Source organism: Methylocapsa palsarum, from assembly GCF_900114285.1.
GTDB lineage: Bacteria > Pseudomonadota > Alphaproteobacteria > Rhizobiales > Beijerinckiaceae > Methylocapsa > Methylocapsa palsarum.
Genome location: NZ_FOSN01000004.1, coordinates 1 through 57,671 on the forward strand (window position 1 = coordinate 1; position 57,671 = coordinate 57,671).

General features: G+C 60.9%; 51 protein-coding genes, 1 tRNA gene and 1 riboswitch (1 of these 53 running past the window's edge). Of the genes, 24 read left to right on the top strand and 28 right to left on the bottom strand.

Features of this window, described 5'->3' with window-relative positions; translation table 11 throughout:
- From BM177_RS05750 to BM177_RS20505, 4 genes are all read right to left on the bottom strand, one after another.
- The coding region (locus BM177_RS05750) for a two-partner secretion domain-containing protein (RefSeq protein WP_139223523.1) at positions 1-1,781 on the bottom strand (1,781 nt) is incomplete at its 3' end.
- Between the two features lie 444 nt (positions 1,782-2,225).
- On the bottom strand, positions 2,226-2,543 hold the full coding sequence (locus BM177_RS05755) for a hypothetical protein (protein ID WP_139223524.1): 318 nt from the start codon (positions 2,541-2,543) through the stop codon (positions 2,226-2,228).
- 602 nt (positions 2,544-3,145) lie between these two features.
- Positions 3,146-3,463: a Crp/Fnr family transcriptional regulator gene (locus BM177_RS20500; RefSeq protein WP_342028896.1), complete on the bottom strand. Its 318-nt coding sequence runs from the start codon at positions 3,461-3,463 to the stop codon at positions 3,146-3,148.
- A 72-nt stretch (positions 3,464-3,535) separates the two neighbouring features.
- Entirely contained in the window at positions 3,536-3,898 is a 363-nt protein-coding gene (locus BM177_RS20505) for a cyclic nucleotide-binding domain-containing protein (protein ID WP_244532144.1), read from the bottom strand.
- A 127-nt stretch (positions 3,899-4,025) separates the two neighbouring features.
- Here BM177_RS20505 and BM177_RS05765 point away from each other — a divergent pair, with 127 nt between their 5' ends.
- The 3 genes from BM177_RS05765 to BM177_RS05775 all read left to right on the top strand — a co-directional run bounded on the left by BM177_RS05765 (position 4,026) and on the right by BM177_RS05775 (position 5,533).
- The gene (locus BM177_RS05765; protein ID WP_091679690.1) at positions 4,026-4,394 is read left to right on the top strand and encodes a response regulator; all 369 of its coding nucleotides are present in this window, start codon (positions 4,026-4,028) and stop codon (positions 4,392-4,394) included.
- Positions 4,395-4,495: 101 nt separating this feature from the next.
- Complete coding sequence (locus tag BM177_RS05770) at positions 4,496-4,822, top strand: phasin family protein (RefSeq protein WP_091679693.1); 327 nt, start codon at positions 4,496-4,498, stop codon at positions 4,820-4,822.
- Positions 4,823-4,912: 90 nt separating this feature from the next.
- The gene (locus tag BM177_RS05775; RefSeq protein ID WP_091679696.1) at positions 4,913-5,533 is read left to right on the top strand and encodes a TetR/AcrR family transcriptional regulator; all 621 of its coding nucleotides are present in this window, start codon (positions 4,913-4,915) and stop codon (positions 5,531-5,533) included.
- A 339-nt stretch (positions 5,534-5,872) separates the two neighbouring features.
- Here the strand turns inward: BM177_RS05775 and BM177_RS05780 are convergent, their stop codons facing one another.
- Both BM177_RS05780 and BM177_RS05785 read right to left on the bottom strand, forming a co-directional pair.
- Positions 5,873-6,967, bottom strand: a complete 1,095-nt coding sequence (locus BM177_RS05780; RefSeq protein ID WP_091679699.1) for a thioesterase domain-containing protein — start codon at positions 6,965-6,967, stop codon at positions 5,873-5,875.
- 39 nt (positions 6,968-7,006) lie between these two features.
- Positions 7,007-7,576, bottom strand: coding sequence for a P-loop NTPase family protein (locus BM177_RS05785; protein ID WP_139223525.1), 570 nt, complete (start codon positions 7,574-7,576; stop codon positions 7,007-7,009).
- Between the two features lie 507 nt (positions 7,577-8,083).
- Between BM177_RS05785 and BM177_RS05790 the strand changes: the two genes are divergently transcribed.
- Complete coding sequence (locus BM177_RS05790) at positions 8,084-9,481, top strand: Wzz/FepE/Etk N-terminal domain-containing protein (RefSeq protein WP_091679709.1); 1,398 nt, start codon at positions 8,084-8,086, stop codon at positions 9,479-9,481.
- Positions 9,482-9,735: 254 nt separating this feature from the next.
- Here BM177_RS05790 and BM177_RS05795 read toward each other — a convergent pair whose 3' ends face one another.
- Positions 9,736-10,680, bottom strand: a complete 945-nt coding sequence (locus tag BM177_RS05795; protein WP_139223526.1) for a hypothetical protein — start codon at positions 10,678-10,680, stop codon at positions 9,736-9,738.
- A gap of 418 nt (positions 10,681-11,098) precedes the next feature.
- On the opposite strand from BM177_RS05795, the gene BM177_RS05800 reads away from it, so the two are divergent.
- From BM177_RS05800 to BM177_RS20905, 8 genes are all read left to right on the top strand, one after another.
- Complete coding sequence (locus tag BM177_RS05800; protein ID WP_139223527.1) at positions 11,099-12,220, top strand: glycosyltransferase family 4 protein; 1,122 nt, start codon at positions 11,099-11,101, stop codon at positions 12,218-12,220.
- The gene (locus BM177_RS05805; RefSeq protein ID WP_091679720.1) at positions 12,217-13,455 is read left to right on the top strand and encodes a polysaccharide biosynthesis protein; all 1,239 of its coding nucleotides are present in this window, start codon (positions 12,217-12,219) and stop codon (positions 13,453-13,455) included. The genes BM177_RS05800 and BM177_RS05805 overlap by 4 nt, the downstream gene beginning before the upstream one ends.
- Entirely contained in the window at positions 13,452-14,921 is a 1,470-nt protein-coding gene (locus tag BM177_RS05810; protein WP_091679724.1) for an O-antigen ligase family protein, read from the top strand. The genes BM177_RS05805 and BM177_RS05810 overlap by 4 nt, the downstream gene beginning before the upstream one ends.
- Before the next feature lie 13 nt (positions 14,922-14,934).
- Positions 14,935-15,981, top strand: a complete 1,047-nt coding sequence (locus BM177_RS05815) for a glycosyltransferase family 2 protein (protein WP_091679727.1) — start codon at positions 14,935-14,937, stop codon at positions 15,979-15,981.
- Positions 15,982-16,330: 349 nt separating this feature from the next.
- A complete protein-coding gene (locus tag BM177_RS05820) occupies positions 16,331-17,416 on the top strand; it encodes an acyltransferase family protein (RefSeq protein ID WP_280140531.1) in 1,086 nt (361 codons plus the stop codon).
- A 150-nt stretch (positions 17,417-17,566) separates the two neighbouring features.
- A complete protein-coding gene (locus BM177_RS19450; RefSeq protein WP_139223528.1) occupies positions 17,567-18,139 on the top strand; it encodes a hypothetical protein in 573 nt (190 codons plus the stop codon).
- 248 nt (positions 18,140-18,387) lie between these two features.
- Complete coding sequence (locus BM177_RS19955) at positions 18,388-19,140, top strand: hypothetical protein (protein ID WP_175492515.1); 753 nt, start codon at positions 18,388-18,390, stop codon at positions 19,138-19,140.
- Complete coding sequence (locus BM177_RS20905) at positions 19,049-19,306, top strand: HGGxSTG domain-containing protein (protein ID WP_091680240.1); 258 nt, start codon at positions 19,049-19,051, stop codon at positions 19,304-19,306. The genes BM177_RS19955 and BM177_RS20905 overlap by 92 nt, the downstream gene beginning before the upstream one ends.
- 1,484 nt (positions 19,307-20,790) lie before the next feature.
- Here BM177_RS20905 and BM177_RS05835 read toward each other — a convergent pair.
- The 11 genes from BM177_RS05835 to thiO all read right to left on the bottom strand — a co-directional run bounded on the left by BM177_RS05835 (position 20,791) and on the right by thiO (position 31,619).
- Positions 20,791-23,610, bottom strand: a complete 2,820-nt coding sequence (locus tag BM177_RS05835) for a primase-helicase family protein (RefSeq protein ID WP_091679735.1) — start codon at positions 23,608-23,610, stop codon at positions 20,791-20,793.
- 72 nt (positions 23,611-23,682) lie between these two features.
- Positions 23,683-24,456, bottom strand: coding sequence for a hypothetical protein (locus BM177_RS05840; protein ID WP_091679738.1), 774 nt, complete (start codon positions 24,454-24,456; stop codon positions 23,683-23,685).
- An 18-nt stretch (positions 24,457-24,474) separates the two neighbouring features.
- On the bottom strand, positions 24,475-25,392 hold the full coding sequence (locus tag BM177_RS05845) for a PD-(D/E)XK nuclease family protein (protein WP_091679742.1): 918 nt from the start codon (positions 25,390-25,392) through the stop codon (positions 24,475-24,477).
- Positions 25,389-25,697 (bottom strand): helix-turn-helix transcriptional regulator, encoded by a 309-nt coding sequence (locus tag BM177_RS05850; RefSeq protein ID WP_139223529.1) that lies wholly within the window; start codon positions 25,695-25,697, stop codon positions 25,389-25,391. Before BM177_RS05850 ends, BM177_RS05845 begins: the two co-directional genes overlap by 4 nt.
- Positions 25,698-25,817: 120 nt before the next feature.
- The gene (locus BM177_RS05855; RefSeq protein ID WP_139223530.1) at positions 25,818-26,294 is read right to left on the bottom strand and encodes a hypothetical protein; all 477 of its coding nucleotides are present in this window, start codon (positions 26,292-26,294) and stop codon (positions 25,818-25,820) included.
- 63 nt (positions 26,295-26,357) lie between these two features.
- Positions 26,358-27,623 carry a site-specific integrase gene (locus tag BM177_RS05860; RefSeq protein ID WP_091679752.1) on the bottom strand — a complete coding sequence of 422 codons (1,266 nt, stop codon included), beginning with the start codon at positions 27,621-27,623 and terminating at the stop codon, positions 26,358-26,360.
- A gap of 411 nt (positions 27,624-28,034) precedes the next feature.
- The gene (locus BM177_RS05865; RefSeq protein WP_091680243.1) at positions 28,035-28,916 is read right to left on the bottom strand and encodes an EamA family transporter; all 882 of its coding nucleotides are present in this window, start codon (positions 28,914-28,916) and stop codon (positions 28,035-28,037) included.
- A gap of 96 nt (positions 28,917-29,012) precedes the next feature.
- The gene (locus BM177_RS05870) at positions 29,013-29,630 is read right to left on the bottom strand and encodes a thiamine phosphate synthase (protein ID WP_091679757.1); all 618 of its coding nucleotides are present in this window, start codon (positions 29,628-29,630) and stop codon (positions 29,013-29,015) included.
- Complete coding sequence (locus BM177_RS05875) at positions 29,623-30,420, bottom strand: thiazole synthase (RefSeq protein ID WP_091679760.1); 798 nt, start codon at positions 30,418-30,420, stop codon at positions 29,623-29,625. Before BM177_RS05875 ends, BM177_RS05870 begins: the two co-directional genes overlap by 8 nt.
- A 10-nt stretch (positions 30,421-30,430) precedes the next feature.
- Positions 30,431-30,628, bottom strand: a complete 198-nt coding sequence (gene thiS / locus BM177_RS05880) for a sulfur carrier protein ThiS (RefSeq protein WP_091679765.1) — start codon at positions 30,626-30,628, stop codon at positions 30,431-30,433.
- Entirely contained in the window at positions 30,597-31,619 is a 1,023-nt protein-coding gene (thiO, locus tag BM177_RS05885; RefSeq protein WP_091679768.1) for a glycine oxidase ThiO, read from the bottom strand. Before thiO ends, thiS begins: the two co-directional genes overlap by 32 nt.
- A 51-nt stretch (positions 31,620-31,670) precedes the next feature.
- Positions 31,671-31,793: riboswitch (TPP riboswitch) on the bottom strand.
- Between the two features lie 416 nt (positions 31,794-32,209).
- On the opposite strand from thiO, the gene BM177_RS05890 reads away from it, so the two are divergent.
- On the top strand, positions 32,210-33,844 hold the full coding sequence (locus tag BM177_RS05890; protein WP_139223531.1) for a vanadium-dependent haloperoxidase: 1,635 nt from the start codon (positions 32,210-32,212) through the stop codon (positions 33,842-33,844).
- A gap of 146 nt (positions 33,845-33,990) precedes the next feature.
- Here the strand turns inward: BM177_RS05890 and BM177_RS05895 are convergent, their stop codons facing one another.
- Positions 33,991-34,770, bottom strand: a complete 780-nt coding sequence (locus BM177_RS05895) for a glycoside hydrolase family 25 protein (RefSeq protein ID WP_091679776.1) — start codon at positions 34,768-34,770, stop codon at positions 33,991-33,993.
- A 449-nt stretch (positions 34,771-35,219) separates the two neighbouring features.
- Between BM177_RS05895 and BM177_RS05905 the strand changes: the two genes are divergently transcribed.
- From BM177_RS05905 to BM177_RS05915, 3 genes are read left to right on the top strand one after another with little or no spacing between them, the layout of a single operon-like run.
- Positions 35,220-36,956, top strand: coding sequence for an ABC transporter permease (locus BM177_RS05905; protein ID WP_091679782.1), 1,737 nt, complete (start codon positions 35,220-35,222; stop codon positions 36,954-36,956).
- Between the two features lie 9 nt (positions 36,957-36,965).
- Positions 36,966-38,315, top strand: coding sequence for an ABC transporter ATP-binding protein (locus BM177_RS05910; protein WP_091679786.1), 1,350 nt, complete (start codon positions 36,966-36,968; stop codon positions 38,313-38,315).
- A gap of 42 nt (positions 38,316-38,357) precedes the next feature.
- Positions 38,358-39,788, top strand: coding sequence for a multicopper oxidase family protein (locus BM177_RS05915; protein WP_091679791.1), 1,431 nt, complete (start codon positions 38,358-38,360; stop codon positions 39,786-39,788).
- 33 nt (positions 39,789-39,821) lie between these two features.
- Here BM177_RS05915 and mgtE read toward each other — a convergent pair whose 3' ends face one another.
- Complete coding sequence (mgtE, locus tag BM177_RS05920) at positions 39,822-41,258, bottom strand: magnesium transporter (RefSeq protein WP_091679796.1); 1,437 nt, start codon at positions 41,256-41,258, stop codon at positions 39,822-39,824.
- A 180-nt stretch (positions 41,259-41,438) separates the two neighbouring features.
- Between mgtE and BM177_RS05925 the strand changes: the two genes are divergently transcribed.
- Both BM177_RS05925 and BM177_RS05930 read left to right on the top strand, forming a co-directional pair.
- Entirely contained in the window at positions 41,439-42,386 is a 948-nt protein-coding gene (locus tag BM177_RS05925; RefSeq protein ID WP_091679800.1) for a polysaccharide deacetylase family protein, read from the top strand.
- A gap of 236 nt (positions 42,387-42,622) precedes the next feature.
- On the top strand, positions 42,623-43,504 hold the full coding sequence (locus BM177_RS05930; RefSeq protein WP_091679803.1) for a hypothetical protein: 882 nt from the start codon (positions 42,623-42,625) through the stop codon (positions 43,502-43,504).
- A 54-nt stretch (positions 43,505-43,558) separates the two neighbouring features.
- Here the strand turns inward: BM177_RS05930 and BM177_RS05935 are convergent.
- Positions 43,559-43,643 (bottom strand) — tRNA-Leu (locus BM177_RS05935).
- Positions 43,644-43,898: 255 nt separating this feature from the next.
- On the opposite strand from BM177_RS05935, the gene lipB reads away from it, so the two are divergent.
- Complete coding sequence (gene lipB, locus BM177_RS05940) at positions 43,899-44,693, top strand: lipoyl(octanoyl) transferase LipB (RefSeq protein ID WP_425284372.1); 795 nt, start codon at positions 43,899-43,901, stop codon at positions 44,691-44,693.
- Here the strand turns inward: lipB and cutA are convergent.
- A complete protein-coding gene (cutA, locus tag BM177_RS05945; protein WP_244532146.1) occupies positions 44,659-45,063 on the bottom strand; it encodes a divalent-cation tolerance protein CutA in 405 nt (134 codons plus the stop codon). The two genes, lipB and cutA, sit on opposite strands and share 35 nt — an antisense overlap.
- Before the next feature lie 64 nt (positions 45,064-45,127).
- Between cutA and hmuQ the strand changes: the two genes are divergently transcribed.
- Entirely contained in the window at positions 45,128-45,496 is a 369-nt protein-coding gene (gene hmuQ, locus BM177_RS05950; RefSeq protein WP_091679806.1) for a heme-degrading protein HmuQ, read from the top strand.
- Here hmuQ and BM177_RS05955 read toward each other — a convergent pair.
- Entirely contained in the window at positions 45,493-46,284 is a 792-nt protein-coding gene (locus BM177_RS05955) for a sterol desaturase family protein (RefSeq protein WP_244532147.1), read from the bottom strand. The genes hmuQ and BM177_RS05955 overlap by 4 nt on opposite strands.
- Before the next feature lie 143 nt (positions 46,285-46,427).
- Between BM177_RS05955 and BM177_RS05960 the strand changes: the two genes are divergently transcribed.
- The gene (locus BM177_RS05960) at positions 46,428-47,126 is read left to right on the top strand and encodes an orotate phosphoribosyltransferase (RefSeq protein WP_091679815.1); all 699 of its coding nucleotides are present in this window, start codon (positions 46,428-46,430) and stop codon (positions 47,124-47,126) included.
- 4 nt (positions 47,127-47,130) lie between these two features.
- Here the strand turns inward: BM177_RS05960 and BM177_RS05965 are convergent, their stop codons facing one another.
- From BM177_RS05965 to BM177_RS05985, 5 genes are all read right to left on the bottom strand, one after another.
- Complete coding sequence (locus tag BM177_RS05965; protein ID WP_244532149.1) at positions 47,131-48,285, bottom strand: glycosyltransferase family 2 protein; 1,155 nt, start codon at positions 48,283-48,285, stop codon at positions 47,131-47,133.
- A gap of 92 nt (positions 48,286-48,377) precedes the next feature.
- A complete protein-coding gene (locus tag BM177_RS05970; RefSeq protein WP_091680251.1) occupies positions 48,378-49,355 on the bottom strand; it encodes an NAD(P)-dependent oxidoreductase in 978 nt (325 codons plus the stop codon).
- Between the two features lie 754 nt (positions 49,356-50,109).
- Positions 50,110-51,690, bottom strand: coding sequence for a tetratricopeptide repeat protein (locus BM177_RS05975; protein WP_091679823.1), 1,581 nt, complete (start codon positions 51,688-51,690; stop codon positions 50,110-50,112).
- A gap of 433 nt (positions 51,691-52,123) precedes the next feature.
- Positions 52,124-53,167 (bottom strand): isopenicillin N synthase family dioxygenase, encoded by a 1,044-nt coding sequence (locus tag BM177_RS05980; protein ID WP_091679827.1) that lies wholly within the window; start codon positions 53,165-53,167, stop codon positions 52,124-52,126.
- A 12-nt stretch (positions 53,168-53,179) separates the two neighbouring features.
- Positions 53,180-53,674, bottom strand: a complete 495-nt coding sequence (locus BM177_RS05985) for a YcgN family cysteine cluster protein (protein ID WP_091679831.1) — start codon at positions 53,672-53,674, stop codon at positions 53,180-53,182.
- A 632-nt stretch (positions 53,675-54,306) separates the two neighbouring features.
- Here BM177_RS05985 and BM177_RS05995 point away from each other — a divergent pair.
- The 3 genes from BM177_RS05995 to BM177_RS06005 all read left to right on the top strand — a co-directional run.
- Positions 54,307-56,577, top strand: a complete 2,271-nt coding sequence (locus BM177_RS05995; protein WP_091679834.1) for a transglycosylase domain-containing protein — start codon at positions 54,307-54,309, stop codon at positions 56,575-56,577.
- 86 nt (positions 56,578-56,663) lie between these two features.
- A complete protein-coding gene (locus tag BM177_RS06000; RefSeq protein WP_244532150.1) occupies positions 56,664-57,242 on the top strand; it encodes a DUF1214 domain-containing protein in 579 nt (192 codons plus the stop codon).
- Positions 57,239-57,671 carry the 5' portion of a DUF1254 domain-containing protein gene (locus BM177_RS06005; protein WP_091679839.1) on the top strand. 158 nt of this gene lie beyond the right edge of the window, so the window shows 433 of its 591 coding nt (coding positions 1-433); it begins with the start codon at positions 57,239-57,241; the stop codon falls past the right edge of the window. The genes BM177_RS06000 and BM177_RS06005 overlap by 4 nt, the downstream gene beginning before the upstream one ends.

Here is a 57,671-nt window from a genome sequence, read left to right on the forward strand (position 1 = left end):
CCGCCCGGCGCGATCAGCGCCTGTGTATACGTCGTTCCGGCCGCGTCGAGGGGCTTCGCCAGCGCGTAATGGCCGGCGAGGTTGCTGTTGACGCCTAGCACGTCGCTCATCGAATAAAGCAGCGTGTAGCTTTGGCTGTTGATCGTCAGCGCCTGGCCGGTGTTGGGCGCGCCGGTGAATTGAACGCCGGCGCCTGACGCGAACGACAGCAGCGCCAGCGTCGGGATCATCGGGTCCGCCGCCGCATTGAGGCTGAGCTTGCCCGCGCCCTTGATCGTCACCGGCGCGTTGATGGCGATGGCGTGGTAGGCGTCGAGGGTGAGGCTCTGCGGACTCGACCACGAAATCGCCGAGGCGATGGTGATGTCGCCGGCGCCCGGCGTCTGAACCCCCGGCCCGGAGGCACCGCCCGCCGTCGTTTGCAGAGTGACGTTGGTGGACGCCAGATTGCCGGAGATCGTATTCGCCGCCGCCGCGCCGACGGTCAGATTGACCGGATCGATCAGCCAGATCCCGGCGCCGCCGCGGGGCGCGGACGTATCGACAGACAGCCCGGCGAAATCGACGGTCTTGCCCGAGGTCTCGACTGCGCCGCCAGCGCCGCCCGAGGCGCCGCCGCGCGCCGTGATCCTGCCATTGACGCTCGTCGCGCCGTCCGACCAGACCACGACCGAGCCGCCCTCGCCGTTCGCCGTCGCGTCGGCCTTGATCGTGGTCGCGGAGTCGATCCTGACGCTCGCCGCATGGGAAAGTTTTCCGGTTCCCTGCGGGCCGCCGCCGATGCGGACCTTCCCGCCGCCGGCTCCGCCCGAGACATCGACGGCCGCGCTCCGCAGCGCGATCTCCCTTCCGGTGATGGCGATGCGCCCGCCCTTGCCCAGATCGCCTTTGCCGGAAACGCTGGAGGCGTCGAGCCTGCCCGAGACATTGACCGCCCCGCCCGCGCCGCCGCCGATGACGATCGCGCCCGAATGGCCGCCGATGCTGCGGGCCTGCACCAGGCCGCTGATGTTGACGGCGTTGCGCGCCGCCTCGCGCGCCGTGGCCGCCTCGATCACGACGAGGCCGCCGTCGGCCTTGATCGTTCCCGTGTTGCTGACGAGGGCCTCCTTGCCGTTGAAACGGGTGGGCGCCGCGACCTTGAGGAAGCCGTTGCCGGAGAAATCAAGCGTCGCGGTTTCGCCGGAGCCGAGCCCGACCTTGCCCATCAGCGCGAGGATTTTCCCGGAATTCGACACGGTTCCGCCGATCAGCGCGGCGTAGCCGCCGCGCCCGACGCGGATGACGCCGTCGTTGGTCACGGCTTTCGAGGCGCCGCCGCCCTTGAATTTGAGTCTGGCCCTGCCGCTGAGGAAATCCTCGTTCGAAACGCCAAGCGTCGAGGCGACGAACCCGGCGGCCCTGACAACGCCCGTCTTTGTGATCGCGACGCCGTTGGGATTGACGAGGTAGACCTGACCATTGGCGTTGAGCCGTCCGGCGATGGTCGAGGGCGTCGAGCCGGTCACGCGGTTGAGCAGCGCCGCGGATGAACCGGGCTGATGAATGTTGACGGTGTTGCCCTGGCCGATCGAAAAGCCCTGCCAGTTGACGATGGCCCCCTGGCTGGACTGGCGAATGTTCAGCGTATTGCCCGAAGGCGGTGAAATCGTCACCGAGCCGGAGGCGACACTGCCTCCGGTCGGCAGAATGCTAATGCCCCCGGCGAGAACAGGCTCCACGCCGCTCAGCGCCGTCGAAGCGAGCAGAACTGCGCCGAAGCGTGAGTGACTGCGGCGCATAGAGACACCTTAATATCGTCTTCAAAACAATGAAATCAGCCAAATTTGGGCCTCGCCGTATTCTCGCCATAAAACATTTGCCGTCAAGCCGAAGTTCTTCAGTCAACGGTTATATATTTTTTAGGCGCCTCTCCCTGCATTACGATTAACTGTATGGCTGCTACTAGATTATTTCGAGGCTGCACTTTGGAAGCGCGTCGCTAAACGTATAAAGCAGAGGGTCGATTATTCCCTCGAACTTCCTGTTCGCGTAAATCCTTTCTATGGCCTAACGTAAAGTGCATGCCCGCAGAAAGTCCCGCGATTTCCCCATGGCGCCGAGTTCCAGCGGAGGGCAACGAGCCTTGGACAGAGGTCAATCACGGTTTCACGTTGGCCGACATCCTAGGCGACCTTCGCCAGCCCGCTATGCTCCTCGGACCGGGCCTCGAAGCGCGTGTCCGCCTACCTCGTCACGTAGCTCCCGTCTCGACAAGCGCTCGTCGTCTCGGCTCCGCCTAGGACCCATTCGTCGAGGCTCAGCGCCGTCCGAAATCCCAATGCCATAAAGCCGGTTTTCGAAATTTCGGCGCTGGTTGACCGCCCGAGGTTCGAAAGGAGTTTCAGTTTCCCCGCCGACCATACGAGCAGACTGAGCCTTTCAATGAAATGAGCTGGTTTGGCGGGACACGAATTGCGGGGTGGGTCGACCAGCGTCTTTTCGCCCTTGATCGCGGCCAAGGCTATCGCTGGTGCGTGGTTCCGGTGGGGTCGTTTGCTCATCGCCTTTCCTGCGCTGCGACCATTTAGGCCGCGATCAGGCAAGACTCCGCTTGGCCGATTGTCCAAATTCGTCGGGCCAGCTCTCCTTTTCGTGAAACGGGTTGCCCGCCTCATCAGCATGCGGAATCGCCTAGTTTTTTCTTGCAGCCTGGAAAGCGGTTGCGAAACCCACCCATGGTCGCCGAAAACAACCTTGGCGTCAGACGCCGCCATGCACTAACATTGAAACTGGATCACCCCTCGGGGGCAGGCCAGCTGGAACTTGGGCTCTTCTTGGGTGCCCGTAAATTCGGCGGCCGCAAGCACATGCAGAAGAAAGCCTCATTCTCGATCGACAAATGCACCGCTATCAGAAGTTCATCTCCGATATCGCCGGCCAACACATCCATTCCCATGACGGGGAAGTCGATAAATTGATCGAAAAGGTGGCGACCTGGCTCCGCGGCGCGGCCGGGTATTCAATCGTGCCCGGCGGCCGTGCTATAGCCGCTGAGTTATGGTTCACCTCTGCTGGGGTGATCTCAACTCCGCTTTCGGAGTTTAAACCATCGCGAGCCGCGCACGGGCAACGTCGCGCACCAGTCGCCAGATTTCGGCCCTTTCTAGTTTTTTCGCCCTTTTGTATCGCCCTGAAATGCCGTCGAGGGCGGGGTGAGAAAGGCGTCGAACCGCTGTTTGACAATCGCGTAGCATTCACACGAGGCCTTTTCGAGGGCGGAACGATCACAAACTTGGATCATTCCCCGTCGATAACTGATGAGGCCGGCGTTCTGCATCGATTGAGCCGCAAGCGTCACCGATTTCCGATTGGCCCCCATAATGCCCGCGAGAAACTCGTGAGTGTATTTAAGAACTTCGCCTTCAGCTCGGTCATCCATCATGAGTAGCCAGCGGCACATTCTTTCCTCGATAGAATGCATGGAGTTGCAAGCGACTGTCTGCTGGATTTGAGACAGCAGCGTCTCAGAATAGCTGACGAACAGATCCCTCACCTATTCGCTGCTCGCAAATTCGTGTCGCAGCACTTCTATCGGGCACCGGCCCATAGGACCTTCTAACTGTACAATGCACCGATTGAAAGAGGTGCGGCTGTACATGGCCGCGAACAGGCCGAACGCGCCCTCACGCCCTATGTTTGCGGTTTCAATCGCCGAGCCGTTCTCCAAAATGGTCAGTAAAGAAAAAACCGCGCCACTCGGGAAGTAAGCGTGTTTGAGAACGCCGCCTGCTTCGCAGACGATTGATCCCAATTTAAGGGTGACAGGTTCGAGATGGGAGCGGATCCGGTTGCGGATGGCCGACTCCAAAGCGCGGAGCAACTGATTTTCATGCTCCGAAGGCAGGAACTGCTTCATTAATATCTCCCAGGAACAAACCGATTTTTTTCTTTCGCTGTGGTGTATACCACAGAGAGAACAATTTATAAGTGCATAATAAAATTTCGTTTTCTATCAGTCGGCAATTGTCGCGAGCTTAAGCTAAATGACGCCAGTCTCAGGTTTATGCTTGATTGTGGAAGATGACCCTTGGATTGCTTTTGATTTAGCTGACTACGTCAGCTTTTCTGGATACGTGCTCGCTGGACCATTCACAACCTGCAGGGAAACTCTTGCTTATCTCAAAAATCAAACACCAACCCTAGCTATCATCGACATTAAAGTATTGGACGGTTCGAGTAGATTGATAATCGAAAAACTTACACAAAAAGGTGTGCCTTTCATCATCTATTCTGGATACAGCCGCAAACACTTCACATACACGGAAATTGGATCTCACACAGAATGGATCCAAAAACCTGCGAGCGCGGAAAAAGTCCTGTCAGCCGCCGAACGGCTATTAATCCCATCTTGAAGCTCTCGTAGAGCAACACAGCGTTTCGAAACAGATAAACGGGGCGCCCATCGCCAAGGTCAAGCGCACCAATTCGATTTCTGGAAGGATCAATAATCAAAATGGAACAAATCGAGCACCACCTCAACAACACTGAAATAGCGACCGACTCTGCAGCTAAATTTATCCAGAATTTTCGAACGATAGCAACTGAGGCTATCGACTACTCGAGAAACTCTTTTGCAGACAGAGCTGCTTTTTTGGAAAAGCTGAGTAACGCCAAATCCATCGACACCGCTTTCCAGATCCAGTCGGAATACGCCAAGCAATTTTATGCGGCGTTCACCGCACAGGCGAAGAAATTAAACTCCCTCTATTCTGATCTGGGCAAAGAGGCTTTTAAGCCAATTGTGGAGTTAACCGCCAAGGTTCAGAACGATAGGAAGTAGGCCCTGAACATCAGTTAAATGTGTCGTTCAAAGCTAAACCATGACGGTTTCTGCGCCATGATCCTCTTTTAATAGTAGTAGGAGTAGCGCATGACCCCAGTGACGCTCGAACGTGATATATCTACAAGAATCGTCGATGTAACCGAGCTCTTGTTCGGAGAACTCGGATTTAGGAAGACGACGGTCTCCGATATTGCCCGTGAACTGAAGATGTCTCCAGCAAACATTTATCGATTTTTTGACTCGAAAGCTGAAATCAATTCAGCAGTCGCTCGCCGCCAGCTCGCGGAAATCGAAAACCGCGTAGAGCAAATTGAAGGAAGCTTTGACTCGGCGAGCGACCAGCTACGACGTTCCATAGCGACGATTTATAATCTTCACACGGAACAATTCGCATGGAGGCCGAAAATCCACGAGTTGCTGGTTACGGCGTACGACGAGCGTTGGGAGGTGGTTACAAGTCACACAAAGACCATCGGAAATTCCCTCGTCCGTATCATCGGTCTGGGCATGTCCGAACGAAAGTTCGCAATTGGAGGCGCAGACCTTACTGCGATTCTCATTCAAAGCGCTTGCATGCAGTTTTGCCACCCTCGACTTATAGCTGAAGCCGCGCAAGCCCCCTCGCCGCCAATCGATCAAATGATTGCTTTTTGCCTCGCCGGACTGACGAAAAAAGCTACGGAGCTGTCCGTCGCCAGGTTATTTTAGACAACTTTCGGGCGTCAGGAACGGAGGCTCTGGCACATCGGTGATTGAGGTTACGCGGCCTGCAGCCGATGCTACAAGCGACGATTGGCGATGGTCTGGCGTTTGATCCTTTCGCGCTCGAGGAGAATGCTCTCGGCGCGCCCGAAATAGACGTTAGCCGGCGCACCGGCTGGACCAGATCAGCTGATCCTGACGCACCCCCCAGGTGTTAGACAGTCTCCGGTTTCGCCTAGAACAAGCTTATCGACATGCCCTGGAAAATCATGCCCATCGGAATGCGCGAATGCCTATCGGTTTTACTAATCCCCGAGACTTGGAATAAGCCATCGTTGCCTTCCGTCATCGCGAAGGCCGGTCGAGCCTCGCAAGCGCCTCCGACATATGGTGGGCAAGTTCAGCCACGTGTGGTTGGCGCATCACACTCGCATGATCGCCGCTGCAAACATGGGACTCGTAGGCGCCGACATAGGGCGGAAGTACTTCCAGTGGGCGGCAGGATAAAGGATCGCCGCCGGCCGAGTCGAAAAATATGACTTTTCCCCGATAGGGGCTCATCTCGTAGCTGTAAAAAGCAGCTATGCCGGCCTCCCGCGCATCGAGAAGCTCTTTGGGCAGAGTTGCGAGCGTGTAAGGCGACGCGGACGCCTCGCCCTTGTCGCCGATGAGCCGGCGTAACCGGCGCGCCACCGGTGTCGCCCTTTCGACGAGATAGGGAAGAATTGCGCGGGGCGACAGCGTTTTGATTGTGGCGAGGTGCGTCTTAAGGCGTCGCCAGAGAAAGGCGCGCTTCACCGCTGGCGGCCAGCAGCGTTCCGGCAGATTAGGCTCGATAAGCCCAACGAAGTCGACTTGTTCGCCACCATCCGAGAAGACGCGCGCCGTCTCAAGCGCAACGAGCGCTCCGAGGCTGAAGCCTGCAACACGATAGGGGCCGCGCGGCTGTATGCTGCGGATGCAGGCCGCCTGATATCGCGCCATTTCAGTGATAGAGCGATGGAGCGGCTCGAGGCCGTCGAGGCCCTGAAATATATTTGCGTAGACTGGGCCGCCGGCCTTCACAAGACTGCCGAGATCTAAGAGTTCGAGCGGCAGCCCGCCGAGGCCGGGGAACAGGAAGAGCGGAGTTCCTCCATCCTGCGGCTGTACGAGCACCGTCGGACGCTGAGCCGGAGTCTTGCCGCGCTTGACCACGTCGGCGATGGCTCCGATCGTGCAGGCTTCGAAGACCGTGGTGATTGGCAAGTATACGCCCGTCGCTTGCGAGATGGCTTCCAGAAGCCGATGTATGCGTTGCACGCCGAGTCTGAGATCGAAAAGATTCGCCGTGCGGGCGTGCGGACCTCGTTCCAGAATGCGGTCCCAGAGATCAGCGATCACCGCTTCGACGGATGCGGTCGCCTCGACGAATGCCTGGCTTTTAATTTGACTGTTCATGGACGCTCCTCCATGTGCGACGAGAAGGGCGGGCGGAGCCTAAAACCAGCGTTGGAGCCAGCTTGGCATATAATTCTTCGCCCGGTTGAGGACACAACCGATGACCTGCCCGCCGAAGCGCTCGATGTCGTTGCGGGTCTGAACGATCATCGAGCGGGACGACGAGCCCGCGCCCACGACGAGCACTGTGCCATCGCTGCATCGGGCGAGCGCGAGCGATTCCGGCGATTCGGCCACGGGCTGGCAATCGAGAACGATGAAGGGGAAGCCTTGCTTTGCTTCCGTGAATAGCCGGCCAAGATCGCTGAGGTCGACACGCGACAAGACGCCTTCAGGAGCGATCAATCGCGCCAGAACGACCCCCGGACGGCCCGGAGCCGGGTGCATCGCGTGATGCAATGCGCCCTTGTTGGAAAATGCCTCAAGCAGGGATGGCGAGCCCGCCCCAAGACGCTCTCCCGAGGCGGTCGAAGAGCAGTCGACGAGGAGGACCCGTCCTCCCCAATGAGCCGCCGCCGCATCCGCAAAGCCGACCACCGTCGCGCTCGTCCCTTCTCCATGGGAAGAGGCGATGAACTGCAGCACGAACGGCTTGTCTTCGCGGTTCATCGCCTTGACGGCATGAAAGAGCTGCAAATAGGACGGGTGCGGTCGCCGCGGCGATGTACGACCAAAAGGAAAAAGATTCTTTTCGGCCGGAAGACATGTTTCTTCTCTTGGGTATGAAGCATGCGCCGTCATTGCGCCCCTCCGCACGCGAAAGAATAAGCGGTGACGTCCCGATCAACTGATGACCAATAAGCTGAGAGCAAGTTCATGTTACCCTTCAGAAATGGGAGGGTGTTTTCGATGCGCTGTGATGCCATGCCCATGCTAGGGCAAGATAATTGTAAGGAAGATAATTGCGACGCTTGAATTGTCATATGGAAGCTTTTTTTAGCTATCCCAACGTACATTCGAGTTTGACGCAGCGCAACAAAAAAGATAAAAATGACCTGTGGAAGTCGAATTTCTCTCGAATTCTTAATAAGTACTGACAAAAAACATAATTAATCAGATTCCACATCGCTTTTTAACGGGAGCTGCGCCTATCCGACGTTCTGGAGCAAATGAATCATGAGTCTAGTCTCTAATGAGTCGGCGCTCACTTATTGTCGGTCCAACTCAGCCACCCTGCGCGTCGCGCTCAACTCCCTTTGCAAGGACTGGCGGGTTGTCGCCGCTTCCATTGTCGTCACGCTTGTCGTCGCCGTCGCCGTCGCCACGCTCGTCAAGCCGAAATATGCAGGCGAGACGCATCTGCTGGTGCCGCTCTCCCCTGACTACGCGGCCCGTGCAGCGGTGGGTGCGGAAACCGCCGCATCGCCAGCCATGCTGGAAAAGGACGCGATTCTAAAAAGCGAGGTTGAGATCCTAACGGCGCCTTCGCTGGCGAGGGCCACAATCGAGGACGTTGGCCTTGCGAAGATGTATCCGGGCCTTGCGGAGCCGGGCCTGCGCGCGCGTCTCGCGCAAGTAGTTTTTCAATGGACTCTGGAGCCAGCGCTTGCCGCCAATCCGCTCGGCGCCGCGACGCTCGCTTTTGCGAAAGATCTCACGGCGACCCCGGATAAGACCGGCAATCTAATTACCGTCAGCTTCCGTAATGCTGATCCAGCCGTCGCCGCGCTGACGGCAAATACGCTGGTAGCCAACTATCTTAAGAAGCGCGCAGTCCTGTTTGCCGACGTGCAGTCGCCCGTGGTAGCGATCGAGGCGCAGGCGCTGCGCCAACGCGCCGACGAGGCGGCCCGCGCGGTGGCAGACTTCAAGGCGCGCAACGACATCGCCGACCACGCCCTGCAGCGCGACCTGCTGCTGCGCCAGCGCGCCGATATTATGCGGGACAGGCAACTCGGCGAGCTGGATGCCGCGCAGTCGACAGAACGCAGCGACGTCCTGCAACACGAGCTCGACGACACCCCAAAAGACATTGTCGCCTATCGTGGCGGGCAGCAGCTTGTCCGGCACGGCCGTCCGAATGTCGTCGACGCGCTCGAGATCGAACGTGCCCGCGCGCGCCTAGGATACGAGGCTGCGCGGGTGCGCGTCGCAACGGACGACGTGCAGCTTGCCGCTACAGACCGCGACATCAAGTCTATCGAGACGAAAGCTTTCGAACTGGCGCGTCTCGAGCGCGAGCGCACGCTTGCGGAGGACCATTACATCGCCGCCGCCAAGACTCTCGATGCGCGCCGTTTCCAGGAAGACGTCAGCTCGCGCGCGGCGGCGAGCGTGCGGGTTATCGACCCTGCGACCCCGCCAGTCGAAGCCGGGAATCAGCGCGCCGTCATCATCGCGGCGGGGATCCTGCTCTCCCTCTTCATTGGCGCTCTCGCTGCGGTGTTGTCGGACGTCTTTCGCCGCAGCTTCATCACGCCGGAGAAGCTTGAAAAGACGCTAGGCCTTCCGGTGCTCTGCGTCATTCCCGTGCTCGACCGGGCACCGGACGGAGCGGGCGCTGCCGGCTCTTGAAGCCGCGGCGGCGCGCAGGTCGGGCCTCCGCCCACAAAGGCATTTTGCCAGATATCACGGTTCTTTTGCCCGACGCAGGCCTTCCTCGCCATTTGAACGCTCGACTGCGCCCGGACGAAAGAAGGGGCGTCCCGAAGGGCGCTTAGGCCTGGGAGCGAAAGCAACTGGCGTCGCGAACTTTTTGGTTCGACTGAGCGTGAACGCACATTCTCCGATGCCGCAATAGCGGGAGGGTTCAATAAGGGCGAAGGCGTTCACCAAGTCACGCTCCGGACCTTCGCGAGAATGGCGTTCAGATCGTTTTGCAAACCGTAATTCCAGGCGCGTAGGACGCTATCCGACGTCGCGCATTTTGGTTTCACACGGATCGTCACGCCGGTTCCGCCGCGGTCGACGATAATGAAACCATAGGCTTTCGCCGCCGTCGCGATCGCTTTGCCTGCTGCGGTTGAGAGGGCTAGCGATGCGACGGAAACCGACGGCGGCAGCGCAAGCCGGGATCCCATCGGCAGCACGCCGGCGTAGGGTTGCTTGTTGATCAGGCTATCGCGATCGAAAGCGTAGGCTGGATATGCGATCTGCGGCGCGAGCAGTGTAGGCGGGACGGTGATCGCCAGGGCGTGATTGAGACCAGTAGCGACGTCCTCATCACAGAAGAGCCCGGCGTAGGCAGGCAGCATCGAAGCGGTCTGGCCATTCTGCCATCCATCGCCGGCGCTCGTGGTCGACGTCGTCGCGTAGGAGAGGGCCACCACCGGCCCCGAGCTCAAGACGATCGTAGCATATGTCTCAAGCGCCGTTCCGACCGGTTGGAACACCACCATATGGCCGTCCGTCCCGATCGCTGGTGTCATGCCCGCGCCGATCCGGAAACGGGCGGGCGGCGAAGCAGAGCTGACCGTCTCGTTGTAGGAAGCCGGCAAAGTCCAAGCGTTTGGCGTCGTCGTCGAGAAGACGTTGCCGCGGTAGGGGAAGCTCGTTTTTGAAGAGGCGAGAATGTCGGCCTCGACAGCCGCGCTATTGCCGACACGCTTCCACTCGCCGGTGAAGACTTTGTACCAAGCAAGGGAATTGTAGAGGAGCGGCTGCAGGGGATCGTTCGCCCCGGCCGTATAAATAGGAATGGTCCAGACGTTCCGCTGGTCCCAGGAATCCACGCCGGCCACTAGACCGGGGTCCGCCGGTTCGGAAGCGTACACGGCGGCCGCTGGTATCGTCGTGTTCCACACTGATGCGAATGTGAAAGGCCGGTTTTGGGCGCTGGCCTGCCCGGATACCGCCAGCCCAGCCGCAAAGGCGAGAGATCGCGCGAGGCGACGGCGCGGACGCCTGAAAATTGCCATAAGAAAAATTTCCATAAAAGCGGATATCTTTTCGTCGATTCCTATAAAGGATCGCATACCCAACAGAACACAAGATAATACACAATATTCATCAGATCACTTATGGTTGTTAAATATACGTAGGCGCATTACCAATGCCATTATATTATATTGCTGCGACGCAACAAAATATAGTGACATGCTGTTCGTTTGCCTCTACGCTCTCACTTATACTAGCTTAGAGTAAATGGATGCTCTTTTCTAGAGTTTCTGAGCTCTATCGAAGGGGGACGAATTGCGTATCGCGATGATTGGCTCCCGTGGAGTCGGCTCTAGTTACGGTGGCATCGAGCGGGTGCTTAATGAACTGTGTCCAAGACTTGGAAAACTCGGCTACGAAGTCGACGTATTCTCTGATGCTAGGGTGACCTTCGAGGATCACGGTGGAGTGCGCGCAATTCGCGTGCCTTCCCTTGGCGGCAAGCATTTTGAGACGCTCTCTCGCAGCGTTGTTGCGTTGCGGCGGGCCCTCGGCAATTATGACCTCATTCACCTCCACGCGGTCGGGCCTGGGATTCTGTCGGCAGCGACAAACCTGTTTGGTCAGCGCTCCCTCGTCACCATTCACGGGCTTGACCAGCAGCGTGACAAATGGGGCGTCGTGGCACGATCCTGTCTCAGTCTCGCCGAACGCACGCTGGTCGCCAACGCCGACCAGATCACCGTGGTATCCGAAAATCTGCGGCGTTACTTCATCGAGCGCTACAATGTCGCCACGGCGTTCGTTCCGAACGGCATGCCAAACAAGCACCGCGTTTCGCCTGGGCCGTCCTTCTCGTCCTTCGGCATTGAGCCTGGACGTTATATTCTCTTCGCGAGCCGCCTGACGCCGGAGAAGGGCTGCCACGACCTCATAGAGGCGTTCAACAGCCTGACGACTGAAATGAGGCTCGTCATCGCCGGATCCTCCGGCGAGCCTGTCTATCTCGATTCGCTCCGTCGGGCGGCCAATCCTGACAAGATCGTCTTCGTCGGCCATCAGTCGGGCGACGCTCTCGCCGCCCTCTTCAGCAACGCGCATCTCTTCGTTTTGCCGTCATACGTGGAAGGCATGTCGATGGCGTTGCTTGAAGCGCTCGGCTACAGAGTTCCCGCGGTCGTCACTGATATTCCCGAAAACCGCGCTGTCGTCGGTGCCCACGGCTTTTATTTTCAGCCTCGTGACGTCGAAGGGCTGCGCGCTGTGCTCGCGACGTTACTCGACGCCCCGCAGATCCTTGAGGGGGTCGCGCGCAATCTTGGCGCGCTTTCCTTGCCCGACTGGGATGTCGTCGCGGAACGCTACGCTCAGCTCTACCGAACCCCGTTGCGCGCAAGGCCGACGATCGCATCGACGCAGCGGATGGCGGCACGATGATTGGATCCGTCGCGCGGGCGCTCCGCGCCAGAGCCGCTCTGCTCTCCGACCGCTTCGGGCGCGAAGCCGGGTTGGTAATGCTGTCACGCGTTCTGCAGAACGCCAACGGGCTGCTTCTTTCCGTGCTGATCGTCCGTCGTTTTGGCCTCGCCGCAGCGGGCACTCTTACGGTGGCGGCGGTGGCGGTGACAGTCATCGCGCTTGTCGGAACTTTCGGCCTCCCCTATGTCTTTGCGCGCATGGATGCGCAAATGCGCGTCAAGAACGCTCTTGGCTTCGCGGCAGCGCTCGCAGTCGTCCCGTTGAGTCTGCCCTTTCTCGTGGCGCTTGGCGCGCTAGCCGCGCAAACACATGAGGAGATGCTGGTCATCGTTCTGCTTGCGCTCGGCGGTCCGTTCTTCGCACAGGGCAATCTTCTAAACTCGCTACAGGTGCTTCAAGGAAAGGCGGGCGACACCGTCATTGCTCCCGTCGCCAATTCGCTTGGCCTTGCCGCCGCGGCGCTCTTTGCCTCGAGCTATATCTTATTCGCCGCGATTCTCGCCGCCTTTCGGTTTGGCGGCGTCCTCGTCGCATTCCTGCGTCTTGAGCGCGCGCCGTTCGACATTCCTCTTTTCATTCGTCAAGCGCGCGAGGGTTGTCGATACCTTGTGGGCGACTCGCTCAATCTTGGCGTCGATCAGATCACGGTGCTTATTGTCTCCTATCTCATGAGTCGCGATGATCTCGGCCTGTTCGGATTATGCCGGCAAATCCTCACCGTCGCCGAGACGCCAGGCTGGTCGCAAATGCAGGCGAAATATCCGACCGTCGTGGCGGATCCCGACGGGGCTATGCCCGAGTTGCGCCGATTGATGCTCCGGCTTGGTGCCACATGTGCGGTCGGCGCGGCTGTTATTGCTGCTCCACTGGGCCTTATGGTTTTTCATCTGCCGCGCTTCGTCCTGTTTGCGCCGCTGATTCTTGTGTCCACGCCGATCCGCTATCTGCTCTCAACCTATGATCTGCATCTGCGCGCAATCGGAGCGCTCGGGTCGGTCAACCGCATCTCGTTGATCAGGGCTGCCCTGGCGCTTGCAATTGTGCCCGCAGGGGCTGCAATCGGCGGCGCGCTTGGCGCAATCCTCGCGACCGTCCTTCACGTGTCGATCGCCTGCGCCCTCACCGCACGCGCAAGCGCGTCCTTCGGGCCCCGCGCTGCGCCGAGTTTTGCTGAAGCCGGAGCCGCGCAATGAGCGCCGAAGCCGCCCTCCCGCGAGCGCCGTCGCCAAGCCTGCGCGCCCTTTCCGCGTTTCCCCGCATGCGTCGGAGCGTCCTGGCCCGATTGTCCGACCGGCGGCTCTATTGCGGCTATCTGCGCGCCATTCCCGCGATGTGGATATTGGGCGTCCTTACGCCAGCGGGCGCGGTCATGCTGATCAAGCTCGCGGCGGAGCGCTGGCCGAGGGGGGTGATGACCAACGTGATTGTCTGGAGCTGGTTCGCTATTGGGCTCTCGCAAGCCGCAGCCTCCATTCTGAACGGCGTCGATATCGGAGACTATGGCCGCGGCTTAGCCAACGCGGTAGGTTTCGGCGTCGTCGGTTGGGCGTTCGGCGGCCTCGCGATCGCCGTCGGCGCAGCGCACAGGCTCGACGACGAACGGTCGATTCGTGCTGTGACCTGGGTTGGCCTTTACATGCTGATTTTCGCCGCGATCGCCGCGCTCGGCCATCTCGCTGGAAAGCGCGAACTCTATATATGGCCGACGCCGATCGGAATGCTGTTGCCAAATAGTCCTTCTGTAACGTTCTACACGGCCGCGCTCATTTATCAGACGGAAGAAACGCTTGGCGAACTTTCAACTCGCCTCGTGCTTTTCTTTCCCTGGGCGCCGGCGCTGGGTCTCGGGGCGCTGGCGGTGACCTTCATCAGCCTGCTCGAAAGCAATCGATTGTGGCGCCTTCTCGGCGTGGCTGGCGGCGCCGTCGGCGTTGTCTTCAGCTGGAGCCGGATTGCCATTGGAGCACTGGTCGTCGTCGGCGCGTTCATCGCTTTTATGCGAGCTCCGCGCTTCGTCAAATTCACCGTCATCGGATGCGCGCTCACAACGCTGTTCGCGCTGCCCTTGTTCGGCATCGATCCGATTGGCGAGATCGCCCAGATACAAGATCGGGTGAATGGCGCGCGGGCCGGATCCAGTCTCGCTCGTGAGCTTATTTACGACAGGAGCTATGAGGGCTTTCTACAGTCGCCTCTTATCGGTCACGGCTGGATCGGCGAATCCGTGCACTCAAAGGAGAATTTGCCGATAGGCAGCCACTCCACCATCTATGGCCTGCTCTACACCGGGGGTGCGCCAACTTTCGCGGCCTTTGTCATCGCCATGGGGGCGATCTTGTTCGGGCTCATCCGGCGCTACCTAACGCTGCGATCTGACGATCCGCGTCGCGCCCACGTCGTCGTCGCTGGCGGTCTCTTTTCATGTCTTGCTCTCTACTGCCGCTACGAAGCGCTATTCAACCTTACGCTTCCCTGCGTATTTCTCTTCGTCTTCATTGGCGCAGCTCTCGCGCCGCCTTCCAAGGCCGACCGCCGTGGCTCGCCGGACAGGGGGCGCGCTCTTGCGCGCATCCCCTTACGCACGATGAGCGCGCTTCAACCGAATTACCATCATCGCGGGGCTGATAAGAACGCCTTCGCGCCAATAGGCCCTATTTAGGAGATTCCGTGTAATGTCAACGCCGTTACAAAGTCTTCCTAATAATGCTTGTGAGCCGAGAGCGCAGGGCGGCGAGGGGTCGAAGCCTTCACTTAGCATTGTCATTCCCGCCTATAACGTCGCACCCTACATCGAGGCTGCGGTTCTCTCGGCGCTGCGCCAAACACTGCATGACATCGAAGTGATCGTCGTTGACGATGGTTCGACAGATGCGACATCTGTGATCGTGCAATCCCTCGTGGACAAATTGAAGGATCCGCGCCTACTGGTCATACGTCAGGAAAATGGCGGCCTCTCCGCCGCGCGCAACGCTGGGATCCGCGCCGCTCGCGGCGAGTTCATAGGCCTACTTGACGGCGACGACATCTGGCTTCCCGGGAAGGCGGTGCTGCACATTGAGGTTATGGTTGTCGATCCCATGATCGGCATTACATTCAGCCACTCCGAATATTTGACGGAGAAAGGCGAGCGCACAGGCCACCTTTTGCTTGCGGGCAATCCTCGTCCCTCACTCCACGAAATGATTCGCCGCAACCACTTTGGCAATGGATCGACGGTCGTTGCCCGTCGGGCGTGCTTCAGGGAGGCGGGGCTGTTCAGGAAGGAGTTGCGGAGCTGCGAGGATTATGAGATGTGGCGACGTATTCTTTGGCTTACATCCTACAGCGCCATTCTTGTGCCAAAACCACTTACTCTCTACAGAAGACGCGAAAGCAGCCTTTCCTTCAACGCGACAAAGTTTGTCAGCTATGCGGATCAGGCGATGGAAATCCTGCGCCGCGATATGCCGCATGTTCCAGAACGCATCTTCCGCGCTGGCCATGCTGAACATTACCGTATCGCCGCGTGGAAGGCGCTTTCCAGCGGACATCGAGGCGACGCCTTCAACCTCCTTAGACGAGCGGTGGCGCTACGGCCATTGTTGTTCTTCACGGACTGGCGGGCGTTCGGCGCTGCGGTCGGACTTGTTTTGCCGGCGCTCGCCCGCGAGCACTTCACCGCGGCTGCAAAGGCCCTACAAAAGGACCGATCAAAAATCACTCCACTTGAAGGGATTTGACGCACTCTGCGGCGTCGCAATTATTTCAGGCCGCAACATCTTGCGTCGCAAGGCCTCTCTTTCTGCGCGCTACGTCGCGTCAATTTCAAACCTGTGCGGCGTTTCCCTTTGCAAGAGAGCGCACCGGACACGGCGACCCCGATGAGGATAGGCGAGGCCCGCGAGTAAAGCTGGGGGCCGAGTTTCTTGGGAGATCAGCATGATTGAGTATGAGGAGACGAGGCGCAGTCTACGAGGCCTTGACACGCTCTTCCGCGCCACCGCGCTGGCATGGCGCAGGTCGGATGGAGCGCCAAAGAGTGTAGGGGAGATCCTCAATGAGAATAAAGGAAAGGGCCCGGGATTCGACATGGCGCGGCTCGTGCTTGCGCTCGGCGTCCTCTGCTTTCACTCCATTATCACCTCCTACGGGCAGGAAGCGCAGGATGCGGTCCTCGAGGGACCGTTCAAGCCGCTCTTTCTTGCCACGCTGCCCATGTTCTTCGCCCTCAGCGGCTTCCTGATAGCAGGCAGCCTGACGCGGGTGAAGTCGCTCAAGACTTTCATCGTTCACCGCGTACTGCGCATCGTCCCGGCGCTGTCATGCGAGGTCTTTCTGTCGGCGCTCATTCTTGGGCCAATTGTGACTGTCTATACATTACCAGCCTATTTTTCGGATCGCGGATTCTTTGAGTATTTTTTCAATATCATCGGGAAAGTTCGTTACTATCTGCCGGGTGTGTTCCTGGATAACCCGCTTCCCTCGATCGTCAACTTTTCTCTCTGGACAGTGCCGATCGAAATCCAATGCTACATCGGCATTTCCATCCTGATCCTTCTAGGCGTTGCTGCCAACAAGCGGATGATGCTGGTGGTTTTCGTCGGCGCGGTGCTCGTGCAGGCGGCGGGCGAGGCGCAGGGCGTCTTCGCGCCAAACCCGAAAGATATTGTCACGCACTACACCCTGTTTGTCTGCTTTATCGGCGGCGTTGCAACCTATCTTTGGCGGGATCATATCAAGCTGACCTATTTTGGCGTCGTCGCCGCGCTTATCGTGATGGCTGCGTCTTTCTACACGGGTGCCTATTATTTTCCTTCTTCCGCCTGCGCCGCTTACCTTGTCGTCTGTTTCGGCATGACCGCGTTTCCTCGCATCCCGCTTCTTTCCAACGGCGACTATTCCTACGGGATTTATCTTTATGGCTGCCCCGTGCAGCAGACGTTGATGCATTATTTCCCAGGCCAGCAGAACTGGGCCTTCAATCTTGCGCTCGCGATGCCCTTGAGCGTCGCGTTAGCCTATCTATCCTGGAACATGGTTGAGAAGCACGCTCTCTACCTAAAAGATCACCCGCAGCTACAGCGCTTCATGGCCTATCCGGCAAGAGATCGATATCGCGCCGCGACGAGCTCGTGGCGCCGGAGACTGATCGCCGCCGCTGGGCGCGGTCGTTAATCGCGCGCGGCGTCTGGCAGATCGAGCAGGGACTCGGCGCTCTTGAGGGACGCCCGTCTCGGTATGCCGGTCTCCGTTCGGGTCAAGGCAAAACCCGCCTTAATCCCGAAACATACCGTTATTACAACATAATTGGAGAGACAAGGAAAAATGAATATTTATGAAGAATATAGAAGGCCAGTTCTCTTATTCATCCTTATAACAATAGGATTCATAGTTTGGCTTAAATGCAAACTGCTTCTCATTGTTTCCGGTTCTTCCAATGAAAAACAAAGAGCAGAAGCAATAGAGGAAGTCGCTATACTATATTTACAAAGGTTGCGCAAACAAAAACCGCGACTTCCACTAGAGTTTTGGATTGTCGAAGGACATGTAAAGGACAAGAGAAAATTAAATAGACAAAGCACCCCAACTAAGTTTTGGATTTTTAATAACATAAGAGAGCTGATGGAACATCTGGAAGAAGATATCCGGCTTCCAATTAGGTTAGATCCGATCAAAAAATCAGAGGGTGCAAAACAAATATATATTTTTTCAATGGCTGATTATAAAAGGATTCAGAGTATAAAATATAGCCCATTTCTGGTTCAAGAGTACGAAAGAGCCTCAGGACTCCCCTCATTTATAGCCGACTCACGATCGCCTGAATTGAGGCGCCAAGCGGTGACGGGACCTAGAATCAGCGGTCGGGGCCGAGATGCAGACCTCCACCTATCGCATTGAAACCGTTCTGCCTACACCGTCGCCAATGAATCGAAATAAAAAGACTCTACCACATGAACATTTTTTGATAATTCTGGACAAAGGGGGCCAAACAGATTCAATATAGATCCGCTTATTCGTTGCTCACAACTAATAACGAAATCGAACGCAAGAACCTAGTCGCCTATCAATTCTTTGCAGGTAGTTTTTGCCGAATGGGCGTTTCATCCTATAGTTCTCCCTGAGGCCATGTTGCCAGGACTCGTTAAATGACGAAGCCAACCGATCCCGACCACACAGAGGGCCTCGCTAATGCTGCGGAAACAATGCCAACGCCGCAACAGCGCGCCATTATCGAGCGTTACCTCAAGCGCCGCAAGAGTCGACCCCACGCGCCTCGTCTGGTCGTCAAATCGCAATCGAGCGAGCCGTTGGCGGTCAGCAGCCCTTCACTGGCTGACGACGCGGGCCTAGCGCTGGCTTTCGGAACCACAGATCCCGGGCTTGCAAATACCTTGCTCAAGAGCCTTATCAGCGCAGCCTGTGATAGCGGCCCTAATCATTCGCCGAGCGAAAAAGAGGTCAACGGAATGCTGGCGGCCGTTCATGGCGTCGGGGCGAACGACGAAATCGAAGCGATGCTGGCAGTGCAGATGGTCGCCACGCATTTCGCCGCAACACGCGCGCTTCGTCGCTTGAAAGGCTCGGACACGATCCCTCAGCAGGACAGCAACGGAAATCTGGCAGTGAAACTTTTGCGAACCTTCGCGGCCCAGACCGAGGCGTTGCAGCGGTATCGTGGGAAGGGGCAGCAGAAAGTGACCGTCGAACACGTTCACGTGCATACCGGCGCGCGCGCAATTGTTGGTACAGTGAGCCACGGCGGGAGGGATCATGTCGAAAATCGTGGACAACCCCACGGACCTCAAAATGGAGGAACCATCACATTTGCGCCAGGCGCGGCGCTGCTTGGCGAAGACGAGACGCGGGACGCAGTGCCAGTCGCCAGCGGTCAGCGGTAAAAGGCGCTGCCGAATGCATGGTGGCGCGGCAGGTAGTGGAGCCCCAAAGGGAGAGCGGAACGGGAATTGGAGGCACGGCGGCTTCACTGCGGAGGCAGTGGATGAGCGAAGGCGTCTGACGTCTTTGATCCGGAATGGCCGTGAATTTCTGACGCGGCTGCGGTAACGCGCGATGACCAGACCGCCGCGCTCCGTTGAGACGACGGAAATGGGCGAACCGTGTTTGCTAAACGGATTTTCAAGAACGTCGCGTTAGGCAGTTTCGGAATAGAAATTAACCCGCCTCAACGGCCAGCTGGCGCTAGCGGAGATCGTCAAAGGCCTCACCCGTGAACAAGACTGGCTGCGGGTCGGCGGCAGCGGCCCCCGAGAACGCCTTTTTTCGCTATCCGGGCTTAGCTGATTAGCCCGAGAACCTGGCGTCGGTCTGCTCCCGAAGGGTGATTGACGGGGAGAACGATATCCGCTCCCGGCGCCAGAAAAGAAACCATAGTAGGATACGTGTTGCCGTATGACCACACTCATGGCGGGCCTATTGGCGAGGTCGGTGGCGGCGAGTTTGAGCGAAGTCTCTTCTCGCGGCGATCAAGAAAATCGGTGAGGGCAGCCAAGGATACGAGAGCCCCGGCGGTGCCGTGGAATATTTCAAGCTCGTGTCTTCAATCGCCAGTTTCAGAGTGGCCAGCTCTTGGATCGCGGGGATCACTTTTACCGAACTCCGCAGCGGCGGCCCGGTAGGCGGCTAGATATCGCTTGGCTTCGCGGGTGCGGATAATCAAGATTGGATGGCCCGCGATGGTCGCCGTGCCTGCCTGTCTCCGTCTGCTGGGTTCGGTGGGCGACGATTTTCTTCTGCGCCGAAGTGCCTGCGGCGGACATCGCCAAATCGTCCAAGTTGAAATCCTTCCTTGTGTCACCCCAGCGTCGTCACCACTTGGCGGCGCTTTGCATTAAGACCGCTGCATCTTGGGGGGGGGTACCTAGCATGATTAAAAAGCCACTCCCGTTAAAAAAAACGCGACTGTTGTCCCTACGTTGCCCCAATTTAAGCCGCATCGTCGCGAAGGACAACATGCGCCGGAGGTATCCATTAGATATCAAGGGTGTACATAGGGCCTGTCGTGCAGGGAGCGCAAGATATAGGGTCACGTGATCTTAATTGGGGCCGATTCGAATCGGCCTGGGAAGTTGTGGCAAAAGTGAATTGTTAAGCTTACCGTTGAGGGAATGTCGGTTTAGCCGGTTAAGGTGCGATGCGCTGGGCGCTTAGCCGGTTACGGTAGGGTTGCGAAGCGTTTGTGCGCGAAAGATGTCGGAGTGGAGGGTGGTGTCGGACGGTGACGGATGTGGTCGTGTGAGGCGTGCGAACGATGACATCGGTGATATCGATGATTGCCTACTGCTGTATCTTTCGAATTAAAATATATTTCTCTCCCTTTTTTTTGCTCCTGCTACTTTTGCGATTTTTGGTGATAATTTTAGATACTTAGATAAAAAATATATGTTTTAATTTGAAAGATACAGCAGTGCGAAATCATCGATATCGTCCATCTTGTCGATTTCGAAATATTTTGGGTCCATAAATAGCGCAGTTGGAAATCATCAATTTCATCGATTTCGTTCGATTCGTCCCATTCGCGGCCATCCCTCCTACCTGCACAAAGCGACAACCGCGTCCGTCTGTTCCTGCGACCCCAAACCCGTCCTGACGTAGACAGTCTGGCGCTTACCACCAACGACATACTGGCCGTCCTTAGCCGCTTCGTTCCGGATCGGAACAAAACCATTTTTTTCCATGTGGTAAGGGAGGGTACGCCAGTTTTTGCGGCTCGTCAGCCACTCGTAGAGCGAGTGGTCCCCTATCACAGCCTTCACCAGCATCTCGCGGGTTACGACGCGCAGCTCTCCGCCGTTCTCGACCGCGAGACGGTCGAGAACATCAGCAAGCTCGCTCACTTCTGGCGAGCGGGCGGTGTTGGCGATTGCCCAAAACGCCTCCGTTTTGAGCGGCGGAGCTTTCGGATCGAAGCGTGAGATGTCGCGCTCGGCCAACCATGCCGCGACATGGCCGAAACCTCCCGACGAGTACCACACCCACATTCGGGACCAATATCCCTCGTCGAAATCCTTCTGCTCCAGGTCGCTCCAGGCGACGTAGTGGCGGCGGTCGTCCGGCGGCAGGTAGATTCCGTCAGTCTTATGGTTGCTCGTGATAATGACGCCCATAACATTTTGTACATAATATTCTTTGGTGTGCTTTTCATTGACGCGGAGCACATCTGGCGGCGTCGCGGCATACGTTTTCATGTGTTCATAAAACGAGAAACGGTCAAATTCTCCCATGTCCTTCGCTTCGGAGATGCGGAGGATCACAGACTTGCAGTAGCTGTTGAAACTATTAAGCAAATTAGGCGGTGTGATTTCGGTGAAGTTCCATGACCCAACGGCGTGCTTGACAGGTTCGAGCATCGTGTCCTTGCCGATGCCCGGCGACCCCCCAAGGAACAGCGCATGATTGATCTTGACGCCGGGCTGCTGTACGCGCTGCGCCAGGAAGTTAAAGATATGCTCAGCGTCGTTTGGCTCGACCCTGCGGACATGGTCGAGCCACGGACCCGCCTTCGTCGCGTCGCCGGGACTGGGGCGGCCAGGACGGTAAAGATTGAACACCGAGACCCCTCTGCGCGGGATCCACCCCCCATCAGCGATGAGCATGTCCTTGATTAACTGCGGCTGCCCCGGCGACCATGTCAGCTGTTCGACTGGGGCGTTTCTGGCGATCCAGGAGCTGGCCGCCAAGCTCTTTTTTTCGCCATCCTCGTCTATGAGCGGGCGGCCGCGGGCGTCAAAGAGTTGGACCGGCGGCACACGCTGATCGACGCGCTGAGGTGGCCAGAGCTCGCCTGTCGGTTTAAAAATGCACATCGGACTTTGCATGTAGGCCACGAAGTCGCCGAGCTGCACGCCTTCCCCGTCCGCGCCCTGGGCGGCGCCTGCCGTGATCTGCCTCGCATCCTGCTTCTTCGCCCAGGCCGCCTTATCATGGTCCGCCTTCTCCCGGGCCGATTTGACCGTCGCATTGATGCCGCGCTTGCCGTCGCCGGACAGGTCTTTCGCGAGGTTGCGAAGTCGCTCATCGTCAATCGCGTCCAATTCGGCGTCGCGGAGCATGCCAACAAAAACCCGGACCGCGTTCGTGGGGTCGGCCCGCATCGCGGCCTCGATGGCTGGCGGCGTGTAACGCAGGACATAGGTCGTCAGTCCATGCGCGAAAGACCGAATCCACGGCCGCCCGTCATCGCGGACATAAACGATCGCGGTGCTGCGCCCGTAGGCCACGCCCTCTTGCGGATCGGCGAGCGCCTGGCCCTCAAACTTCGATGGCTCAGCCATGACGTCGCCCACCGTCACGGCCCCGAACTTCGGGTCGGCGAAGTCGAGCGGAACGTCCGGATACAGGACGCCCTTGCTCCAGGCTTCCGCCATCGCCCGCGCCCGAGGCTCCGGAACGCCGGCCTCGACCGCGGCGGCGACGCGCTGGTCCTCGGCGCGCCTCTGTGTGGCCTTGCGGAGTGGCTCAAGCAGGAGCGCCGAGGCGGCGATGCGCCGGGCCGCCTCGATCCGCTGGAGCTCGCTCGGAACGATCGCCGCGGTGTCGAACGGCGGGCCGCTGTGCGTCACCGCCGGACGCGGACCCTGCCGCAGCCCGGGGCCAAGTTCGGGGTCGGCCTCGAAGACCAGGCGCTCGCCGCCTCCGACGGACCTGTCGATGATCGATCGTTCGAGCAATTGACCAATGAGGCCGACGCCGTGCCAGCCAAAGCCCGCGGCCCAGCATTTCACCTGCAGCGCGGCGAGGAAGCGGGTCGCGTCGGCGCCGTCCTTGACATGAAGATAAACATGCTCGCCGCCGGAGCTTAGAGGCTCTCCCGTGGCGGCTCTCAGCACGCCAGCGCTGGTCGAGGAGCGGGCGACGCGGCCAGCCGCGGCGATACCAGGGCACACGTCCTCCAGCGCGCCCTGGAACCCGCCCAGCGCGACGATGCGGGCGCGAACGTCCGCGGGCATGTCCTTGCGGTCGAAGTCGAGCAGGACAAAAGCCGGTTCGCCCGGCCGATAATCGAAATTCTCCCGGATCCGCGCGATCGCCGCGCCGCCGTTCAGGCGATTGCGCGAGACGATCGGGACGCGGTCCGGCACGCCGGCGGCTGGGGCGCCGAGCCCATAGGCGACGTTGCGGGGCGTCGATTCGATCAAGGCTCCGAAGGTTTCGACAGTCGTCTCCAGTCGTTCCGCGAAACCGCTTCCCATCACGCATTGCGAGCTGTCGCTCGCGAGCCCGCCATCCGGCGCCAGCGCTATTCGCTTGGTCAAACTGCCGTGGTCCTTGACGAACTTAGTCAGCGCAATCGTAGGTTCGGCCGGGGCCGCGCAAGAATTGGCGTCGAGAAAATCCGGGTTTATAGTCATGGCGAGCACTGCAAAAGAGACAAAAAACCGCCGCGCCAGTGCGAGACTGGCGGCCGGCGGCAGGGGGCTGGATTAGAACGGCGGCGCGTAATCGCCGGCCGCGCCGTCCGCCGGAGCGGGCAGCATCAAGCGCGGGGCGCCGTCGCCCTTGATGGAAACGATGACGTCGGAGAATTCATCTTCCGGCGCCCAGCCCACAATTTTGTAGACGGGCGTGTGGATACGCCCGTATTCCTTCCGGGGGTGCGCGTAGCTGGAGCTCTCGAATGTGATGATCGGAAGCATTCCCGCCTCCATCCGCAAATGCCGTCCGAACAGGCCGAGAAGATTGACGAACCCGGTATAGCCGCCGCGGGACATCGAGCTCACCGTGAAGCCGTCGCCTTGGGCGTTGACTACGCAGAACGACGACGCTTGCTGCCAGGGGTCCTTCGGCTTGCCGTTTTCAAACGACCACGCTGATTCATCGGCCTCGTCCAGAGAGTCCCGATCGACGCGGAATCCCCCATCGATAAAGCCCATGGACGAGCCAGCGAGGGCGCCCTCACGCCATTTCTGGAAACCGGCCTTGGCGGTCGGCATGAGAGCGACATATGGCCCGGTCGGCAGCGGATGACCGTCCTGACCGGAGGTATAATTCCCCGAGCGGTGGTCGAACTTGATCCGGTTGCCGAACAGCCCCTCATTTATGCCGCCCGCGTCCGCGACAAATTCCGCGTAGGCATTATACCGGAGGCCAGGACCCGCCACGGCCGGAACCTTCGGCTCCGGCGCTGGCGCGGGGACGCTGGGCGCGGCAACATGCGTCTTTCCCGCGTTATCATTGATCGCCTGCTTCGTTGTCATGACTTTTTCCTTTTGCTTTCAATTTCCCGACGCGACGCGTCGGGGCTCCATCGGCCCGTCAGAATGAAGGTCCCGAATTCGTGTTTCACCGCAGGCGCCGCACGTGGCGACGTAGGGGCAATATTGACACTCGCCGCCGCCGGCGAGACGGCCCTCGGCCGGCAAGTCCGCCATCGACGCGGCGCCCATGATGAGTCGCGCTCGCCGTTCAGCCGCCGCGAAAACGGCCGGATCAAACCTGATCGGAATTTCAGTGACTTTGAGGAAGCTAGCTGAAAGGTAGATGATGATTCCAACATCAGGCTTGTAGCGAGACGTCTCGCGAACCAAACCGAGCTGAATCTGCACCTGGACGACGTGGGTGTTTTTGGGGAGGTCGCGCGTGCGGTCGTCTACGCTTTTGCATTCCGTGATGACGACGGCGTTATCACGTCCGAGATCGACGCCAAGATGCGCGAACTCGTGGCGTTGGCATCCCAGCAACAATCCGTCCGGCGTGGCGGCGAGGCGCCCATTGGAAAAATTGTGCTGGCGTGCGCCGCCGTAACGGAACCGGCGGCCGTAGGCCCCGCGCATGGCGGGCGCGAATAGCCCGGCCTCGATCATCTGACCGCGGAAAGCGCAGCGCTGATTTTCCACGTAGTGAGGATCAGGGGGAACCGCGTCTTTGCCAGCGCGGACGCGACGGGCGCAAGAAACGCATTCAGAGGCATTGAGCGTGGCGCGGCGGCGCTCCAGCCGGGCCGCGTCAAAAGTCTGATTTTCAGCGATGAACGCATCGACATGCCGGTCGATCGTCGGGATCGCGCGGTCCGGCGCCGGGCTCGCGTTGGCTGCTACTTGATTTTCTGGTGGATTTCCTTTAGAAACATCTTCGCCTGCAAAGCGACCTAGTTTTTTAAAGAAGGCCGCCCCGTGTTGGGCGGCTTTTTTCATGGCGCTAACGCCTGTGAAGCAACTCGAGCCGCCTTGCGGCGTGGCGCTGCTTTGGCCGCCGTCGGACGTGTGCGCAGAAACGCGTCGATTTGTGCTGCGGGCCAAACGCGAATGTTCGGACCGATCAAAATTCCGGGCGGAAAATCGCCCGCCTGAATCCAACGCGCGAGCGTCGCTCGCGAGTCTACAATCCCGCGACTTTTTAGGTCACGGTAACGAAAGTTTTCGAGGTTCTTTTTTTCAAAGGCCGCCTCAATTCGGCGGAAGGTCTCAGGCGAAACTATTTCGTTCAGTTCGGCGCGCAAGGCTTCCGGCAAAACGTTGGGCATCGGTTAGGTCCTGTTGTCGTTTCAACAGGACCTATCGGACACCACCCGCAATGGGAAAAACAGACGCTTAACCGGTTAACCCGATATTAACATTTGTTAATCTTTAGTTCGCCTCCGGGGCCAGCCGTCCGCTCTCTCAACGCGGCGAATGATTTCAACAATGGTGACGACTCCGAGGTTCTTCCCGAGGTTCTTCCCGCGCTTCTTCTTGCACTCATCGGGCCACGCGTTGCGGACTCTCTCGGCCAGTTCTACTTGTGTGAGAGTTGGATGGTCTTTCATGAATTCGCGGATGTAGGACTCTCGCACGGCGTTGATTTCTAGATTTCGCGGCCGGTTGGCGAGGTCGCGTTGCTGGCGTTTATTCGCCGCGAGCAGCATCGGACCAGAATCAAACCAAGGCGGCGGCGTCTCAGAAACAAATTCCGGCGGCGTCACTGCCTTTCCGAGGTCGCGGGCAACCGCCTCAGCCGTAGCCGAGCCCGCACAAACAGTAAAAGTCGCGTCCGACTCCAACACCTCCGTCTTGCCGGAGGCGGGAACAGCAACTAGGTTTTTTGGGGGCTTGGTCATGACTCTACCCTTCATGGCTGGTCAAGGACCGGCGAGGGGTTGGCGCGCCTGCCGGTCCGTATTTCAAGACGTCGCGAACTCGCGGGGCTCTGAATGATCTTGGCGCAGGTTCACCACATTGGACGCCCCTCCCGGATCGGACATCGTGATGATTGCACGCGCCCATAACTCCATGGCGCGCCTCCTTTCGGGCAAATAAGCGCCGGTGTCGTAAACCCTGTGTATGCCGACCTGCCTGTGCGCGATACACAATTCGGCCACGTTTGTTGGCACGGTTAAGTCGCCGAGTCCGGTCCTGAATGTCCTGCGCAAGTCGTGGAATCGCCAGCCCTTTCCGATCTTCGCGGCGGCGTCGATCTTACGCTTGCCGAAACTAAATCCGCTGATCGGCGTCGCCCCGCCCGTCGATGAAAAAATGTACGGGCCCCGTTCGCCAACGGGCAGCGCGCCCAGCAGATCGATGACGGCTTCGGCCAATGGAATTTTATGGGCGGCGTCGCCTTTCATTCTGGTTTCGGGAATCGTCCAAAGCTTTGCGGCAAGATCGATTTCGGACCATTTTGCTTCCGCGACTTCGCGCAGCCGCTGCCCGGTCAACAACAGCATCCGCGTCAGATCGCCGAACGGATAGCCGACAAGGTCGGCGGCGCGCGCGACGGCGCGGATTTCGTCCGGCTCAAGGGTGCGCTGGCGCGGTTTTTCCTTAAGTGGCCTTTTGACCCGTGCGAGAGGATCGGGCTCGTTAAAATGGCCGTTGTCGGCGCGCCATCGAAAAAAGGCGCGGAGGTTGGCGTACAATCGGTTCGCTCCCGCGAGAGGCATTTTCTTCGTCGCCTCGCCCTTGATCCTCTGCCAATCGTCGGGACCGAGCTCGGTCAACGGAATCGAACCCCAGGTCGGCAGCGCGTAATGTTCCACCATTCGGCGAACAGCGGGGCCGGACTTCAGCTGGCTCAATCTCTCCTCGGCGTAGACCAGCCATGCGGCCCCGAAGGTGTCCAAGCGCTTGCGCTCCTCAGCACGCTTCGCGGCCTCAGCAGCGGTCTTCGGATCGATGCCCTTGCTGATAAGCGCGCGCCATTCGCGAGCTTTCTCTCGGGCCTCGCTAAGCGACATGTCCGGATAATCGCCGATGCGGCGCGCCGTTGGATTGGGTGAGCTAGGAAAGCGCGCGACTAATACGAAAGAGCCGACATTGGCGGGCGTGCTTTTTTCAGTAACGCGAACGCCGAGCTGCGGCTCCCTAGTGTCCATATGGATGACGCGCTTGCCAGGCTTGGCCGGTTTGATCGATTTGAGGAATCGATCGGTGAGCTCTTTCTTGGCCATGGCCGTTCCTTTGGTCAGGACAACGCCCGGACAACAAAGTCGGGGCGCAATCAGGGGTATCCGACGGATATCGGCGCTATCGTTTATTTGGCTATCTTGGAGGCAAGCGCAAGATTTATATAGGGATTTCTTTATCGGGCGAACGCCGATGATATCTCCTGGTCAACCTAAAGCACGTGTCTCATTGTCTCACGTTGCGGGCCCGGATCATGACGGCCGCCTTTGGGAACTGCGCCTTCTAAACCGGCGCAATGATCGCCTCAGGCAATGGAATGATCGCCGGACCGCAGTCTGGCAATGGAGGGGCCGCCTGCCTGGGCGGCCCTTCTTTTTATGGCTCGGGAAGACGGCGGCGCTGTCACGAGCTGGCGGCAAGACGCGCTGCCAGACTCATGGGATTGATGATCAGAGTCACGGGATCTGGCGGATGCGGCGAGCGAGCAGACGCTCGCCGAAAACATTGAAAGTCAGCCCCGCCATGACCAGCAGCGCGCCGGCCATCTCGATCCGGCTCAGCGGTTCAAGGAAAACAATCCGGCCGGCGATCATCCCGATAACCGGGATCAAGAGCGCGAAGGGAGCGATTTGACCCGCCGGGTAATGCGAAAGGAGCCGACTCCAGAGTCCGAAGCCGATCAACGTCCCGCCATAAGCGAGACCCGCGACGCAAAGCGCCAAAACCAGCGTCGGATGCGTCAGGGCGTGGAGCCCGTCGCGCCCATCGACCCAAAGCGAGAGACCGAGCAGCGGCAGCGGCGAGGCGAGGCTCGACCAGATCGTAAAGGCGAACATGTCGATGCGGCCGGCGATCTTGCCCACGAGATTGCCGACGCCCCAACAGAGCGAGGCGGCGACGACCATCAGAAACGGACCGAGGCTCGCCGAGCCAAGACGCGCCGAACCGATGAGCGCAATTCCCGCAAGGGCGACGGCCGCCGCCGTCACCTGAACCGCGCTGGGCCGCTCGCCTAAGGCGGCCCATGCCAGCAGAACCGTGACGAAGGCCTGGAGCTGAATGACCAGCGACGCCAGTCCGACCGGCATCCCGCGCCCGATCGCCAGGAAAAGCAGTCCGAATTGGCCGACCCCTATCAGCAGCCCATAAAGCGCGACGATCGAGATCCGCGCCTTTGGAGGAGACACAAAACAGACGGCCGGGAAGGCGGCGAAGGTGAAGCGCAGCGCGGTCAGAAGCATCGGAGGCGCCTCGGCGACGCCGATCTTGATCGCGATAAACGCCAGGCCCAGCGCAAGCGCGGCGATCAAGGCGGAGAGAATATCGAGCGGCCGCATTTGCGCCTCCAGGTTCGATCTTTTGAGACGCATTCCAGCGAGCCGATTCGAAGACCAATACGGCGCCGCGACGGGAAGAACATGATTTCGCGGGCGCTACGCCGCCGGTCCGGAACAAAACCCTCTCGTCGCCGCCGCCCAGTCCCTCGCCCGGGTCTCTGGGTCGGGATTGAGCGTGATATCCGTCACGACCGCCGCGCTGTCCGCCCCGGCCGCCAACACGCCTTGCGCCCGCTCCAGGGTAATTCCTCCGATGCCGACCAGCGGAACCGCGCCGATGCGCTTCTTCCATTCGCCAAGGCGCAGCAGTCCCTGCGGCGCGAACGGCATTTTTTTCAGAATGGTCGGATAAATCGGCCCCAGCGCGATGTAATCAGGCGCCGTCTCGAGCGCGCGGGCGAGTTCGGCCTCGTCATGCGTCGAGACGCCGAGGCGCAGGCCCGCGCGGCGGATGGCCGCAAAGTCCGCGTGATCGAGATCGCTTTGCCCGAGGTGGACGAAATCACATCCGGCGCCAATCGCCTCTTCCCAATAATCATTGACGACAAGCTGCGCGCCATGCCGCGCGCAAAGCGCTTTGGCCGCGAGAATCTCCGCAAGCAGGGGAGCGCCCGAGCGGTCCTTGACCCTCAATTGCGCCAGCTTGACGCCGCAGGGCAGCAGCCGGGCGAGCCATGCCGCGCTGTCGACGATGAGGTAAAACGGATCAAGCACGCGCGACGCCGGTGAAGGCCCGCCCCATCACGGGCGTCGAAGGAGCGGCCATGTCGCGCGGCTGCATCGGGTCGGAGAGAAAGGCGAGCCGCCCCGCCTCGACCGCCAGGGAAAAAGCTCTCGCCATCCCCACGGGATCGCCCGCCCTCGCGATCGCCGTATTCAAGAGGACGGCGTCGTAGCCCATTTCCATCGCAGCAGCGGCGTGGGACGGCGCGCCGAGGCCCGCGTCTATGATGAGCGGAATTTCCGGAAAATGCGCCCGCAGCGCCCGCAGCGCGTACGGATTGTTGAGGCCGCGGCCGGAGCCGATCGGCGCCCCCCAGGGCATCAGGACTTCGCAGCCCGCGCCGAGCAGCTTTTCCGCGACGACGAGATCTTCGGTCGTGTAGGGAAACACCTGAAATCCGTCGCGGGTGAGGATCGACGCGGCTTCGACGAGACCGAACACGTCGGGCTGCAAGGTGTCGTCCTCGCCGATGACTTCCAGCTTGATCCAGGGCGTGCCGAAGATTTCGCGCGCCATCTGCGCGGTCGTCACCGCTTCCTTGACGGTCCGGCAGCCTGCCGTATTCGGCAGGACCTTGACGCCAAGGCCGCGGATCAGCGCCCAGAAGGTTTCGCCCGCCCTGGCCGCTCCCGACTCGCGGCGCAAGGAGACTGTCGCAACCTCGGACCCCGAGGCTCGAACCGCGTCGGCGAGGATGGCTGGCGAGGGATATTGCGCGGTCCCCGCAAGGAGGCGCGAGGAAAGCGCAACGCCATAAAGGGTCAGCGCGTCTTTTGTCATGGCTCTGGTTTCAGCCGCCCTGCCGGGGCGAAAGGATTTCGACCGCGTCGCCCTCTTTCAGGCCGGTCTCGGCGCGCTCCGTCTTGCGGACGAACGTCTGGTTGAGCGCGGTCGCGACGCTGTTTTCCTCGAAGTCGAGTTCCTGCAGAAGCGCGGCGAGCGTCGCCGACGACACTTCAAGCGCTTTGCCGTTGACGTGGATCAGCATCGGTCACCTCTGGAAAATGAGCGCCGTCAAGCGCCATGCGCGCGGCCCTTCGCGCGAGCGCCGGCGCGATCAAAAATCCGTGCCGGAAAAGCCCGTTGACATGAATAACCCTGCCTTCGCGCCGGAGTCTTGGCAGATTATCGGGAAAGGCCGGGCGCACGCCGCAGCCGGTCTCGACGATTTCGGCCTCGGCGAAAGCGGGATGGACCGTGTAGGCGGCGCCGAGAAGCTCCAGCATCGCGCGGGCCGTGATCCGCCCTGGCTCGTCGTTTTCGATCATGGTCGCGCCAACCATGAACCGGCCGCCGCCGCGCGGCACGATATAGACAGGCTGGCGCGGATGGAGCAGCCAGACGGGCCGCGAGAGATTCACCTCCGGCGTGGCGAGAATCAGCATTTCGCCCTTGACGCCGCGCAGATCCTGCAAGCGGTCCCGGCTGTCCAAGCCACGGCAATCGATGGTCCAATCGGCATCGTCGGACGCCGGCGACGCTTCCACGCCGAACCGCAGCGCGACGTTTGCAAAGCCCTTGAGACGCGACAGAAGCGCCGCCATCGCCGCGCGGGGATCGAGATGGGCCTCCCGTGGATAAAACAGGGCCTGTTCGAAACGCCCGGAGAGATCGGGCTCGAGGGCCGCGATGGCGGCGCCGTCGAGGCTCTCACGCTCGAGAGTCCGGCGCGCGTAGCGGGCAAGTTCAGGGCGGTCCCGCGCGGCGGCGAGCACCAGCGTTCCGCGCCGCTCCGCGACCGGGACGACATGCGTCCAGAACTCGATCGATTCGACGCCGAGATCGACGATGATCTGTTCGGAGCTCTCCGCCTCGCACCAGGGGGCGAGCATGCCTCCGGCCAGATGCGAGCATCCAAGGCCGGCCGCCTCGCGCCGTTCGATCAGTTCGACGCGACAATCCGCGCGGGCGAACTCGAACGCGGCGGCAAGCCCCGCGACGCCGGCGCCAAGGACGCGAACACGCGGGCCGTCAGACATCGCCGGCGGCCGCGCGCGGGACGGACGATAAGCAAAAAGGCGTCCTGTCCGAGAAAATCATAAGACCATCCCTACGCCAGTACGAACTGGATCAGGTTCGAAGGGTCGCCGGGCCGCTCATGGAAAGCGATGCCAGCCTCTCAGCCCCCTGCCGGGGATCCCCTAGGTGAACGCAATAGGTAGGCGCGTCCCGCGAAAGCGTCAAGCGCGGGCGCGCGAAGACGCAAGCGTCCGCCAACCCCCCGGAGCCTTTGCGTCGACAGGCGCCCGCGCCGATTTATTCAAAGTCCTGTCCGTAAATAGCCATGAGCGGCGCACATCCCGGACTTGTTTTTTGACTATAATTTTGTCTCGAAAGTATAATTGGCGTGACGGGCCTTATAAATGATAACATTTATTATAATTTGGAGAGTGCTGTGTTAAGCAACAGTCGAATAATTCCAGCCTTAACGCTTCTCTGCTGCGTTTATGCCATTCCTCTGCAGGCGGAGACGCCGCTCTCCGACTTTCAAGAAAAAGAATTGGCGGACATTCTTCGTCTGTCCCAATCGAGAGAAGAGAAAGCGTCGGCGAGCAAGCAGGAGCTTGAGATGCTCATTGACACGCAAAACAAGCGTATCGCTTTGCCTGCGTCCCTCCCTGCGTACAAAACGTATTTGCAGCACAACGATCTCCTCCTTCTGTTGCAAAGGAAAAAAGCGCCGGAGCTGGGCGCTGTTCTGATGTGGAATTTGAACGCGCTCGATATGACCGCAATCGATCACACATTGGTCGCCGGTCCAAATTCCAACGGTCACGAACAATACGGCCCGCATCGGACGAGCCGCGCGCTCGCTATTGTCCATCTCGCCGTGTTCGAGGCGGTGAACGCAGTTTTCAACACGTTCGAAAGCTACCACGGACTTCAGGACAAGATCATCGCCGAGCTACAGAAACGTTATCCTCGTCTCACCCGCGACAAACTGACTCCAAGGACCGCGGTTGTGGATGTCGCCATCACCGAGTCCGCGCACGATACGCTCACGGCGCTTTATCCGAAAAAACAGGATTTTGCCGACTACGCCGAGAGAGTGTCGCTTCAGACCTTCGGGAACCGCACCGATCCGGCGCAGATGGATACAGCGCACAGGCTTGGCTATTATCTTGGCAAGGCGGCTGCCAAGGCCGTTCTGGACGAACGCGGTTATGATGAAGCCGCGACCCAATCAACGAAAGTCTCGACGTTCAACGATGGCTCGTCAGCGGGAGAGCCGACCGAACCTGCTCCCGATTACAGCCAATACCCGATCGGCGGATATCCCGCCGACGGGCGCTGGCATCCGGACCCGGTCCATGCCTCGGTGCTGATTGCGCTTGGCGGCGACTGGATGAAAGTCAGACCCTTTGTGCTGACTGGCGCCGATATCGCGCGCTTGCGGCCGACTCCTCCCGACATCAACTCGAAACTCTTCGTAGACGCCTACAAGGAGGTCAGGCGGCTCGGAGGCGACGCCACGGCCGACCTTCAAGCGCCGAGAGGAACGACGCCCACAACGCGATCGCCGGCACAAACCATCATTGGCGATTTCTGGGCGTATGACGGCACCGCGCTGCTTTGCGCGCCGCCCCGGCTCTATAATGAAATCGCGACGTCCGTCGCACTGCAGGAAAAGCCGATCGTCACTGTCGCCGACATGGCCCGTTATCTGGCCCTCGTGAACGTTTCTCTGGCGGACGCAGGCATTTCCGCGTGGGAGGCGAAGTATCATTGGCGCCTCGGCCGGCCGGTGACTTATATCCGCACTTTGCCGGCGGATGGAACGCCGGAGGGAAAAGCTAATCCCGCTTGGACGCCGCTCGGCGCGCCTATTTCGAATGGCGACGCCAACGGCCGCAATTTCACCCCTCCGTTTCCGTCGTTTCCCTCGGGCCATGCGGTGTTCGGAGGAGCGTTGTTCCAGACCTTGCGAGCCTATTGGTCAACCAAAGGGGGCGATGAAGGTTTCTCGTTCATCTCGGACGAATATAACGGCAGGAATTATGGCCCTGGCGAAACGACGCCGCGTCCCCTGATCGTGAAGAGGTTCGCAAGTTTTGGCGAAGCGGAGCGGGAGAACGCCCGAAGCCGCATCTATCTGGGGATTCACTGGCAGTTCGACGCCGACGCCGGCATTCACCAGGGAAACGAGGTGGGCGGGATCGTCTTTGGCAACGCATTCCGGCCGAAGACTTCGGCGGCGCGATAAGCTGAGAGCGCATTCCGGATCACATGGACTCATGCGATCGATCAGCAATCGCCGGGGCGGTTGAGAAACGACGGCCCCGGGCGGCCCTTCCTTTTGCGGAAGTCTCCCGGAAACGAGAAGGAATCGAAAGTCCGGAAAAAGTCGGCTCAGTCCGCTTTCGCCACAGCGACGGGAGGAAGCGAGGCGTGATCGCTGGTTCGGAGCCCCGTCAGCCAGACCTGCCATTCCTTGGCCGTGCCATTGAAGGCGTTACGATCCACATAGCCCTTGATCCCAGGAACATGGCCCTCGGCGGTATGCTGCCAGAAATGCCAGCGGCGGGCGCCGTATTTGACCGAGGGATGGTATTTCACGCTGCGGACCCAGATCGGATAATCGGTGAATTCGCCTTGCATCACGTCGCGATGAAAATCGACGGCGGTGTAAATCACGGGCCTTTTGCCGTAGGCTTTCTCCATAGCGGCCAGAATGATTTTCATCTGCGCAAGCGCGACATCCTTCGGCACGGTTTTGGCGCAGGTCTTCGACTGCCCATTCCATTCGACGTCCAGCACCGGGGGCAGCGCGTCAGGATCGTTGGGCACATTCGCGGTGAACCAGGCCGCCTGCTCTTCCGCAGGCCTGCACCAATAGGCGAAATGATAGGCCCCGCGCGGGATGCCCGCAGCCTTCGCCGCTTCCCAGTTGCGCTGGAACTTGTCGTCGATGTGATCGCCGCCCTCGGTCGCCTTGATCCAGGCGAAGCGGACGCCGGAGCCGCGCACGCTGTCCCAGTCTATGTCGCCCTGGTATTTCGAAACGTCGATGCCGTAGACCTCGAAGTCCGAGGGTTTGGGAAATGGGTCGTCCACGAGACCTGTCCCGGCGCAGCCGGCGAGCGAGAGCGCGCAGACGAGAGTAAAAATGAAAGACGAAATGTGCCGCATCACGCAAAAACCAATTTTCGATCAGGCCAGGATGCTCTCAAAAAAGGTAACGCGTCATTAACAACCGCGAGGGCGGACCGCCAGATCCACCACGATGGGCTTTCGACCAGCGGTCTCGCCGGTCCGTGAAAAACGATCAAAGTGTCCGGCATCGCTTTGATGAATAAATCGAAACGACCGCGAAGGCGCACACCCTCTCCTCCAACTTGACGTTAACCATTTGCTCCTTTTTTGGCGAGAATGTGAAGAAATCTGTTCGACGCCCGCTTTTGACGCCGCCCCCCAACGCGGCGATCGCCTCCGCCGTGAGCCTTGGTCCGGAAACACAAGGATCCGTCATCTCTTTGTCATGGCCAGAGACAAGAAGGTTGATCGCGCTAGAGTTCCGGCCTAGTCAGGCGCAACCGCCTTGCGCCCGGCTGACCGGACAGATCCCCTAAAGGCCCGCCATGATGTCACGGTTCGTCGCCTTCACTTCGCTTGGCCGGAAGGCGCTCCCCAATCAGTACGATCTTTTGGCGCTGGCGCTGATCATTGCGGCATTTATCGCCGTCTCCCACACCACCAGCGGCCTGACCTTGCCGCTCGAAGCGCCGGAATCGACCGCCATTTCGCTCGATTACCGGCATCTGCCGTATTACGCCTTGCGCACCACCTTGCGCATGTTCGCGGCGATCGCCCTTTCCCTGCTGTTCACCTTCACATATGCGACGCTGGCGGCGAAAAGCCGCCGGGCCGAGATGGTTCTGATCCCCTTGCTCGACGTCCTGCAATCGGTTCCGATCCTCGGCTTTCTGTCCTTCACCGTGACGTTCTTTCTGGGGCTCTTCCCCGGATCGGTGCTCGGGGCGGAATGCGCGGCCGTGTTCGCGATCTTCACCTCGCAGGCCTGGAACATGGCGTTTTCCTTCTACCAGTCGCTGCGCGGCGTCCCGCGCGACCTCATCGAGGTTTCCCGCGGCTTCCAGCTCTCTGGCTGGCAAAAGTTCTGGCAGCTCGAGGCGCCCTTCGCGATGCCGGGGCTGATCTGGAACACGATGATGTCGATGTCCGGAGGCTGGTTCTTCGTCGTGGCGTCGGAAGCCATCTCGGTCGGCGACACCACGATCAAGCTGCCGGGAATCGGCTCCTACCTCGCCGTCGCGATCGACGACAAGAGCATTCCCGCCGTGTTCGCGGCGATCATCACGATGATGTTCGTCATCATCGGCTATGACCAGTTGCTGTTCCGGCCTCTCGTCGTGTTCGCGGCGCGGTTCCGGGTGGAGCTTTCGGCGAGCCAGACACAGGAAAGCTCCTGGGTTTCGCAGGTCTTCCGGCAAACCCGCTGGTTGCGGGCTCTGATGAGCGGCCCGGCCGAGATGTTCCACAGCATTTCTCTGTGGCGGCTCGAACTGCCCTTCCGCTGGCCGGCCGCGAATGCGGACGCGCGAGCGCCGAGCCGCCTGCTTGACGTCATCTGGCTGGTCCTTGTCGCGGCCCTCGCCTTCTGGGCGGGCCGCCTGATCTTCAATTTCGTCCGCCACGACCTTGTCCTCGCCGACGTCGAGCAGGCGGTCCTGTTGACCTTGATCACCATGCTGCGCGTGGTGCTGCTGATGGCGCTTGCGACGGTAGTGTGGGTGCCCATCGGCGTCTGGATCGGCCTGCGTCCGGCGCTCGCCGAAAAAGTCCAGCCGCTGGCGCAATTCCTGGCGGCGTTCCCGGCCAACGTCATTTTTCCCGTCGCCGTGGTGGCGATCCTGAGATTCCACCTCAACCCCGACATCTGGTTGAGCTTCCTGATCATCTTTGGCACGCAATGGTATATTCTGTTCAACGTGATCGCAGGGGCGACCGCGTTTCCGAACGACCTGAGGGAAGCCGCGGCGAATTTTCAAATCCGGGGCTGGTCCTGGTGGCGCTACGTGATCCTGCCCGGGATCTTTCCGTATTACATGACAGGGGCGTTGACGGCCTCGGGCGGATCGTGGAACGCCGCCATCGTCGCCGAATATGTGAAATGGGGCGACGACACGATCTCCGCCCATGGCATCGGCGCCTATATCGCCAAGGCGACGGCGGACGGCGATTTTCCCCGCATCGTGCTCGGCGTCGTCGTCATGTCGATCTTCGTGATCCTGTTCAATCGTCTGTTTTGGCGCCCGCTGTTCGGCCTCGCCGAAAAGCGCCTGCGGCTGGATTAAGGACATCCCATGGCTGACAAGAACCCGCCTCACACGAATTCGTCCGCGCCGTCCTTCCGGCGCAAGCTGCTGCTCGAAGTCAGGAACGTCAGCCAGCATTATCTGACCGGATCTGGCGAACGCGGGCCGGCCGTTCTCGACGACGTTTCCCTCAATCTCAGGGAAAACGAGATCGTCGGCCTTCTCGGGCGGTCGGGAAGCGGCAAGTCCACGCTTCTTCGCCTTGTTGCGGGCCTTACGACCCCGACCGGCGGCGACGTCACTTATCTTGGCGAGCCGGTCGAGGGCCCCGTCGACGGGGTCGCCATGGTGTTTCAGAGCTTCGCGCTGTTTCCGTGGCTGTCGGTCCTGTCCAACGTCGAACTCGGCCTCCGGTCCAAGAACGTCGGCAAGGACGAGGCGCGGCGGCGCGCGCTGAAGGCGATCGACCTGATCGGTCTCGACGGTTTCGAATCGGCCTTCCCCAAGGAACTCTCCGGCGGCATGCGCCAGCGCGTCGGCTTCGCCCGCGCGCTCGTCGTTCATCCCAACATCTTGCTGATGGACGAGCCGTTCTCCGCCCTCGACGTTCTCACCGCGGAAACCCTGCGCACCGATCTGCTCGACCTCTGGGTCGAAGGCCGGATGCCGATCCAATCGATCCTCATGGTGACGCACAACATCGAGGAGGCGGTCTTGATGTGCAACCGCATCCTCGTCCTGTCGTCAAATCCGGGCCGGATCGCGGCCGAAATCCAGGTGACCTTGCAGCATCCGCGCAACCGGCTCGATCCCGAGTTCCGGCAATTGGTCGACAAGATCTACGCGCTGATGACGAAGCGGCCGGTCGTCGCCGCGGCCGGCCGGGACGGCGCATTTCCCGGCCTTGGCTTCGGCATGGCGCTCCCGCGCCTCTCAACCAACACGATCTCCGGCATGATCGAGGAGATCGCCGCCGAACCTTATCACGGCCGCGCCGATCTTCCCGCTCTCGCCGACAGTCTGCAGATGGAGGTCGACGAGCTGTTTCCGGTGGCGGAAACCCTGCAGCTGCTGCGCTTCGCCGAGGTCGAGGAAGGCGACATCAGGTTGACGCCCGCCGGGCTTCGTTTCGCCGAAGCCGAAGTCGACGTGCGCAAGAAACTGTTCGGCGATCATCTCCTCGCCTATCTTCCGCTGGCCGCGCGGATCAAGCACGTGCTCGACGACCGCCCGGCGCACACGGCGAGAACCACACGGTTCCTGGAGGAGCTCGAGGATTATATGTCGGAGGATTACGCCGACCAGACCCTGAAAAGCGTCATCAACTGGGGCCGGTACGGCGAACTTTTCGCCTATGACGAGACCTCGGAAACCTTTAGCCTCGAAAACCCGGAATAGGCTCCCGAAAAACGCGAGCCTTGGACAAGAGAAAGATCCTCGATGCTCACCCGCCGGAAATTCCTTGGCGCGTCCCTCGCCGCCGGGACCATTGGAGTTCATCGCGGCTGGTCCGACGAAGTCGCCCCCGCAATCCTGCGCATCGAGAATCGCACGATTGAAGTCAACGGCAAAGCCGCCCCGGTGTTCGGCATCCGCCAGCCCGACGGCTCCGCCGGGCTCATCGCGGAGGCCGGACAGCCGTTCCGGGTCCGCGTCGAAAATCGCCTCAATGAGCCCAGCATTCTTCACTGGCACGGTCTGACTCCGCCCTGGCGCCAGGATGGCGTGCATGAACTTGACGGCGGACTGATCGCTCCCGGCGCAAGCGCCGACTACGACTTTCCGCTGCGCGCGCCCGGCACGTTCTTCATGCATTCGCATCATGGGCTTCAAGAGCAGCAGCTGCTGTCCGCGCCGCTGATCGTGCGCGAGGCAGGAACCGGCTCCGGGGCGCAGGACGTGATCGTGATGCTCGCCGATTTCAGCTTCACGCCTCCCGAGGAGCTTTTCGCGCGGCTGCGCGACCCGAAATCAATGGCGAACATGAACCATATGGATATGACGCCGGAGGAAATGGCGGCGATGCCCGGGATGGCCGGAATGTCGACGCACGACGCGGAGCCAGACATCAACGACATCGACTACGACGCCTTCCTCGCCAACGACCGCACCCTGCGCGATCCCGAGGTGGTCAAGGTCGAAGCAGGCGGACCTGTCCGCCTGCGCATCATCAACGCCTCGGCGATGAGCGGCTATCATCTCGATCTCGGCGAGTTGCAGGGTCGACTCGCCGCCGTCGACGGGCATGCCGTCGTTCCGGTCTTTAGCCGCACATTTCCGATCGTTGTCGGGCAACGCCTCGATATCGAGCTGAATGTCCCGCCCGGCGCCGGCGCCTATCCGATCCTCGCAACGCTGGAAGGCGGGCGCAAGCGCACCGGGATCGTCCTGCGCGCCGGCGCGGGAACGGTGACGAAGCTTGCCGAGGAAGCCGCAAGCGCCACGCCCGCGATCACTCTCGGCCTCGAGGCCTGGCTGCGCGCGGCGGCGCCGCCGCCGCCCCGCCCGGCGGACCGCGCCTACGACGTGAACCTCACAGGCTCCATGGCGGGCTATCAATGGTCGATCGACGACGTCGCCTGGACGGAGACGACCCCTCCCCTGCTGGTCAGGCAAGGCGAGCGGGTCGAGCTTACGTTCGTCAACAAGACCAGCATGGCGCATCCCATGCACCTGCATGGGCATGACTTCCAGGTTGTCGCCATCAACGGCGACCGTTTTGCGGGCGCGGTGCGGGACACGGTTCTCGCGCCGCCGAAGACCAGCGTCACCATCGCCTTCGACGCCAATAATCCAGGCTGGTGGGCGATCCATTGCCACATGGCCTACCACATGGCGGCGGGGATGTTCACGACGATCAGATACGGGTGAGCAGGCTCGAAACAGCTCCTTTGCCGAAGCTCTCTACCCCAGCCCGAACCACAGCGTCGCGATCCCCAGAAACGATCCGTAACCGACAACATCCGTGACCGTGGTGACGAAGGCGCTCGACGAGACGGCGGGATCGATGCGGAGACGATCCAGCGCCTGGGGAATCAATATTCCGCCGAGCGCCCCCGCGATCAGGTTTGTCAGCATGGCGAGCGCAATGACCACTCCGAGCCCGGAGAGGCCGAACCAGAAGGCCGCGACGAGGCCCGTGATCGCGCCGAACGCGGCCCCGTTCAGGGCGCCCACCAGGACTTCGCGCAAAATGACGCGATAGGCGTTGAGGCGCGACAGCTCTCTTGTCGCGAGCGCGCGCACCGCCACGGTCATCGTCTGCGTCGCCGCATTGCCGCCCTGGCTCGCGACGATCGGGGCGAGCACGGCCAGCGCCACCATTTTTTGTAATGACCCTTCGAACAGCCCCAGCACAGACGAGGCGATGAACGCCGTGATAAGGTTGACGAACAACCAGACGAACCGGCTTTTTGCGGTCCACCAGACCGTGTCCGAGAGTTCTTCATTTTCGGAAACGCCGCCAAGCGCCTTCACTTCGGCGTCCGCTTCCTCCTGAATGACGTCGACGGCGTCGTCGATGGTGATGACGCCGACAAGGCGCTCGCCTTCGTCGACGACAGGAATCGAGACGAGATTATAGCGCTGGAACAAAAGCGCTACTTCCTGACGGTCCTCGGTCACCTCGACGCGGCGCCGGTCCACGGACATGATGTCTTCAAGGGGCGTCGAGCTTTTCGCCCGCAAAAGCGTGTCGAGAAAAATATTGCCCAACAGGCGGTGCGCCGGATCGACGATGAAGATTTCAAAGAAGGAATCCGGGAGATTTTCTTCCTCCGCGTCGCGCATGACGTCGATCGCCTGCCCCGCTGTCCAGAACGGCGGCGCGGTGACGAAGGACGTCTGCATCAGGCGCCCGGCGGAATGGTCCGGATAGTCGAGCGAGCGCTGCAATTGGGCGCGGTCGACTGGCGGCAGGGCCTCCAGGATTTCGGCCTGGTCTTCGGCGTCGAGGTCTTCGAGAATCGTGAGCGCGTCGTCGCTTTCGAGATCGCGCACGCCTTCGGCGACGGTCCGGTTCGGCAATTCCGCGAGGATTTCGTCGCGGATATTGTCGTCCATCTCGGTCAGGGCCGCGAAGTCGAACTCCGGCCCCATGAGCTCGATCAGCCTGAAGCGCTCGTCGGGATCGAGCGCGACGAGGACCGCGCCCAGATCCGCCTCGTGGAGAGACCCGGCGCGGGCGCAGACTAAAGACGCGTCCGACGAGTCGATCGCCGCCTTCAGTTCGTCAAGAAATTCGGATTTAATCTCGCCGTCGCTGTCGTAAAGGGAACCGGATTCGTCCGCGTCCCGGAGGCCGGACGCCGAGGCCTGATCGTCATCCTCGGTGTCGGCCATCAGTTCAGTCCAGGTTCGTGGGGGTCACCGGGTTCATAAAGGGCTTTGCGATCCGGTCAAACCGCGAAAACGAATTGCCGCGTTTTGGCCTTATTGTTTTCCGCCAGTCTCATCGTTTTTATCTCAATTTTTCGCCAATCCTGACTTGTCCGGCCTTGGCGCGCTCGAAGGGTTACCCGAATGGGACAACAAAAACCAACGCTTGAGGTTTTTTGGCGCGCCGCCAAAACAGTGCTGAGCGTCGCCGCCGGTCTTTTGCAGCCGCTCCTGCCCGGCCCCGCGGCCGCTAGGTCGCCCTCCTGCGCCCCCGACGCCCTTGGCGTCAGCCGGACGCTCTATCTTGGAACCGAGGGCGGCTGGCGGGCCGGCCTGAAAAGTTATCCGCAGACCCTTGCGCTCGACGATCACGAAGTCATCCTCACCTTCGACGACGGCCCGCTGAATTCCACGACCGGGAAGATCCTCGACGCGCTCGCGGCCGAATGCGTGAAAGCCACGTTCTTTCTCGTCGGCCGCAACGCCGAAGCCTCGCCCGCGCTTGTCAAACGCGAGATCGCCGAAGGCCATACGGTCGCGCATCATTCCTATTCGCATCCGGGCGCGACCTTGCGCCGCTTGAGCGAGAAGGCGGCGCTGGCCGAGATCGTCAAGGGTTTCACCGCCGTGGACAAGGCGGGCTACGGCGCGGCGGGCGCGACCCCGAGAACGCCCTTCTTCCGCTATCCGGGCTTCGCCGATTCGCCGGAAACGCTTGCGTGGCTCGCGCAGAACAATATCGCCGTGCTCGGCGCGGACCTTTGGGCCTCCGACTGGCAACCGATGACGCCGCAGGCGGAGCTTGACCTCGTCATGGACCGCCTCGACAAGGAAAAGCGCGGCATCCTCCTCTTCCACGACACCAAGGCGCAGACGGCGGCGATGCTGCCTGCCCTGCTCCGCGAACTGAAGCAGCGGGGATACAGAATCGTCCATATCGCGCCGGGCGGCGAACCGCCGCCGCTCAGGGCCGCGCCGCCAGGCTGGACCTCGGAGACGGACAAGATCATCGCGAATGTTTTCGCCAAGGAATACGGCGCCCGGCCGGCGAGGCGTCCGGCCCTGGCGCCGGCGCCGATGGGCGCCCGCTGACGCCAGATGACGCCCGATTCATGGGCCTCATTTGCCGAGGATAAGCCAGGCTGCTAGAGCGCTTTCCGATCGCATGAAGTCATGCGATCGATCAGAAATCGCTCCAGAGTTAAAGCTTGAGCATATTCTTCTCGATTGGATTGATTCAATCCGATCGGAATATGCTCTAGACGGACATCAAACGACCGGTCCACGCTCCTTTTCCTGCCGGACCCTCCGCAAGGCCCCATTGAGCGATGTCCCGCAGGCTGCTGATAGTCCATCACAAGAACGCCGCGGGCGGCCCGGACGCGCCTTACCTCGTCAGTCTCATGCGCCCCGAATGGGAGCGCGCCGGCTGGTCGGTGACCGACGTCGCCGGAACAGCCCGCAGGCCTCCGGCGGACGTCGCGTTTCTCCATGTCGACCAGTCGCTTGTGCCGGACGAATACCGGGAATTCGCAAACGGCTATCCCGCCGCGGTCAACGCAAATATCCAGGACATCCGCAAAAGCTCCTATTCCCGCAACCGGGTTGTGCGCGGCGACGGGTATGACGGGCCTGTGATCGTCAAGACGGACCTCAACTCCGCGGGATTTCCCGAAATCAATCTGCAATATCCGCATTGGAGCCCGTTTGGCCTGGCGGCCCGCCTCCTCGCCCGGGAAGGGATTCGCTGGCCGGGCGGCGTTCAGCCGCGCTATCCCTATCCTATGCGCGGCAAGCAGGACTACCGCGTCTTTGACTCGGTTCGGGACGTCCCCGCCGGGGTCTTCGACTGCCCGGCGCTGATCGTCACGAAATTCAGTCCCGAGATGCATGACGGCAAATATTGCCTGCGCGAATGGTATTTCCTCGGCGACGTCAGCATTGATCGCGCCGAACTGTCCGACGATCCCGTGTCCACCTACGGAAAGCACACGCCGCGACTCGACAAGCCCGCGCCGCCCGGGCTTTGGGATCTGCGGCGCAAGCTTGGTATGGATTACGGCAAGATCGATTATGCGATCTGCGACGGCGAACCCGTCGTCTTCGATCTCAACAAAACAATCGGGTCGCGGCGCAGGCCGACCGAGGCGGCGAGGACGCTCGCCGCTGCGCTGGCGAAAGGGCTCGGCTCGTTGGCGAAAAGCGGCTGACTGATTGGTCTTCGGGTCCCAAGGCGCAGACCCCAGACGAGGCCAACAGGAACTTGGTGCGGCCAAGAGGACTCGAACCTCCACTGGTTGCCCAACTAGCACCTCAAGCTAGCGCGTCTACCAATTCCGCCATGGCCGCAACCGCCCGTGCGAAGGATCAAAGGCCTTCGCCGAGGCAGGCGCGTCGTCTAACAAATCGCCGCTCCCGTGGCAAGCAGCGATCCAAAATCTCCTCAAGAACCATACCTCGTCAGGATGGGGGAGGATCCGCCATCTTTCTCTGACGCTCCTTGGCGCGGCGCGCTCAAAGCCCTAAATCTTCGCAACACCTCGCCTCCGGCGAAGTCCGCGAACCGGCTCTTCACCTCACGCGAACCTGCTTTGCGCCTTGCATATGGAGAAGAATATTTCCCTCTCGCAAGCGACCGCCGCGCCGTGTGCGCGCGACACCCTGACCAAAGTCATGACGGCGCGCGAAGGATCGCCGCCGGTCGAATGGCGAATCTCCCACGCGCCTGTCCCCTATTCCGAAGCCGTCGCCTTCATGGAGGCCCGCGCCGACGCCATCGCCGCAGGCGAAGCTGCGGAACAGGTCTGGCTTCTGGAGCATCCGCCGCTCTACACGAAAGGAACGTCGGCGCGGGACGCCGATCTGCTCGATCCGCGCTTTCCCGTCTTCGAATCGGGCCGCGGCGGCCAATTCACCTATCACGGCCCCGGCCAGCGCGTCGCCTATGTCATGCTCGACCTGAAACGCCGCCAGCCGGACGTGCGCTGTTTCGTCGCCGCCCTCGAGACCTGGATCATCCGAACGCTCGCCTCGTTCGGCGTCGTCGGGCTCCGGCGCGAGGATCGCGTCGGGGTCTGGGTGGAGCGGCCGGACAAGCCGAGAGACCTTGGTGGGGAGATTGCCGAGGACAAGATCGCCGCGGCGGGGATCCGGCTCCGGCGCTGGGTGTCCTTCCATGGAATAGCGCTCAACATCGCGCCGGACCTTTCTCATTATACGGGGATCCGGCCCTGCGGCGTCGCGGACGCCCGGCTTGGCGTGACCAGCCTTCGCGATCTCGGATCAGACGCGGCCATGGATGACGTGGACGCGGCGCTCCTGCGCGAGTTCGAATGCGTTTTCGGCCCGGCGGTCCCGCTTGAGGTCAGCAGGCCGGCCCAACCGGAACCTCCCGGTTGAGCCAGTCCAGAAACGCGCTGTTGACGGCGTCAGGGGAAATCCGCGCGATGCAATTGGTGTAGCTGACGGCGGCTTTGACGATGCCTTCCACGGTTTCGGTGAGTTCCGCCCGGGTCTTGACCAGAAGCACGACTTCCGGCTCCTCCACGATCTCGCCTTCCCACCGATAGGCGCAGGTGATGGGAAACCAGTTGCAGCAGACCGCCGCCTGGCGCTCCAGAAGCGCCCGCGCGATGGCGCGCGCCTCATCCGCATTGTTCAGCGTGACATAGATCATTTTCATGAATGCGCTCCCGGTCTCGTCGGCCCGGCCGCCGCCGGAAACCAAAGCCTCGGCAAAGGCGCGGCGAGGCGAGGCGAGGCGAGGCAAGCCATTTCCTGTTTCACGGACAGGCGTTAATATAAGCCGGAAAGCTTCAAGCCCGGAGAACGTCATGTACATCGCCATGAACCGCTTCAAGGTCATCAAGACTGAAAAGGCGGCTTTTGAAAATGTCTGGCTGACGCGCGAATCCCGCCTCGACGAAGTGCCGGGGTTCATTTCGTTTCATATGCTGAAAGGGCCGGAGCGCGAGGACCATGTGCTTTATTCGTCGCATACGATCTGGGCGAGCGAGGCGGATTTTCTCGCCTGGACCAGATCCGAACAGTTTCGCGCCGCGCACAAACATGCGGGCGGCCAGAAACCCCTGACGATCGGGCATCCCGAATTCGAAGGCTTCGAGGTCATCCAGACCCTCGACAATCCGCGCCTCAAGGCGCAGACCCCCTCCCCTGCGGCGCCGAGCCCGGCCGCGGCCTAACCCTTGCGGCCTCCCGCCAGATCCCAGCGGGTTTCGAAGATCGTGTCGCAGATGCCCGGACTGCCGAAGCCGTCGCTGAAGCTGACATTGCTGCGGCGATGATGTTCGCCGTGGGCCTTGCTGGTGATCGCGGCGAAAAACCACGCAGTGGCGAGCCCTTTCAGGCCCGGCGCGCGTTCCTTTGGCGCTTTGGCCGCAAAATCATACCCGGAATGCTCGTAGAGCCCGCCCAGCGCGCCAAGGCTGGCGACGATCAGATGAAACGCGACATCGGCTCCCGCCCCGACCAGCGCCAGCGGGATGAGATAAGGCAGAACGATTTCCAGGAAAAAATCCGCCGGGCTCATGTAGCACGCGCTGACGCCTTTGCTTGCGCCCGTGGAATGATGCACGCTATGGCCAAGCTTGCGGATCAGACCGGCCCTGTGCAGCACAAATCGATGGAAAATATATTGGACAATATCGTGCCCCACCCCCATCAGCGCCATGGCGGCGAGAAAATGAACGAGCCCCATATGCGGCGCGCCGGTGAAGGCCAGTCCGAAATATTGAACCGCGCCCATCGACGGCAGCAAAATGAAAAACTGGTTGAACAGGACCCGCGGCAACAATTCGCGATAGCCGAGCCGGTCGACGTCGCGCACCTTGAAGGCGCGCAGCATTTTGGTCCGGTCCCAATATTCGAACAAAAGCCCCGCGCCATGATAGACGAGCATCTGAACCGCGAAGGCGAGGAGAAACAGCGGCGGACTCCACGACGAGCCGCTCATATCAAGACCAGAACCCACGTCGCGCAACCCTTTCGGCGTTCAAGCATCACTTAGTCCTCAGCCCCGGCTTACCGCAAAATTAACCTCAGGACAAAGAGCGGGTTGCGGTTTTTCACAGCCGCCTGCAAGCTTCCATTCATTCGAACACAAGGTAAAAACCGATGAGCGGCTCTTCGCCCGAGAAGCAAATCATCGCCCGCGAGACCGCCAGGATGCTGATCGAGGTGGAGGCGGTGCTGTTCAACGCAAAAACGCCGTTCATCTTCACGTCCGGCTGGGCGAGCCCGGTCTATACCGACATGCGCAAGATCATTTCCTATCCGCGACTGCGCAATCGGCTCATTGATTTCGCCGTGACGACGATCGAGCGCGAAATCGGCTACGAGAGCCTCGAAGTCATCGCCGGCGGCGAAACGGCGGGCATTCCTTTTGCGGCGTGGCTCGCCGACCGGCTGATGCTGCCGATGCAATATGTACGGAAAAAACCCAAAGGCTTTGGCCGCAACGCCCGGATCGAGGGCGACATTCATGTGGGCGGCCGCGCCCTCCTCGTCGAGGATCTCGCCACCGACGGGCGCAGCAAGGCGAGTTTCTGCAATGCGCTGCGCGAGTCGGGCCAGGCCTGCGACCACGCCTTCGTGTTCTTTTTTTATGATATATTTTCCGACACTCCGGCCCTCATGGCCGAGCTTGGGCTGACGCTGCATTCCCTTGCGACCTGGCGCGACGTGATCGCGGTCGCGCGCGAGAACCGCTATTTCGACGCCGCGGTCCTCGATGAGGTGGACGCGTTCTTGAGCCGTCCGGCGGAATGGTCGGCGGCGCACGGAGGCGTCAAGGAATTCAAGCCGGCGGGGTAAAGTCCTATCGCGCCGTCAGGATTTTCCGCCACGGCACGCCGCTTAGAAACATCAGGCCTTTGGTGATCGGGGCGCCCAGCACGGGGGCGATGGTCTTGAACCGGGCGAGAAGCTGATTGGCGACGCGGGAGCGCCGCGACCATTTTGGCGCCGCCGTGTTGGCTGGGTCGGAACAGTCGATGCGGCGCAAAAGCCGCGCGTAATCGAATGGCGTCCAGCCCCGGTCGACGAAATAATCCGCGTGGTCAATCAAATGATCGACCAGGATGGCCTTGGCCTCGTCGTTGCTGTCGCCCTCGCAGCCCGGCTGGTAGCAGAGGACATGGTCGAGCTGCGGCCGTTTGGAGAAAATATTGCCGCCGTGGATGCGGTACACCGCGACCGGCTCGTCGATCAGGACGCTGCCGCTGACCGCGTTGATTCCGAGGCAGAAATAGAGATCCGTCCCGGTGCGCAAATTGCGCAACGCCGGATTGCCGGCGAAAAGACCCAGCGCGTCGCGGCGAAAGCAATTTCCTGAGGTTGGCGACCAGACCCATTGATTGGTGGTCCAGTTCACGAACCGGATCCTGTCCAGCAACGAGGCGTCGACATGATACGGCGGCCATGATTCGCCGAAGGAATGCCTGTAGGCGCGCGTCGCCCCGGCTTTTTTGCCAAGGTCGCCGTTGAAGAACTGATTGAACGCATGCTCGGTCCCGAGCACCACCTGATCCTCCGAGGCCTGGAGCATGTCGCCGGAGGAAAAGCCGACATGAACCCGCAGCGACAGATGGACGAACATATGCGTCTCGACGCAACGGGGAAGCAGCGTGTCGTCGGCGTCGACGAAGATGACGTAAGGTCCGCTCGTCGCCGCGAGGCCGTCGAGCGCCGCCGGGGTCTGACCGCCGTTCGCCTCACGCCGGACAACTTTCAATTGCGGGTGGCGCGCCTGAAGCGCGAGCAGAATTGTGGCGCTGTCGTCGGTCGAGGCGTTGTCGACGACGACGCATTCGACGTTGGGATAGGTCTGGCTGTAGATTGAGCCGACGGCGTCGTTCAGAAAGCGCCCGTAATTGTAATTGACGACGATGACGCTGACGACCGGGAGCTTGAACGCATGCGCCGCGCCGGCCTGCTCGCCAGCGACGCCCGTCGTGGACCGCCATTCATTCATTGTCCGCATCCCATATGGCCGCGATCCTGATCGGCGGGCCGCGCCCGCTGGCTAGCACAGACGCCCCTGACCGCAAAAAGCAAGAGCGCGTGTCAATAACCTCGCGCGGGGTCGACGATATCCTCGACCGGTTCGCCGCGGACGTAATGATCAAGGTTCGTCAGAATTTTGGCGGCGAGGCGGTCGGTCGCCCTGAGGTCTCCCCAGGAAATATGCGGCGTCAGCCGGATCTTCGGATGAGAATAGAACGGATGGCCCTCGGGCGCCGGCTCGGGATCGGTCACGTCGAGGCTCGCCCCCGCGATGCGGCCCTCGTCGAGCGCCGCCAGCAAGGCGTCCTGATCGATGAGCGCGCCGCGCGCGACATTGACGACATGCAGCCCCGGCTTCGCGTGGGCCAGCGCCGGGGCGTCGAGGATTTTCCGCGTGCGCGGCGTCAGCGGCAGGACGAGAACCAGATGATCCGCCACACCCACGAGTGAGGCGAGATCGCCCGCCCCTTCGACGCCTTCGTCGAGCGGGCGCGGTTCGCGCGTCAGGGCGACGATTCGCATCCCGAACGGGCGCGCGCGATCCGCGATCGCCCGACCAAGCGCGCCGTAGCCGGCGAGACCAAGGCATTTGCCGTGGAGGCTGCCGAGCGGGCGCATCTTCCATTGCGACCTGTCGCGCACGCGGATCGCCTCGAAATCCTTCTCGAAGGCGAGAATCGTCGCCAGCACGAATTCGGCGATGGGAATCGCCGCGACGCCACGCGCGCAGGAAGCGATGCGCCCCTCGAACAGCCAGGGCGGGAACGGATCGACGCCCGCCGACATGATCTGGATCATCCGAAGCCCGAACGGCCAGCCGGGCGGCGGCGAGTCGGGCGCGCCCCGGAAGGCGGAAACCTGCGTGATCAGCACATCGGCCTGCGGAGGAACCTCCCACCCCAGCGCGCCCTTGGGATGTTCGATGATCTGCGGGCGCGACCAGTGCGCGGCGAGAAGTTCGCCGATCTTCGCGCCGCCCTGGTTGACGATGAGGGGAGAGCGGACCGTCTTTTGAGGCTCGGAGGGAATGTCGTTCATTTGACCGCTTCTATCATTCCGGCGAGTGCTGGATTTGGCGAATAGCGCAAATCCGTCCGCCGCGCCATGCGTCAGCTGTAAAAGCATGGAAAGAGCGGGCAGCGTCTCAGTTTGAATTTCCGCACTGGGTGGATTTCAGTCAGTCCGTTCCCGAGCGGGCATTTTGGAAAGCGGCCTTTCTGTCTATTGCGTGGTTGGGCGGATAGCCGCCTGTCAAAGAAATCTATTGAACGGCAAGGTTGGGCCATAAGCGGACCTAATGCACCTGTGCGTAATTCAAGAAAAACGCTCAGCGTTTAAGCGATTGTCTTGATTTCCGTTTTGGTGGAAATAGCCATCCTAAAACGCTAAGTTTTCTCAGCCGCATGACGGGTTTCAGACTGGGGCTTATGCGACTGGTGCGCCGTCCAAACGCACAAGCGCCATGCTCCATGCGCACGTGGCGCGAAAGGAAAACGCAGGGCGCGGCGGCGGGCCGCGCGAAGGTCAGCGGTTCGAAACGCCTTGGCAATCCGCGAACGGGGGCGCGTCGAGCGAAGCCATTGTGGCGACGCCAGCCGTAAAAGCGAGCGCGAGCGTTCGGCTCTTCACAAATGCGCATACATGGAAGCTGCTTTCGCCTGGATCGCTCGCCGTAATTGCACACCATCGCATATTTCGCCCCACCCGTATCTGCATCTCGCTCGGCGGGTCCAGTTGACCGATCGCCGTCGGAGTTTGTGGGTGAAGTTCGATGATTGCCAACCCTGGAACCTCACGGACTTGCGCCCAAGCGCTTCAAGGCGTCCTTTATTTCTTGCCGATCTGGCCCCTTTGCCAGCGCGCGTCGGAAGTCAGCGATGGCTTCATCCTTGCGGCCGAGCGCTTCCAAGATGCGACCGCGCGTATCGAGCGCGGCGGGGTCGTCTGGGCCCAACTCGAGTGACGTCTGGACATCCCGCAGTCCTTGCGCCGTCTTACCCGCCTCAAAGTAGGCCATAGCGCGGTTGTTGTAGGAGGGAGCATTTTTCGGATCGAGCTCAATCGCCTTGTTCAAATCGGCCATGGCGCGGTCGAGTTCGCCCTTGTTTCCGTAGGCGTTGCCGCGGCCGTTGTACGCAGCTGCCAGTTTCGGATCGAACTCGATCGCCTTGTTGTAGTCGGCGATCGCGCGGTCTTGATCGCCCTTGTTCGCATAAGCGTTGCCGCGGTTGTTATAAGCGAAGGCGAATTTCGGAACGAGCTCTATCGCCTTCTCGAAATCGGCGATCGCACGGTCGTGATCGCCCTTGTTCCTATAAGCGTTGCCGCGGTTGTTGTAGGCGAGGGCATTTTTCGGATCGAGCTCGATCGCTTTGTCGTAGTCGGTGATCGCGCGGTCTTGATCGCCGGTGCTCTGGTATGCAAAACCGCGGCCAGCATAGGCCGCGGCGTATCTCGGATTGAGCTCGATCGCTTTGTCGAAATTGGCGATCGCGCGGTCTTGATCGCCCTTGTTCCTATAAGCGTTGCCGCGGTTGTTGTAGGCGAGGGCATTTTTCGGATCGAGCTCGATCGCTTTGTCGTAGTCGGCGACGGCGCGATCGTGATCGCCATTGTTTCCGTAAGCGATGCCTCGGTTGTAATAAGCGTCAGCGTATTTCGGAACGAGCTCGATCGCCTTGTTGTAGTCGGCGATGGCGCGGTCGTGATCGCCGTTGTTCGTATTAGCGTTGCCACGGTTGTTGTAGGCGAGAGCATTTCTCGGATCGAGCTCGATCGCTTCGTCGTAGTCGGCGATGGCGCGGTCGTGATCGCCCTTGCTAGCATAAGCTAAACCTCGGTCGTTATAGGCGGGGGCCAATTTCGGATTGAGCTCGATTGCCTTGTCGAAATCGGCGATCGCGTGGTCGAGATCGGCCTTCCTCCTGAATGCCTCACCGCGGTTGCTGTAAGCTAAGGCGTATTTTGGAGCGAGCTCGATCGCCTTGTCGAAATCGGCGACGGCGCGGTCCAGATCGCCCTTTGTCCCGTAGACGACGCCGCGGTAGTAATAGGCGACAGCATATTTCGGATCGAACTCGATCGCCTTGTCGAAATCGGCGATGGCACGGTCGAGATCGCCCTTCTTCCCATAGGCGATGCCGCGATCGGTATAGGCGGAGGCGTTCCCCTCGACCTGCGCCTGCTGAGCCTGCGCGAGCGAATTCGCGACAAGGATACCCGCACTTAAGAGTGCAGCGCCACGAATCGCGCCGGACGTCATGTAGGTAATATTACCCTTATAGGCTTGTGCAGCATTTGCCGTCGACGCGCCACAACCACCGAGCTGCAGTCCGATAACGACAACGATTACACCCCGCTTCAGGAGTGACATCGCTATTTTCTCCGAAATCTCAATGAACCGACATCCCTCATATAGGGTTTGCTCCGACCCTAATCCATTCCGAATTGAATCCGAGCAAAGCTAAGCCGTTGCCCCTGTTGAAGACTGCTCGCTCTTCGTGGGTCCGCACTCCTTACGCAATTCCGCTTGTGGATATTTCAAAAATTTGCTCTGGCAAGTTGCCTCAATTATATCAGGCGCTTACAGCGTGCAGAGATGAGGAGCGAATGTCCGCTCAACGCCGTTCGGAGATCGTCAAGCCAGGCAATGTCAATGTCCGCAATGTTTCACGAAGGGACAATGGCACGTTTTTCGCGGTTGGCGGGATTGGGCGCTCTGCAGTCGGTTCCCCAACTTCTAAACGACTGCTTCTGAGAATCGGAACCAAGCCTTGGATCGACGAGGCCGGGTCGAGTGCTGAAATTCAAACTGAGCCACTGCCCTCTCCGGCGATCTGACCTTGCAATTTATCCGCATGGCCAGAGGCGTAATATCGCGCCGCCACATCGGGGTGCGAGCGCAGCCGCCCTTTCAGATAATTCTCCCCGGCGTGACGAAGCAGTGGATTGGCGGGATCGCTCGCCGGTCCATGCGCCTGCGCCGCAAGCTCTAGCGGCAAATCGAGCAAGGGCGTGCGGGCGTCGAGCCGAGCGCCCAGAAAAAACGCGATGGAGAAACGCTCGCGCCCCGGCGGCGGCGCGACGACCCGATGCATGGTCGCGCGCAGATAGCCGTTCGAGGCGAGTTCCAGAAGTTCGCCGATGTTGACCACGAACGTTCCCGCGCGCGGCGGCGCCTTGATCCAGCGGCCCTCCTCGACCTCGACTTCGAGCCCGTCCTGATCGTCCTGGAGCAGGAGGGTCAAAAGCTCGCTGTCCTTGTGAGCGCCGACGCCCTGATCCCCGCTCGCGCCGTCGCCGCCGGGGTAGCGGATGATCTTGACGTGCTGGTTCGGCGCGCCCGCGTAAATCGGGGCGAAGGCCTCGCGGTCCTGCCCCAGCGCCTCGGCGAACGCCCGTAGCAGCCTGATCGAAACCTCCGTGAGCGCGCCTCGCCAGCCGAGCAGCGCCGCGCGCAGCTCGGGCAAGGAGTCCGGCCATTGATTGGGGCCTTGCAGGCGCAGCCAGGCCGGGTCGCCGGAGCGCCAGACCGCCTCGCGCTCGGCGCCGATGTCGAATTGCTCGCGCCAGTCTGGCTTGCCGCGCGTCAGTTCCGCGCCGGGACGGCTGTAGCCGCGAAAGTGCGGCGAACGAATCATCTCGACCGCCAGCTTTTCCGCCTCCGGAAGCGCGAAAAACCGGCGCGCCTCCGCAAAGAGGGTTTGGCATACCTGCGCGCCGAGACCATGCCCGGAAAGATAGAAGAACCCGGCCTCGCGCGCGGCGGAGCGCAGATCCGCCAGAAAAGCCTCCCTGTCCCGCGGGCTGCCCCCGAGGCGGGAGAGATCCAGCAGCGGCAGCGAGTTCATGGCGTCAACGCCTCACAATTCGTCGGACGCATCGGCCGCCGCGGCGGGCTTCGGCTTGCGCGGCCTCGGCATTTGCCGGGGCCATTTGACGATATGATCGGGATAATCCGCCAGCCGGACCTGCTTTTCCAGCGCCCGGACCCGGCCGCGCGCCGAAACTCCCGCCTCATGCACGGTCTGTGGCGACCCGGAGACCAGCGGGTGCCACCAGGCGAGATCGCGCCCCTCCGCGACGAGGCGATAGGCGCAGGACGGCGGCAGCCAGGCCAGGGCGCGAACCTTCGCCGGAGTCAGGCCGATGCAATCGCGCACCCGGCGCCGCCGGTTCGCATAATCGGAACAGGCGCAGGTTCCGGCTGAAAAAAGCGTGCAGGCGATATCCGTGAAATAGATTTCCCCGGTGTCCTCGTCTTCGAGCTTGATCAGGCAGCAGCGCCCGCAGCCGTCGCAAAGGCTCTCCCATTGAGACGGGGTCAATTCCTCAAGGCTCCGCGTCTTCCAGAACATCGCGTCCGTCTCGGGCTTGATCTTGGACTTGGTCTTGATCTTGGGCTTGGCCTGAGGCGCGGATTTGGTCTTGGCTTCAGGCTTGGCCTTGGCTTCAGGCTTGGGCTTGGCTTCAGGTTCGGGCTTGGCTTCAGGTTCGGGCGCAGATTTCTGGCGGCGCCGGACGGGAGTAGCGTTTTCGCCATTTGGCGCGGGTCGATGCAATTTCGCTGGCGCTGACATTATTTTGCGGGACAAAAGGGAACAGGAGTTTGACTTGCGCGCCGCCGCGGCTTTCGTCAAGGGCGTCGGCCCTTTCGCGGGGCGTTCCAGAGCGCTGGTTCAGTTTGCCTTGGGAAGACGGCCGCGCGTCATAGTTTTGGGCGATTATCGCCCTACGGATTTTCCGCTGGCGGCTTGAAGGAGAATTTCGCGAGCCCCGGCGGCTGAACTGAGCGCTTTCCGATCGCATGAAGTCATGCGATCGATCAGAAATCGCTCCAGAGTCAAAAGCTTGAGCATAGTCTTGTCGATTGGATTGATTCAATCCAATCGGAATATGCTCTATGCTTGATCTGTAAACGGCGACGTTCGATATCTGAATCATCGTCCGCGCGATAACGCGGACCGCGCTTGGGAAAGGCGGCTGAGCTTTGTTCGATGGTCTGCGGTCGTCGGCTTTCGGCCGGAAAATCGCGCGAGGATTGCTCGCGTTTGACGCGTTCGTCGACTCGACGCTCTATGCGGCGCAGGAGAGCGCGCGCGACCGCTATGACGCTTTTTCCACGTTCATGGACCGTTTCCACATCGCCGGATGGCGGCGCGCCCTCAATGAACTCGCCTGCGAAACCCTTAACATCAGCGTCGGCGTGGGAGTGCTGGCGCTGATGCTGGCGATGCCCGCTTTCCAGGAAACTTCTGAAGACTGGCTGAAAAAAACCGACCTCGCGGTCACGTTTCTCGATCGCTACGGTCAGGAGGCCGGGCGGCGCGGGATCCGTCACGATGATTCGGTCTCGTTCGACGAATTGCCGCCGGCGCTGATCCAGGCGGTTCTCGCCACGGAGGATCGCCGCTTCTTCGATCATTTCGGCATCGACGTGATCGGCACCATGCGCGCTTTGACCGTCAACGCGCGCGCCGACACGGTGGTCCAAGGCGGATCATCGATCACTCAGCAGCTTGCAAAAAACCTTTTTCTCTCCAACAAGCGCACGCTCCAGCGCAAAATCAAGGAAGCCTTTCTGGCGCTGTGGCTCGAATACAGACTGCCGAAGCGCGAAATCCTTCGCCTCTACCTTGACCGCGCCTACCTCGGCGGCGGAGCGTTCGGGGTGCAGGCCGCGGCGCAATTCTACTTCGACAAATCAGTGAAGGATCTCTCGCTCGCCGAAGCCGCCATGCTCGCGGGCCTGTTCAAGGCGCCCACGAAATTCGCGCCGCATGTCAATCTGCCGGCGGCCCGCGCACGCGCGAACGACGTGTTGAACAACATGGTGGACGCGGGCTATCTCACGGAGGGCCAGATCTACGCGGCGCTGCGAAATCCGGCGACCCCCGTCGATCGCAAACGCGACGTCAATCCGGACTGGTATCTCGACTACGCCTACGACGAGGTTAAAAAACTCTCGGACGCGGGAAAACTCGGGGACGAACGCGTTCTGACGGTCCGCACGGCGCTCGACCTCAATCTGCAACGGCGCGCCGACGCGACGATCGAGGATCAATTGCGCCAGTATGGTCCCGGCTACCACGCGAAGCAGGGCGCGATGGTGATCCTTGAGCCGCTTGGCGCGCTGCGGGCCATGATCGGCGGTCGCGACTATGGCGCGAGCCAGTTCAACCGCGCGACGGATGCGCTGCGCCAGCCCGGCTCTTCGTTCAAACCCTTCGTCTATCTGACGGCGCTGATGACCGGAAAGTACAAGCCGACGACCATCGTCGTCGATGCGCCGATCTGCATCGGAAACTGGTGCCCGCGCAACTACAAGGGCTCCTATGCCGGCTCGCTTCCGCTGATCACCGCCCTGGCGAAATCTCTGAACACGGTTGCGATCCGGTTGTCGATCGGCATCGGCGAGGCGGATTCGGTGCCGGGCCACAACAACACCTTCGAGGCCGCGAAACGCGGCCGCGCCAAAATCGTGGAAACGGCGCGGCGGATGGGCCTGACGACGCCTCTCGCCGACACGGTGTCCTTGCCGATCGGCGCGGCGGAAGTGACCGTCATCGACATGGCTTCGGCCTATTGCGCCTTCGCCAACGGCGGCCTTCGCGCGCCGCCTTACACGGCGGTGGAAATCGCCAACAGCAGGGGCGAGGTCATCTACCGCCGCGACCGGGATTCTCCGCCGCCCTATCAGATCATCGACCCCGACACGATCGTCACGATGGACTCGATGCTGCTGCAGGTGGTCGAGGCCGGCACCGGAAAACGGGCGAAGCTCGACAATATCGACGTCGCCGGAAAGACCGGCACGACCAACGGCTACAAGGACGCCTGGTTCATCGGCTTCACCGGCAATTTCGTCGGCGCGGTCTGGTTCGGCAATGATGACGATACGGCGATGGAGAACATGACCGGGGGCAGTCTTCCGGCCGGCACCTGGCACGAAGTCATGGAATACGCGCACCACGGCGTTGAACTGAAACCCCTGCCGGGACGCCCGACGCCTGCGGCCGCGCCAAACCCGGCGCCGGTGGGAGAGGGGGCGACCGCCGACTCCGCCCTCGCCGGAGCGCCGCGTCCGCCGGCGCGATTGTCGGCGCGGGCGGTCGAGACGCTCACGGCGATCGAAGCCGAGATGACGGATCTTGCAAGAAAACGAAGCCAGGCGGAGCTTCCGACCGTGGGCGCCTCCGTCAAGGACGTCGCCGGAAAGCCCGCTGAAGGGCGCAAAGGCGCGGCGGGCGGCGGCGGGTAGGCGGCGGGTCGGCGGCGGGTAGGCTCGGACAGAATGATGCTTTCAACGCGGGGTGGCGCCCGGCATTGGCGAACTGGCGGTTACGGGTGCATTTTTTCATAAAATTGCTTGGCGTCGTTCTGGCGGGCGTCATTCTGGGTCTGGGAGGAACCCTCCTGATGCTGGAGCGCGGAGTCTCGTTCGGCGCGGTCAAGGCGGGGCCGTGGACGGCCTCGCCCCACAACGGCTCGCTTGACGTCGACCCCTACGCGCGCGCGATGTTCGCCTACACGGGCGAACTTCCGCTGGGAGCGGCGGAAGGGATCGGCTTCACCGCCCAGAAGGACAGCATGGGTGCGCCTCTCAACGCGCACTGCGACTACATCGTCAGCGGCCACACGCCGCAAGCGCGCTACTGGACGATGACATTGCTCTCGCCCGAGGGCTTGCCTGTCGCCAACGCGGCCCGGCGGTACGGATTCACATCGGCGGAGATTTTGAGGGCGCCTGGCGGGAACTTTGAAATCGCGCTGTCGCGCCACGCGCGCCCGGGCAATTGGCTGCCGATCGGAGATGCGTCGAAATTCATGCTCGTTTTGCGGCTCTACGATCCAGATCTGAACATCGCGACCTTGTCTCTCGACGAGGCCAGTCTTCCCGCACTCATCCGGAAGAATTGCCGGTGACCAGTCTCGACCGCGCGCTCTCCACCCTGCTCTGGCTGCTTGCGCTGATCTTCATTGCGGGACTCGCGCATATCCTCACGATTTTCTACCTGCCGACCCATTTCGCGAAGGTTCCGATGGAGACGTTCGCGGCGTTCGCAAAACAATCGCAGTTGACGCTGTTGCCACAGGCCGCCCCCGGAGCGTCGCTGACGCCCTTCGCCGATCCCGCGACCGTTCAGGGAATCTGCACGTTCGATCTCGCGCAAGGGCCGTTGCACGTGCATGGCGACGTGGACCGCGACCGATTGCTCACCATGTCGTTTCGAACGCCGGCTGGAATGGTCTTCTATTCGTTGACCAACCGGGCCGCGCAAAAGGGCAAACTCGACATTCTGCTGCTGAACACCGCGCAACTCGAAGCGCTGGAGGCGGAAGACGATGCTCAGG

Coding starts and splice junctions, on each gene's coding strand:
- BM177_RS05875 (WP_091679760.1), bottom strand. CDS start 30,420: ATGACAAAAGACGCGCTGACCCTTTATGGCGTTGCGCTTTCCTCGCGC.
- BM177_RS05845 (WP_091679742.1), bottom strand. CDS start 25,392: ATGAAAAAAGCCGCCCAACACGGGGCGGCCTTCTTTAAAAAACTAGGT.
- BM177_RS05890 (WP_139223531.1), top strand. CDS start 32,210: ATGCTCATTGACACGCAAAACAAGCGTATCGCTTTGCCTGCGTCCCTC.
- BM177_RS05835 (WP_091679735.1), bottom strand. CDS start 23,610: ATGACTATAAACCCGGATTTTCTCGACGCCAATTCTTGCGCGGCCCCG.
- thiO (WP_091679768.1), bottom strand. CDS start 31,619: ATGTCTGACGGCCCGCGTGTTCGCGTCCTTGGCGCCGGCGTCGCGGGG.
- BM177_RS05895 (WP_091679776.1), bottom strand. CDS start 34,770: ATGCGGCACATTTCGTCTTTCATTTTTACTCTCGTCTGCGCGCTCTCG.
- BM177_RS20505 (WP_244532144.1), bottom strand. CDS start 3,898: ATGAAGCAGTTCCTGCCTTCGGAGCATGAAAATCAGTTGCTCCGCGCT.
- BM177_RS20905 (WP_091680240.1), top strand. CDS start 19,049: ATGGAGGAACCATCACATTTGCGCCAGGCGCGGCGCTGCTTGGCGAAG.
- BM177_RS05785 (WP_139223525.1), bottom strand. CDS start 7,576: ATGAACCGCGAAGACAAGCCGTTCGTGCTGCAGTTCATCGCCTCTTCC.
- hmuQ (WP_091679806.1), top strand. CDS start 45,128: ATGTACATCGCCATGAACCGCTTCAAGGTCATCAAGACTGAAAAGGCG.
- BM177_RS05790 (WP_091679709.1), top strand. CDS start 8,084: ATGAGTCTAGTCTCTAATGAGTCGGCGCTCACTTATTGTCGGTCCAAC.
- BM177_RS05960 (WP_091679815.1), top strand. CDS start 46,428: ATGAGCGGCTCTTCGCCCGAGAAGCAAATCATCGCCCGCGAGACCGCC.
- BM177_RS05915 (WP_091679791.1), top strand. CDS start 38,358: ATGCTCACCCGCCGGAAATTCCTTGGCGCGTCCCTCGCCGCCGGGACC.
- BM177_RS05925 (WP_091679800.1), top strand. CDS start 41,439: ATGGGACAACAAAAACCAACGCTTGAGGTTTTTTGGCGCGCCGCCAAA.
- BM177_RS20500 (WP_342028896.1), bottom strand. CDS start 3,463: ATGCATTCTATCGAGGAAAGAATGTGCCGCTGGCTACTCATGATGGAT.
- BM177_RS05780 (WP_091679699.1), bottom strand. CDS start 6,967: ATGAACAGTCAAATTAAAAGCCAGGCATTCGTCGAGGCGACCGCATCC.
- thiS (WP_091679765.1), bottom strand. CDS start 30,628: ATGCTGATCCACGTCAACGGCAAAGCGCTTGAAGTGTCGTCGGCGACG.
- BM177_RS05840 (WP_091679738.1), bottom strand. CDS start 24,456: ATGACAACGAAGCAGGCGATCAATGATAACGCGGGAAAGACGCATGTT.
- BM177_RS05810 (WP_091679724.1), top strand. CDS start 13,452: ATGAGCGCCGAAGCCGCCCTCCCGCGAGCGCCGTCGCCAAGCCTGCGC.
- BM177_RS05860 (WP_091679752.1), bottom strand. CDS start 27,623: ATGGCCAAGAAAGAGCTCACCGATCGATTCCTCAAATCGATCAAACCG.
- BM177_RS05815 (WP_091679727.1), top strand. CDS start 14,935: ATGTCAACGCCGTTACAAAGTCTTCCTAATAATGCTTGTGAGCCGAGA.
- BM177_RS05865 (WP_091680243.1), bottom strand. CDS start 28,916: ATGCGGCCGCTCGATATTCTCTCCGCCTTGATCGCCGCGCTTGCGCTG.
- BM177_RS05805 (WP_091679720.1), top strand. CDS start 12,217: ATGATTGGATCCGTCGCGCGGGCGCTCCGCGCCAGAGCCGCTCTGCTC.
- lipB (WP_425284372.1), top strand. CDS start 43,899: ATGGAGAAGAATATTTCCCTCTCGCAAGCGACCGCCGCGCCGTGTGCG.
- BM177_RS05965 (WP_244532149.1), bottom strand. CDS start 48,285: ATGAATGAATGGCGGTCCACGACGGGCGTCGCTGGCGAGCAGGCCGGC.
- BM177_RS05930 (WP_091679803.1), top strand. CDS start 42,623: ATGTCCCGCAGGCTGCTGATAGTCCATCACAAGAACGCCGCGGGCGGC.
- mgtE (WP_091679796.1), bottom strand. CDS start 41,258: ATGGCCGACACCGAGGATGACGATCAGGCCTCGGCGTCCGGCCTCCGG.
- BM177_RS05985 (WP_091679831.1), bottom strand. CDS start 53,674: ATGTTCTGGAAGACGCGGAGCCTTGAGGAATTGACCCCGTCTCAATGG.
- BM177_RS05770 (WP_091679693.1), top strand. CDS start 4,496: ATGGAACAAATCGAGCACCACCTCAACAACACTGAAATAGCGACCGAC.
- BM177_RS05970 (WP_091680251.1), bottom strand. CDS start 49,355: ATGAACGACATTCCCTCCGAGCCTCAAAAGACGGTCCGCTCTCCCCTC.
- BM177_RS05980 (WP_091679827.1), bottom strand. CDS start 53,167: ATGAACTCGCTGCCGCTGCTGGATCTCTCCCGCCTCGGGGGCAGCCCG.
- BM177_RS05910 (WP_091679786.1), top strand. CDS start 36,966: ATGGCTGACAAGAACCCGCCTCACACGAATTCGTCCGCGCCGTCCTTC.
- BM177_RS05820 (WP_280140531.1), top strand. CDS start 16,331: ATGGCGCGGCTCGTGCTTGCGCTCGGCGTCCTCTGCTTTCACTCCATT.
- BM177_RS19955 (WP_175492515.1), top strand. CDS start 18,388: ATGACGAAGCCAACCGATCCCGACCACACAGAGGGCCTCGCTAATGCT.
- BM177_RS05755 (WP_139223524.1), bottom strand. CDS start 2,543: ATGAGCAAACGACCCCACCGGAACCACGCACCAGCGATAGCCTTGGCC.
- BM177_RS05975 (WP_091679823.1), bottom strand. CDS start 51,690: ATGTCACTCCTGAAGCGGGGTGTAATCGTTGTCGTTATCGGACTGCAG.
- BM177_RS19450 (WP_139223528.1), top strand. CDS start 17,567: ATGAATATTTATGAAGAATATAGAAGGCCAGTTCTCTTATTCATCCTT.
- BM177_RS05775 (WP_091679696.1), top strand. CDS start 4,913: ATGACCCCAGTGACGCTCGAACGTGATATATCTACAAGAATCGTCGAT.
- BM177_RS05855 (WP_139223530.1), bottom strand. CDS start 26,294: ATGACCAAGCCCCCAAAAAACCTAGTTGCTGTTCCCGCCTCCGGCAAG.
- BM177_RS05905 (WP_091679782.1), top strand. CDS start 35,220: ATGATGTCACGGTTCGTCGCCTTCACTTCGCTTGGCCGGAAGGCGCTC.
- BM177_RS05765 (WP_091679690.1), top strand. CDS start 4,026: ATGACGCCAGTCTCAGGTTTATGCTTGATTGTGGAAGATGACCCTTGG.